54 protein-coding genes, 2 tRNA genes, 1 pseudogene and 1 riboswitch (2 of these 58 only partly in view) are annotated in these 54,950 nt (G+C 70.5%); of the genes and pseudogenes, 22 read left to right on the plus strand and 35 right to left on the minus strand.

Annotation, left to right across the window (positions count from 1 at the left end; genetic code table 11):
• On the minus strand, positions 1-135 hold the 5' end (the start) of the coding sequence (locus ACPXB1_RS06950; protein WP_355587702.1) for a septal ring lytic transglycosylase RlpA family protein. Its footprint begins 504 nt before the window's first position; only the first 135 of its 639 coding nucleotides appear in the window; the start codon lies at positions 133-135; its stop codon lies off the left edge, out of view.
• 188 nt (positions 136-323) lie between these two features.
• Between ACPXB1_RS06950 and ACPXB1_RS06955 the strand changes: the two genes are divergently transcribed.
• From ACPXB1_RS06955 to ACPXB1_RS06965, 3 genes are read left to right on the plus strand one after another with little or no spacing between them, the layout of a single operon-like run.
• Complete coding sequence (locus tag ACPXB1_RS06955; protein WP_425734967.1) at positions 324-875, plus strand: phosphoribosyltransferase family protein; 552 nt, start codon at positions 324-326, stop codon at positions 873-875.
• Positions 876-908: 33 nt separating this feature from the next.
• Complete coding sequence (locus ACPXB1_RS06960) at positions 909-1,982, plus strand: questin oxidase family protein (RefSeq protein WP_425734968.1); 1,074 nt, start codon at positions 909-911, stop codon at positions 1,980-1,982.
• 56 nt (positions 1,983-2,038) lie between these two features.
• Entirely contained in the window at positions 2,039-2,470 is a 432-nt protein-coding gene (locus ACPXB1_RS06965; protein ID WP_355587695.1) for an ASCH domain-containing protein, read from the plus strand.
• 7 nt (positions 2,471-2,477) lie between these two features.
• On the opposite strand, the gene ACPXB1_RS06970 is transcribed toward ACPXB1_RS06965, so the two are convergent.
• Genes ACPXB1_RS06970 through ACPXB1_RS06980 form a run of 3 tightly spaced genes read right to left on the minus strand, consistent with a single transcriptional unit; the run spans position 2,478 to position 4,699 of the window.
• Positions 2,478-3,356 (minus strand): LLM class flavin-dependent oxidoreductase, encoded by an 879-nt coding sequence (locus ACPXB1_RS06970; protein ID WP_355630349.1) that lies wholly within the window; start codon positions 3,354-3,356, stop codon positions 2,478-2,480.
• A 51-nt stretch (positions 3,357-3,407) separates the two neighbouring features.
• Positions 3,408-3,833 (minus strand): nucleoside deaminase, encoded by a 426-nt coding sequence (locus ACPXB1_RS06975; RefSeq protein WP_355587689.1) that lies wholly within the window; start codon positions 3,831-3,833, stop codon positions 3,408-3,410.
• The gene (locus ACPXB1_RS06980; protein ID WP_355587687.1) at positions 3,830-4,699 is read right to left on the minus strand and encodes an LLM class flavin-dependent oxidoreductase; all 870 of its coding nucleotides are present in this window, start codon (positions 4,697-4,699) and stop codon (positions 3,830-3,832) included. The genes ACPXB1_RS06975 and ACPXB1_RS06980 overlap by 4 nt, the downstream gene beginning before the upstream one ends.
• A gap of 181 nt (positions 4,700-4,880) precedes the next feature.
• Between ACPXB1_RS06980 and ACPXB1_RS06985 the strand changes: the two genes are divergently transcribed.
• Complete coding sequence (locus tag ACPXB1_RS06985; protein ID WP_355587684.1) at positions 4,881-5,285, plus strand: hypothetical protein; 405 nt, start codon at positions 4,881-4,883, stop codon at positions 5,283-5,285.
• Positions 5,286-5,396: 111 nt separating this feature from the next.
• Positions 5,397-6,098 carry a dihydrofolate reductase family protein gene (locus tag ACPXB1_RS06990; protein ID WP_355587682.1) on the plus strand — a complete coding sequence of 234 codons (702 nt, stop codon included), beginning with the start codon at positions 5,397-5,399 and terminating at the stop codon, positions 6,096-6,098.
• A gap of 18 nt (positions 6,099-6,116) precedes the next feature.
• Here the strand turns inward: ACPXB1_RS06990 and ACPXB1_RS06995 are convergent, their stop codons facing one another.
• Positions 6,117-6,482 (minus strand): VOC family protein, encoded by a 366-nt coding sequence (locus tag ACPXB1_RS06995; protein WP_355587680.1) that lies wholly within the window; start codon positions 6,480-6,482, stop codon positions 6,117-6,119.
• 62 nt (positions 6,483-6,544) lie between these two features.
• On the opposite strand from ACPXB1_RS06995, the gene ACPXB1_RS07000 reads away from it, so the two are divergent.
• Positions 6,545-7,504: a nucleotidyltransferase domain-containing protein gene (locus ACPXB1_RS07000; protein WP_355587677.1), complete on the plus strand. Its 960-nt coding sequence runs from the start codon at positions 6,545-6,547 to the stop codon at positions 7,502-7,504.
• An 11-nt stretch (positions 7,505-7,515) separates the two neighbouring features.
• Here ACPXB1_RS07000 and ACPXB1_RS07005 read toward each other — a convergent pair.
• The 6 genes and pseudogenes from ACPXB1_RS07005 to ACPXB1_RS07030 all read right to left on the minus strand — a co-directional run.
• Positions 7,516-7,797: pseudogene (locus tag ACPXB1_RS07005) on the minus strand (nuclear transport factor 2 family protein); the annotation flags it as partial.
• A gap of 34 nt (positions 7,798-7,831) precedes the next feature.
• On the minus strand, positions 7,832-8,911 hold the full coding sequence (locus tag ACPXB1_RS07010; RefSeq protein WP_355587675.1) for an LLM class flavin-dependent oxidoreductase: 1,080 nt from the start codon (positions 8,909-8,911) through the stop codon (positions 7,832-7,834).
• 236 nt (positions 8,912-9,147) lie between these two features.
• A complete protein-coding gene (locus ACPXB1_RS07015; protein ID WP_355587672.1) occupies positions 9,148-9,693 on the minus strand; it encodes a TetR/AcrR family transcriptional regulator in 546 nt (181 codons plus the stop codon).
• 274 nt (positions 9,694-9,967) lie between these two features.
• Positions 9,968-10,447, minus strand: coding sequence for a nuclear transport factor 2 family protein (locus ACPXB1_RS07020; RefSeq protein WP_355587670.1), 480 nt, complete (start codon positions 10,445-10,447; stop codon positions 9,968-9,970).
• Between the two features lie 651 nt (positions 10,448-11,098).
• Complete coding sequence (locus tag ACPXB1_RS07025) at positions 11,099-11,440, minus strand: VOC family protein (RefSeq protein WP_355587667.1); 342 nt, start codon at positions 11,438-11,440, stop codon at positions 11,099-11,101.
• Positions 11,441-11,595: 155 nt separating this feature from the next.
• Positions 11,596-11,669 (minus strand) — tRNA-Gly (locus ACPXB1_RS07030).
• A 202-nt stretch (positions 11,670-11,871) separates the two neighbouring features.
• On the opposite strand from ACPXB1_RS07030, the gene ACPXB1_RS07035 reads away from it, so the two are divergent.
• Positions 11,872-12,855, plus strand: coding sequence for a zinc metalloprotease (locus ACPXB1_RS07035; RefSeq protein WP_425734969.1), 984 nt, complete (start codon positions 11,872-11,874; stop codon positions 12,853-12,855).
• A gap of 67 nt (positions 12,856-12,922) precedes the next feature.
• Here the strand turns inward: ACPXB1_RS07035 and ACPXB1_RS07040 are convergent, their stop codons facing one another.
• Positions 12,923-13,480: a pyridoxamine 5'-phosphate oxidase family protein gene (locus tag ACPXB1_RS07040; protein WP_355587662.1), complete on the minus strand. Its 558-nt coding sequence runs from the start codon at positions 13,478-13,480 to the stop codon at positions 12,923-12,925.
• Positions 13,481-13,557: 77 nt separating this feature from the next.
• On the opposite strand from ACPXB1_RS07040, the gene dcd reads away from it, so the two are divergent.
• A complete protein-coding gene (dcd, locus tag ACPXB1_RS07045) occupies positions 13,558-14,136 on the plus strand; it encodes a dCTP deaminase (protein WP_053651830.1) in 579 nt (192 codons plus the stop codon).
• Positions 14,137-14,211: 75 nt separating this feature from the next.
• On the opposite strand, the gene ACPXB1_RS07050 is transcribed toward dcd, so the two are convergent.
• A complete protein-coding gene (locus ACPXB1_RS07050; protein ID WP_355628550.1) occupies positions 14,212-15,189 on the minus strand; it encodes an NlpC/P60 family protein in 978 nt (325 codons plus the stop codon).
• 76 nt (positions 15,190-15,265) lie between these two features.
• Positions 15,266-15,403: riboswitch (cyclic di-AMP (ydaO/yuaA leader) on the minus strand.
• A 234-nt stretch (positions 15,404-15,637) separates the two neighbouring features.
• Between ACPXB1_RS07050 and ACPXB1_RS07055 the strand changes: the two genes are divergently transcribed.
• Positions 15,638-17,611: an N-acetylmuramoyl-L-alanine amidase gene (locus ACPXB1_RS07055; RefSeq protein ID WP_425734971.1), complete on the plus strand. Its 1,974-nt coding sequence runs from the start codon at positions 15,638-15,640 to the stop codon at positions 17,609-17,611.
• A 65-nt stretch (positions 17,612-17,676) separates the two neighbouring features.
• Here the strand turns inward: ACPXB1_RS07055 and ACPXB1_RS07060 are convergent, their stop codons facing one another.
• The 3 genes from ACPXB1_RS07060 to ACPXB1_RS07070 all read right to left on the minus strand — a co-directional run bounded on the left by ACPXB1_RS07060 (position 17,677) and on the right by ACPXB1_RS07070 (position 21,162).
• Entirely contained in the window at positions 17,677-18,672 is a 996-nt protein-coding gene (locus tag ACPXB1_RS07060; RefSeq protein ID WP_355587654.1) for an NlpC/P60 family protein, read from the minus strand.
• A gap of 182 nt (positions 18,673-18,854) precedes the next feature.
• Positions 18,855-19,856: a hemolysin family protein gene (locus tag ACPXB1_RS07065; protein WP_425734972.1), complete on the minus strand. Its 1,002-nt coding sequence runs from the start codon at positions 19,854-19,856 to the stop codon at positions 18,855-18,857.
• The gene (locus ACPXB1_RS07070; protein WP_355588458.1) at positions 19,849-21,162 is read right to left on the minus strand and encodes a hemolysin family protein; all 1,314 of its coding nucleotides are present in this window, start codon (positions 21,160-21,162) and stop codon (positions 19,849-19,851) included. Before ACPXB1_RS07070 ends, ACPXB1_RS07065 begins: the two co-directional genes overlap by 8 nt.
• 81 nt (positions 21,163-21,243) lie before the next feature.
• Here ACPXB1_RS07070 and ACPXB1_RS07075 point away from each other — a divergent pair, with 81 nt between their 5' ends.
• The gene (locus ACPXB1_RS07075) at positions 21,244-21,912 is read left to right on the plus strand and encodes a GOLPH3/VPS74 family protein (protein ID WP_425734973.1); all 669 of its coding nucleotides are present in this window, start codon (positions 21,244-21,246) and stop codon (positions 21,910-21,912) included.
• A 65-nt stretch (positions 21,913-21,977) separates the two neighbouring features.
• On the opposite strand, the gene ACPXB1_RS07080 is transcribed toward ACPXB1_RS07075, so the two are convergent.
• Both ACPXB1_RS07080 and ACPXB1_RS07085 read right to left on the minus strand, forming a co-directional pair.
• The gene (locus ACPXB1_RS07080; protein ID WP_355587647.1) at positions 21,978-24,176 is read right to left on the minus strand and encodes a (Fe-S)-binding protein; all 2,199 of its coding nucleotides are present in this window, start codon (positions 24,174-24,176) and stop codon (positions 21,978-21,980) included.
• A gap of 291 nt (positions 24,177-24,467) precedes the next feature.
• Positions 24,468-24,731 (minus strand): cell division protein CrgA, encoded by a 264-nt coding sequence (locus ACPXB1_RS07085; protein ID WP_053651817.1) that lies wholly within the window; start codon positions 24,729-24,731, stop codon positions 24,468-24,470.
• A 221-nt stretch (positions 24,732-24,952) separates the two neighbouring features.
• On the opposite strand from ACPXB1_RS07085, the gene ACPXB1_RS07090 reads away from it, so the two are divergent.
• The 4 genes from ACPXB1_RS07090 (at position 24,953) to ACPXB1_RS07105 (ending at position 28,397) form a co-directional block, all read left to right on the plus strand.
• Positions 24,953-25,753, plus strand: coding sequence for a DUF881 domain-containing protein (locus tag ACPXB1_RS07090; RefSeq protein ID WP_355587645.1), 801 nt, complete (start codon positions 24,953-24,955; stop codon positions 25,751-25,753).
• A gap of 848 nt (positions 25,754-26,601) precedes the next feature.
• Complete coding sequence (locus tag ACPXB1_RS07095) at positions 26,602-27,462, plus strand: class E sortase (protein ID WP_425734974.1); 861 nt, start codon at positions 26,602-26,604, stop codon at positions 27,460-27,462.
• 3 nt (positions 27,463-27,465) lie between these two features.
• Positions 27,466-27,744: a hypothetical protein gene (locus ACPXB1_RS07100; protein ID WP_355587640.1), complete on the plus strand. Its 279-nt coding sequence runs from the start codon at positions 27,466-27,468 to the stop codon at positions 27,742-27,744.
• 2 nt (positions 27,745-27,746) lie between these two features.
• Positions 27,747-28,397 carry an aminodeoxychorismate/anthranilate synthase component II gene (locus ACPXB1_RS07105; RefSeq protein WP_355587637.1) on the plus strand — a complete coding sequence of 217 codons (651 nt, stop codon included), beginning with the start codon at positions 27,747-27,749 and terminating at the stop codon, positions 28,395-28,397.
• A 28-nt stretch (positions 28,398-28,425) separates the two neighbouring features.
• On the opposite strand, the gene ACPXB1_RS07110 is transcribed toward ACPXB1_RS07105, so the two are convergent.
• From ACPXB1_RS07110 to ACPXB1_RS07145, 8 genes are all read right to left on the minus strand, one after another.
• Entirely contained in the window at positions 28,426-29,058 is a 633-nt protein-coding gene (locus ACPXB1_RS07110; protein ID WP_355587635.1) for a SanA/YdcF family protein, read from the minus strand.
• Positions 29,059-29,139: 81 nt separating this feature from the next.
• Positions 29,140-30,960 (minus strand): Stk1 family PASTA domain-containing Ser/Thr kinase, encoded by a 1,821-nt coding sequence (gene pknB, locus ACPXB1_RS07115; RefSeq protein ID WP_355587633.1) that lies wholly within the window; start codon positions 30,958-30,960, stop codon positions 29,140-29,142.
• Positions 30,957-32,471 (minus strand): protein kinase domain-containing protein, encoded by a 1,515-nt coding sequence (locus tag ACPXB1_RS07120; protein ID WP_355587630.1) that lies wholly within the window; start codon positions 32,469-32,471, stop codon positions 30,957-30,959. The genes pknB and ACPXB1_RS07120 overlap by 4 nt, the downstream gene beginning before the upstream one ends.
• Before the next feature lies 1 nt (position 32,472).
• Entirely contained in the window at positions 32,473-33,978 is a 1,506-nt protein-coding gene (locus tag ACPXB1_RS07125; protein WP_355587628.1) for a peptidoglycan D,D-transpeptidase FtsI family protein, read from the minus strand.
• Entirely contained in the window at positions 33,975-35,465 is a 1,491-nt protein-coding gene (locus ACPXB1_RS07130) for an FtsW/RodA/SpoVE family cell cycle protein (RefSeq protein WP_355587625.1), read from the minus strand. Before ACPXB1_RS07130 ends, ACPXB1_RS07125 begins: the two co-directional genes overlap by 4 nt.
• Positions 35,466-35,495: 30 nt before the next feature.
• On the minus strand, positions 35,496-36,956 hold the full coding sequence (locus ACPXB1_RS07135) for a protein phosphatase 2C domain-containing protein (protein WP_355587622.1): 1,461 nt from the start codon (positions 36,954-36,956) through the stop codon (positions 35,496-35,498).
• Positions 36,953-37,441, minus strand: a complete 489-nt coding sequence (locus ACPXB1_RS07140; protein ID WP_355587620.1) for an FHA domain-containing protein FhaB/FipA — start codon at positions 37,439-37,441, stop codon at positions 36,953-36,955. Before ACPXB1_RS07140 ends, ACPXB1_RS07135 begins: the two co-directional genes overlap by 4 nt.
• Positions 37,442-37,447: 6 nt before the next feature.
• Positions 37,448-38,236 (minus strand): FhaA domain-containing protein, encoded by a 789-nt coding sequence (locus ACPXB1_RS07145; RefSeq protein ID WP_007454122.1) that lies wholly within the window; start codon positions 38,234-38,236, stop codon positions 37,448-37,450.
• A gap of 209 nt (positions 38,237-38,445) precedes the next feature.
• Between ACPXB1_RS07145 and ACPXB1_RS07150 the strand changes: the two genes are divergently transcribed.
• The 3 genes from ACPXB1_RS07150 (at position 38,446) to ACPXB1_RS07160 (ending at position 40,514) form a co-directional block, all read left to right on the plus strand.
• A tRNA-Leu gene (locus ACPXB1_RS07150) sits at positions 38,446-38,531 on the plus strand.
• Positions 38,532-38,595: 64 nt separating this feature from the next.
• Positions 38,596-39,711 (plus strand): NAD-dependent epimerase/dehydratase family protein, encoded by a 1,116-nt coding sequence (locus ACPXB1_RS07155; RefSeq protein WP_355587617.1) that lies wholly within the window; start codon positions 38,596-38,598, stop codon positions 39,709-39,711.
• Positions 39,708-40,514 carry a WecB/TagA/CpsF family glycosyltransferase gene (locus tag ACPXB1_RS07160; RefSeq protein ID WP_355587614.1) on the plus strand — a complete coding sequence of 269 codons (807 nt, stop codon included), beginning with the start codon at positions 39,708-39,710 and terminating at the stop codon, positions 40,512-40,514. The genes ACPXB1_RS07155 and ACPXB1_RS07160 overlap by 4 nt, the downstream gene beginning before the upstream one ends.
• A 72-nt stretch (positions 40,515-40,586) precedes the next feature.
• On the opposite strand, the gene ACPXB1_RS07165 is transcribed toward ACPXB1_RS07160, so the two are convergent.
• The gene (locus ACPXB1_RS07165) at positions 40,587-42,143 is read right to left on the minus strand and encodes a S8 family peptidase (protein WP_355628562.1); all 1,557 of its coding nucleotides are present in this window, start codon (positions 42,141-42,143) and stop codon (positions 40,587-40,589) included.
• 217 nt (positions 42,144-42,360) lie between these two features.
• Between ACPXB1_RS07165 and ACPXB1_RS07170 the strand changes: the two genes are divergently transcribed.
• On the plus strand, positions 42,361-42,960 hold the full coding sequence (locus ACPXB1_RS07170; RefSeq protein WP_355587610.1) for a hypothetical protein: 600 nt from the start codon (positions 42,361-42,363) through the stop codon (positions 42,958-42,960).
• Here the strand turns inward: ACPXB1_RS07170 and ACPXB1_RS07175 are convergent.
• The 3 genes from ACPXB1_RS07175 to ACPXB1_RS07185 all read right to left on the minus strand — a co-directional run bounded on the left by ACPXB1_RS07175 (position 42,928) and on the right by ACPXB1_RS07185 (position 44,612).
• Positions 42,928-43,329, minus strand: a complete 402-nt coding sequence (locus ACPXB1_RS07175) for a hypothetical protein (RefSeq protein WP_355587608.1) — start codon at positions 43,327-43,329, stop codon at positions 42,928-42,930. The genes ACPXB1_RS07170 and ACPXB1_RS07175 overlap by 33 nt on opposite strands.
• Positions 43,330-43,545: 216 nt before the next feature.
• Positions 43,546-43,767, minus strand: a complete 222-nt coding sequence (locus ACPXB1_RS07180; RefSeq protein ID WP_053651787.1) for a DUF397 domain-containing protein — start codon at positions 43,765-43,767, stop codon at positions 43,546-43,548.
• Positions 43,737-44,612, minus strand: a complete 876-nt coding sequence (locus tag ACPXB1_RS07185; protein ID WP_053651784.1) for a helix-turn-helix domain-containing protein — start codon at positions 44,610-44,612, stop codon at positions 43,737-43,739. The genes ACPXB1_RS07180 and ACPXB1_RS07185 overlap by 31 nt, the downstream gene beginning before the upstream one ends.
• A 611-nt stretch (positions 44,613-45,223) precedes the next feature.
• Between ACPXB1_RS07185 and ACPXB1_RS07190 the strand changes: the two genes are divergently transcribed.
• Positions 45,224-45,508, plus strand: coding sequence for a hypothetical protein (locus ACPXB1_RS07190; RefSeq protein WP_355587604.1), 285 nt, complete (start codon positions 45,224-45,226; stop codon positions 45,506-45,508).
• Between the two features lie 104 nt (positions 45,509-45,612).
• Entirely contained in the window at positions 45,613-46,035 is a 423-nt protein-coding gene (locus tag ACPXB1_RS07195; RefSeq protein ID WP_355628565.1) for a hypothetical protein, read from the plus strand.
• A gap of 7 nt (positions 46,036-46,042) precedes the next feature.
• Here ACPXB1_RS07195 and ACPXB1_RS07200 read toward each other — a convergent pair whose 3' ends face one another.
• Together ACPXB1_RS07200 and ACPXB1_RS07205 are read right to left on the minus strand one after the other, a co-directional pair.
• Positions 46,043-46,831 (minus strand): PASTA domain-containing protein, encoded by a 789-nt coding sequence (locus ACPXB1_RS07200; RefSeq protein ID WP_355587600.1) that lies wholly within the window; start codon positions 46,829-46,831, stop codon positions 46,043-46,045.
• A gap of 157 nt (positions 46,832-46,988) precedes the next feature.
• Positions 46,989-47,684, minus strand: coding sequence for a PASTA domain-containing protein (locus ACPXB1_RS07205; protein WP_355587597.1), 696 nt, complete (start codon positions 47,682-47,684; stop codon positions 46,989-46,991).
• Positions 47,685-47,805: 121 nt separating this feature from the next.
• Between ACPXB1_RS07205 and ACPXB1_RS07210 the strand changes: the two genes are divergently transcribed.
• Positions 47,806-49,278: a hypothetical protein gene (locus ACPXB1_RS07210; protein WP_355628567.1), complete on the plus strand. Its 1,473-nt coding sequence runs from the start codon at positions 47,806-47,808 to the stop codon at positions 49,276-49,278.
• Between the two features lie 62 nt (positions 49,279-49,340).
• Here the strand turns inward: ACPXB1_RS07210 and ACPXB1_RS07215 are convergent, their stop codons facing one another.
• Entirely contained in the window at positions 49,341-50,819 is a 1,479-nt protein-coding gene (locus ACPXB1_RS07215) for a glutamate--cysteine ligase (RefSeq protein WP_355587592.1), read from the minus strand.
• A 281-nt stretch (positions 50,820-51,100) separates the two neighbouring features.
• Entirely contained in the window at positions 51,101-51,682 is a 582-nt protein-coding gene (locus ACPXB1_RS07220) for a YceI family protein (RefSeq protein WP_355628570.1), read from the minus strand.
• Between the two features lie 101 nt (positions 51,683-51,783).
• Here ACPXB1_RS07220 and ACPXB1_RS07225 point away from each other — a divergent pair, with 101 nt between their 5' ends.
• Positions 51,784-52,305, plus strand: a complete 522-nt coding sequence (locus tag ACPXB1_RS07225; RefSeq protein WP_355587588.1) for a MarR family winged helix-turn-helix transcriptional regulator — start codon at positions 51,784-51,786, stop codon at positions 52,303-52,305.
• Between the two features lie 243 nt (positions 52,306-52,548).
• Here ACPXB1_RS07225 and ACPXB1_RS07230 read toward each other — a convergent pair whose 3' ends face one another.
• Positions 52,549-54,950, minus strand: partial view of an ATP-binding protein gene (locus ACPXB1_RS07230; protein ID WP_355587585.1) — the 3' portion only. It continues 265 nt past the right edge of the window; the window shows 2,402 of its 2,667 coding nt (coding positions 266-2,667); its start codon lies beyond the right edge, outside the window — the gene reads right to left on this strand; its stop codon occupies positions 52,549-52,551.

Below are 54,950 nucleotides of genomic sequence, written 5' to 3' on the forward strand. Positions count from 1 at the left end.
CGACCCTGTGGAGCCGGAGGTCAGCTGGACGGCACCGAAGGTGCCTCCGACGGCGACAGCGACGCCGACCGCCGCGGTGGCCACGATGCCCGCGGGAGAGGAGAACATGCGGGTACGGGAGTGCCTACCAGCCACGGCCCGGTCCTTTCGTCGACTGAACAAACCGGGTCGGACCGTAACGAGAGAAGCACTTCCGAAGTCAACGTGATCATAGTGTTATGCCCGCATTTGCGCTGGTACGTGTAGCCGATCATCCGAGCCCGCATGGGTCGACCAGCCCGGGTGCCGACCCGCCGAACGCGCACGTACCGCAGGATGGACCGATGCCCGGTGAGCTGAGCGAACGCCTCGTCGACAGGTTCCGGTGGATCGACCCGGGGCCGGCCACCAGCCACCTCGTCAGCGACATCTCCGGTTGGTGGCGTGACCCGGCGGTGCTTGCCGAACTCGGTCCTGCCCTGGTCGCGCCGTACCGGGTCGCCCGGCCGACAGTGGTGCTCGCCCCTGCGGTCACCGGGCTGCTTCTCGGCCCGCTGGCCGCCACCGCCCTCGGGGTCGGCTTCGTTCCCGCACACAAGGCCGACGACGGGCGCCTACCGGCCGGGCCGCTCACCTGGGCGAAGAGCCCGCCGGACTACCGGGGCCGGCAGGTCGACCTGGCCGTGCGGGACCGCCACCTCGGCCCGGACGACCGTGTCCTCGTCGTGGACGACTGGGTACGCACCGGCGCGCAACTCCACGCCCTCTACGACATCTGCGCCGCGCGCGGTGCCGAGGTGCTGGGCACGGCCGTGGTCGTCGTCGACTGCCCGCCCGAGGTCGCGGCCGAGCTACGGATCACCGGCCTGCTGGCCGGCACCGACCTACCGGCTTGACCTCAACCGCACTTCATCTTCGACGATCGACCGATGGGCGACGGGATCCTCGACGAAGCGTACGAACGGCTGCACCGCACCGGCCCCGAATACGAGGGCTGGCTCTCCAACCACGGACCGATGGCCGTCGAGGCGCTGGCCCGGCACGGGTACCCGCAACACGTACACCGCTGGCTCGACGACTACATCACCCGCCTCGACGAGCTGCCCCGAGGGCTGCGTCCCATCGACGACTGGCGGGCGGCGCTCGGCGACCCGAAACGAGCCGGTGACTGGCTGGCGTACTTCGACAGGCAACTGCGCGAACACCCGTGGCGGGACGTCCTCGGCACCTGGTGGCCCCGGCTGCTGCCCGGCATCGCCGCCGGCGCCACCCACGGCGTGATCCGCGTCGGGCATGCCGTCCGCGCCCTCGACACGAACGACGCGAACCCCCGGCGGCTCACCGAACTCGGCCAGGCCCTCGGCTACTGGGCGGCCCGCTGGCAGCCAGTCCCCGGCACCGACCGCCTGCTCGACCGGGCCACGCCGGACCGGGCCGGCACCGTCGACGCGCGAGGACCGGACACCGCCGACCTCGACGTGGCCGCTGCGCTGGCCGGGCTGCCTCGGATCGACGACCAGACCGGGGGCATCCGGGAACGGCTCGGGCAGCTTCCGGGCGTACCCCGCTGGGAGGCGGCAGTCGCGGCTCTGCGACCCGCACGGACCCCGGCCGAGGCGGAGCGGGGCCTCACCACGCTTGTGCACCGCGCCGGCTTGGACTACCTGCGCTTCGGGCACGCCGCGCCGGTCATGCTTGTGCACGCGGTCACGGCACCGACCGCGGTACTGCGTACCCTGCCCGCCCTCGACCGGGCGCTCTGGGCGCCGAGCCTCGCCGCCGCCTGGGCCGCGACGGCGGCAGTGACCTCGGTGTACGCGCCGACCGACGGGATCACGCCGCCGACCTTGACCGCCGCAACCCCGGCGGAGGTCTTCGCCCGCGCGGCCCGCAACGGCGACGCCCACGTGGTCAAGCTGGCCGATGCGGTGCTGGACGCGTACGCGGCCACCGGCGACGAACGGCTGCTCGCCGCCGCGGGCTACGCGGGGCAGATGATCTGACCGTGGCCCGGCGAATTGCGACGACGACGGCACGCCGCTCGCCTAGCCTCGGCAGGATGTGGCCTCGGATCGGTGAACTGCGCGCCCTCCCCCTCGGCACCCCCGGCGAACTGCGGGCGACCCTGAACACCCTCGTGCTGGAAGGCGTGAAGACCGCCACGGCCGGACGGCTCGCCGAGTACGCCGAAGAGGGCGAGGAGTTGGAGCACGTCGGCGAACGGCTGGCGCTTGTCGACGACAACGACGCGCTGGTCGGCGTCGTGGAGGTCACCGGCGTCGAGGTGGTCCGCTTCGCCGACGTACCGTGGGATTTCGCCAGGGCCGAAGGCGAGGGTGACCGCTCGATCGAGGAGTGGCGGGCCGGGCACGCGACCTACTGGGCGCGGCTCGGCACCCCCGTCGACGACGACACCCCGATCGTCTGCCTGCGCCTGCGACTGGTCTCCGGCGGCGAGGGCGGCGTGGCCAGCGGCGATCTCGGCACCTGACGGTGGCTCAGCCCTGCATCTGAGGCAGCAGCCGGGTCGCCACGTCCGCCAGGACGGCCTCGTCGCCGGCGTACCAGCTGCTCTCGCGCGGCCAGTGCGTCACCACGTCGGTGAAGCCCAGCTCGGCGGCCCGGCCGACCTGGTCGGCGAAGAACTGCGCGCTGCTCAGGGAGAACACGGGGGCCGCGTCCAGCGAGAGATAGCGGTCCAGGGTCGCCGGATCGCGGCCGGCTTCCTCCAGCGTCCGGTCCATCCGGGCGGACAGCGCCGACACGGTGTCCCACCAGCCCTCCACGTCGTCGGCGTCGGTGCCGATGGTCACCCAACCCTGACCGAACCGGGCCACCAGCCGCATCGACCGCGGACCGTTCGCGGCCAGCACAAACGGCACCCGGGGCTGCTGCACACAGCCGGGGTTGCTACGGGCGTCCACCGCCGCGAACCAGTCCCCGCGCCAGGTGGTGCCGTCCTGGCGCAGGATCAGGTCCAGCAGTTCGGCGAACTCGGCGAACCGGTCGACCCGCTGGCGCGGCGTCAGCGTCTCGCCACCCAGCACCGCCGAGTCGAAACCGATGCCGCCCGCGCCCAGGCCGACCAGCAGGCGGCCGCCCGAGATGTCGTCCGCCGTGGTGATCTGCCGTGCGAACGCGGCCGGGTGCCGGAAGTTCGGCGACGCGACGAGCGTGCCGAGCCGGATCCGGGAGGTCACCGTGGCGGCAGCCGTCAGCGTGGCCATCGAGTCGAACCACGGGCCGTCCTTCAGATCACGCCAACCCAGGTGGTCGTACGTCCAGGCGTGGTCGAAGCCCCACTCGTCGGCCTGCCGCCAGCGGCGCTGCGCTTCGGACCAACGCTGGTCGGGCAGGATCACGATGCCAATTCGCATAATCGCCAGCCTAGTTCGCCTCCCGGTGCCGCGGCGATCGGCGGACGCCCGTCAGTAGTGATCCTCGATCGGCCGGCGGGCCTCGGCGAACAGGGCCGGGCCGTCGTACCGGACCGGAGCCGGAGCCGGTGTGGGCGGCTTGACGCTCTCGAACTGCTCGGCGGACAGCGCGAAGACGACCCGACCCAGGCCGGACCGGTCGATGGCGGTGGCGCACATCGGGCACGGCTGGCAACTGGTGTACATGGTGGTGCCGGCGGCGACCTCCACATCGAGTTCCCGAGCCGCCCAGCGGGCCAGCTTCAACTCCGGGTGGGCGGTGATGTCGGCCTCGGACACCACAGTGTTGTGGTCCTCGACCAGGACGTCACCGTCCGGGCCGACAAGCAGCGAACCGAACGGTCGCTCGCCGGCCGCGCCGGCCCGGTCGGCGATCTCGATCGCTCGCCGGAGGAACTTCTCGTCGTCGGGGGTCATCGGTCCTCCACGGGTCGTTGCTCGGTGATGGTGTGACGCAGAGCTGCGACGGCGGCCAGTGCCTGCCAGGCCCGTTCCGGCTCGCGGATCTCGGTGACGTCGCCGTTGAACGGGTCGAGCACCACCGTTTCCGCGCCGAGCAGGCGAAGCCGGTCGAGGTCGGCGGCGATCTGCCCGATGGTGCCGACACCGGCGAGCCGGGCCGGGTCGGTGACCGGTTCGTCGGTCATCCGCAGCGCGATCCGCGGGATCAGCGCCGGCACCGGCCGGCCCAATTCGTCCGCGCTCGCTTTCAGCCGGTCGACCGCTTCGGTCAACCAGTCCATCGTGAACCGCAACGGGTGCCAGCCGCCTCCGAGGCGTACGGCACGGCGGATGCCGGCGTCGCTATTGCCGCCGACCCAGATCGGGACGGGCGGGGTGTCGTAGTCGGCGGTGTTCCGCCACGCCTCCCGCATGGTGTGCAGGTATTCGTCGGTGAGCGCGCCACGCTGCCGGAACGGCACCCCCAGCGCCTCGAACTCCTGCCGCGCCCAGCCGACACCGACCCCGAGGACCAACCGGCCGCCGCTGAGCCGGTTGAGATTCGCCGCCATCCGCGCGGTGAGCAGCGGATGCCGGTAGGGAACGATGAGTACGGTGGTGCCGAGTTTCACCCGGCGGGTCACCCCGGCCAGAAAGGACAGCGTGGTGAACGGCTCGTAGAACGGGGCCGGATACTGCTCCGCCACGTCCGGGGTGATCACGATGTGGTCCGAGACCAGGAGCATGTCGAATCCGAGGCCCTCGACGGTCTGGCCCCACCGGCGCAGCACTTCCGGCTCGGTGCCCTGGGCGAAGTTCGGCACGTTGACGCCAATTTCCACCGCGCAACGCTATCGGGCAAAGCCCCGATCGTGAATGGGCTGTTGCCGGTGACAGATGGCTTTCGCTGGCGGCGTTCGGCAGCGCCACCACGAACGTGGTGTACAGCGCCACCCCGCCGTACCGAGGACCGCGACCGTAAGGCCGGTTTCCAGCGCGCCTTGGGGCCGTACCCTCCGAGCCATGTCCGACGATTTTTCGGCCACCCGCGCGCCCTTGGGACGGCGGGCGCGCACGGGCGTCGCGGCGGTGATCGTGCTGGCGGCGATCGTGCCGTACCTTCTCGTCCGCGAGCTTGTCGAGACCCTGTTCGGCGCGGGCGCGATGGCCGATCTCGCCCCTCTTGTGGTGCCTGTGGTGTTGACTGCCTGGCTCGCGCCGTACGCCTCCTACCGGCGACGCGACGCCCTGCTCTGGCTGGTCGGCGTAGGTGGATTGGTCTTCGTCGTGATCGCGTGGCGGGTGGCGTACGCCCCGTACCGCGATTGGCGGCCCCGCCCGGAGGAGGTGCCCCGGATGCACTGGCTGAACGATCCCGAGCACGCCGGCCTGTGGTACGCGACGAAGGCCGACCGCACCTCGGCATAGGCTCCTGTGGTCCACGTCACACCGGCGCACTGTCGGGTGCTGCTCGTCGACTCCGACCCTTCGCCGAGCAGGCGCCCGCAACGGGTGCCCCGATGAAGGGATCGACGCGAGATGACAAAGGTGACCGCACAGCTGTCGGTGTCCCTGGACGGGTTCTACGCCGGCCCCCGCTTCGACGGCGACGGCGACTGGATGGAGTCGGCCGAGAGCGCCGCCTTCTTCCGCGTCACCCGGTGGGCGACAGAGGCGTCGGCGTGGCGCGAACGACAGGGCTTCGCCGGCGGCGAGCAGGACGTCAACTCCGAGGTGATCGCCGAGTCGTTCGGGGCCGCCGGGGCGTACGTGATGGGCCGGCGGTTGGCCGACGGAGGCGAGATCCCCTGGGGCGACGAGCCCCCGTTCCGCGCGCCGGTCTTCGTCGTCACCCACCGCCCGCGCCAGACCCTGCTGCGCGCGGGCGGCACAAGCTTCACCTACGTCACCGATGGCGTGGCCAGCGCCGTCGAGCAGGCACGCGCCGCAGCCGGCGGCAAGGACGTGGCCGTGGCCGGCGGCGGCAGCCTCGTACGGCAGGTGCTCAAGGCCGGCCTGCTCGACGAGTTGGAGCTGCACGTCGTACCCGTCGTGGTCGGCACCGGCCTGCGGCTGTTCGACGCGGACCTCGACCTCGCCGACAAGGAGGCGATCGAACTGACGCCGACCCGCGTCATCCCCACGCCGCAGGTCACCCACATCCGGTACGCGGTGCGCGGCCGGGCCCCGCTCGTGCTCGACGATCGAGGACGCGGCGGCGGGCCGACCGTGACGCGGTGACCCGTCGGCGGTCGGCGTCTAGAGGCGGGACAGCACGAGCATGCGATTGCCGTCGGGGTCCGTGACCCGCGCTGACCGCTCACCCCACGGCTGGTCGACCGGCGCCTCGGTGACTGTCGCACCGCCGGTACGCAGTGCCTCCACGGCCGAGTCGCAGTCGTCGGCGTACACGCACAACTCCCAACGGCGCGAAAGCGCGGGATCACCTGCGTGCGGGTCGGCGGCCAGGCCCAGCTCGCTGCTGCCCAACCGGAGGGCAACGAACTCCGGCTCGCCGTTCTCGGGAAACCGGTAGGTCAACTCGAAGCCGACCACATCCCGGTAGAACGCGATCAGTCGTGGCAGGTCTGTCGTCGTCACGATGGGGAACGCCTCGGTGAACACGCGACCACCTCCTGACCGGACACTAACCGTACGAGCGGGGTTACGTTGCTACCGTCGATGTCATGATCGACGGTCTGACGCGTACGTATCTCGAAGCGGCCGACAAGGCGCTGCCCGGCTATGTGCGAGGTCTTTACGTCGTCGGGTCCGCCGCGCTCGGCGCCTGGCAACCCGGTGTCAGCGACGTCGACACCGTGATCATGACGTCGCGTCCGGCAACGGGCGACGACCTTGCCCAGCTCGTGAAGGTCCATGCCGAGATGCCGAGATCACCCCATCTCGACGGGGTCTACCTGGAGCCCGCGCTGGTGAAGTCCTGGCCGAGCGACAGGCAGGTCCTGCCGTTCGTGGTCAACGGTGAGCTGCGAACCGACGAGCCCTGCGGCGAGCTGAGTCCAGTGCTGTGGCTGACCTTGCAGCGGTACGGCATCCCGGTTCGCGGCCCAGCCGTGACAGAGCTCGGGGTCCGGGTCGACCAGGAGCAGTTGCACCGCTACAACCTCGACAACCTGCGCGATTACTGGCAGGCGATGGTCTCGACGTTTCCCTCGGAACCAGCCGACGGGGGAACCGAGGCAGCTGTGGACGCCGAGATGGTGGTCTGGCTCGTGCTCGGGCCCGCGCGACTGCACTACACGCTTGCCCGTGGTGACATCATCTCGAAGGCCGCCGCCGGCGACTACCTGGCGCACCTGTTCCCCGAGTACGCCGATCTCGCCCACCGGGCGGTCGGCTGGCGTTCGGGCGAGGCGGAGCAGTTCACGACCACAGACCTTGTAGCCGCAGGTAAGAGCGTCAACGCGGTAGCCGAAGATGCCTGGCGTCGCTTTGCGGGCAAGAACGTACTAGCGCGTCACGCGGACTCGCTTGTGGACTGCGCATCGGTCGCGCCATTGTCGGCAGTCGGCACGCCGCCTTCGTCTCCGGTGAGAACCGCGGCGTTGCCCGAGTCCCACAGGAGTTCGACGATGAGCGCCGTGATCCGCCATCCGTGGGCACCGCGGCGCAGGTGGGTGGTGTAGGTCCCGCCGTTCGACCACAAAGGCCCGGCGGTGGCACCACGTCGTACGAGGTGTGCCTGGACGTTCGCGGTCGCGGTCGCCTCGTCACCGTCGACGGACACCAGCACCCCGGTGATGACGTGCTGGGTCGCGTCGAGATGCGCGAGGTCCCGTTCCCAACGGTCGGCCTGGTCCTGCCCTCGGAGGACCTCGGCTTCGCCACCCCAGACCGCCGTGTAGTCGACACGGATCATGTCCGCGAAGACCTCGTCGGCCAGGCCCTTCCAGTTGCGTCGGTCGACGTACCAGGCCATTCGCACAAGCGTGTCCTGCACGGCCGAGCGGTCGTCAATGTGTGTATGCAAGGCGGTTCCCTTCGGGAAGGCGAGGCTCTGACAGGCCCAGGGCGTGGGCCAGCCTGCGGTAGGAGTCGTACATCTCTGCGCGGTCGTAGGTGCTGGTGGTGACGAGTACCTCGTCGGCGCCACTCGCTGTCACGATCGTCGCCAGTTGTTCGGCCACGTCGTCCTCCGTGCCGTGGATGTGGCCGCGCAGAGCGTCCTCGTAGTGCGTCAGTTCCTTGGCCGTCATCGACCGCGCTTCGGTCTCGTCGGCCGGGGCCAGGGGCGGGAAGACGCCGTGTGTACGGGAGAAAGCCATCGATCCGGCCTCCGGTATCAGCAGGCGTCGTGCCGCGTCGGTGGTGGCGGCGACGGCCACGGTGCCGGAGACGACGACGTAGGGGTGTTCGGACCATCGGGAGGGGCGGAAGCCGTTCCGGTAGGTGTCGATGGCCCCGAGCATCCGGTCCTGATCGCGCAGGTCGCCGATCACGAGGGGCAGCCCCTGATCCGCGGCGATCGCGGCACCAGCACCCATGGCCAGGATGAAGGGTGCGGGGCGCAGGCCCTCGGCGGGATGGGCGTGGACCTGCGGGTGGGCGGTCTGCTCGCCGGTGAACCAGCCCAGCAGTTCCCGCAGCTGTTCCGCGAAGTCGTCGGCGTCGTGCTTGTCGCGGCCGAGTGCCTTGCGGACGCCCTCGGTGAAGCCGACCGATCGGCCGAGCCCCATGTCGATGCGGCCGGGGAAGAGGGATTCGAGGACGCCGAACTGTTCGGCGACGACGAGGGGTTGATGGTTGGGGAGCATGACGCCGCCGGTTCCGACCCGGATCCCTGACGTCGCGGAGCCGATCGCTGCCGCGAGCACGGTGGGGGCGGAGCCAGCGACGCCGGGCACCCCGTGGTGCTCGGAGACCCAGAACCGGTGGTAGCCCAGTGCCTCGGCCTGCTGGGCGAAGCGGACGGTGGCCCGCAGCGCCTCGGCCGGGTCTTCGCCGGTACGGGTGCGGGAGCGGTCCAGGACCGAGAACCGGGTCCTGGCCAGTACGTCGGCCGGTGTGCGGGGCGTCGAACGTGTCGAGGTCACCCTTCATCCTCCTGCCGCTGGACGGGATCGCGAAGCGTCAGCTGTCGGGATCACAGGGCTGCGGGTGGTCCCGTCGGCGGGCGGGGTTGGCTGGCTTCGCCGAGGGGTCGGCGCCCGGAGACGAGGTCCAAGCTTCCTGTGAAGCTATGCGGTGGACCGCTTAATGTTCCGGCCGCAAAGGCGGTCAGGTAGAGGGCACCAACGGCGGGGATGCCCGTTGGCGATGGGAGTTGTCCTCAGCCGCGCAGCGTGCGGGCCCACGGTGCGTCGAGGGTGAGCGCGTGGATCGCGACCAGGACGTTGGACAGCAGTCCGTCGGCGAAGTAGCGGCGCACCTGCTCGTCGGAGCCGCCGGAGACGGCGCGAACGTACTCGACCTGCTTGGCGTAACAGGCGCGGATTGCCTCGCCGATGACCGGCTCACCCGCGCAGCCCTGCGCGTGCAGGAGGATCATCAGCACGTCGCGGTCGGCGATGACCCCGTCGTACGAGGCCGTGAGCGCCCCCAGCACCACCTCGGGGTCGGTGCTCTGCACCGATGCGGCAGCGGCAGCGGCGGCTTCGAGCAGGCGGGCCGAGCAGTAGTCGACCAGGACCGCGAACAGCGTCTGCTTGTCCTTGAACAGCCGGTACAGGTATCCCTGGGAGATGCCGGCGGCCTTGGCCACGTCCATCGTCGAGGTCCCGTAGTAGCCGCGCTCGGCGAAAGTCTTGATCGCCGTACGCATGACCGTCGCCCGGCGCTCCTCGGCAGTGGAGCGCTGCCGTGTCCTCGTCTCCATGCGAGTAACCCACCACTTTCATAGGCAGGGCGTCAAATCGCCAGGGCTGCGTCGGTCATTGCTGAGGGCGGGAGAGCACTTCGTCGCCGAGAGCTTCCAATCGGGTTCCCGAAGCCCGACGTACCGGCTGATCTTGCCGGTCCTCGTGTCCACGACCAGGATGCGGCTCCGATTGTAAGCGCGTGCGGTGGAGCGGCGACCCGGGTGCCGGCCACCCCCGGCGCGGACGGGTCGCGCTGACGGCCCGTCCGCTGCCGGGGAGTGGCGCGGGGTGTCACTCGTTACTGAAGGCGGAGACCATGTCCGACGAGCTGCCACCGAGCGATTCGATGGCGATGAGCGGGTTCCAGAAATCGACGTACCGGCTGATCTTGCCGTCCCTCGTCTCCACGATCGAGATGTAGGTCTGGTTGTAGGGGCGGCCGGTGGCCAGTGCGGTGCCCCGGCTCTTGAACTCGGCGATGACCAGCGACGGGTCGGTGGTCTCGTGGAAGTGCAGGTCGGTGAACTCGACCTTGAAGTGCTCCGGGAAGTTCTTCATGTACTCGTTAAGGTTCGCCTTGCCTGCGGTGCGGTTGGGGTAGCCCTCGGGGGCGTACGGGAACTCCAGTACACCGTCCTCGGTGAACAGGGCCACCCACTCCGGGATCCGCCCGGAGGAGAGGTACTCCATGTGGTTCTTGAACGCCTGCTGCGCGGCGGCCCGCACGGCGTCGACGTCGGTGTTCTGCGGGGTGGATACGGCGTTACTCATGAACGTCCTTCTCTGTCTGGGTGCCCGTCGGTGACGGGTCGGTTGGTCGGCAGTCGATCACTTGGAAGTGGTTGACCGCATCTTTCACTGAGCGAGGAGGTTCCGCGAACCTCGACCTAGGGGTCAACCTGCTCGGCCTACCCCGCAGGATCGTGCAATCCGGGGCAGAAAGGTCGCGGGCGGAGCCCTTCGCCTCCTCGCATCTTCAACCCGGCGGGCTGATGTAAGTAATCAACCACTTTCATCTGAGGTTGTCAACTGGCACGTCTGTGTGTGGAGTCACGGCGATCCTCGGGCCACCGAAGCCGCGGGCTGCCCGCCGGCCGTCTCGGCGGTGATGCCGCCCGTCGGTCACCCGATCCCTCAGGCCCTGGTCCTCACCGCCGGCATACATCGGCCCGGACGCGCACGACCGTGGGTCTACCGACGGTTGCGGCCGGAGGTGATGTCCCGTCAAGCCGCCGCAACCTACGGAGGTACTGCCCTGCGTAGGACCGTTGTGCATCGCCCTGCGCCTCCGGGGCCGCGAACGCTTCGTGGTACGCGGTCTCCGGCGAGTCGTGGTCGTGCTCGATCAACCGGCCGAGCGCTTGGGCGTCGTGAACCAGCGGCAACCTCTTCGCCACCTCTTCGAGGTCGCCGGAGGATGCGTCAGAGCGGTGCACCGCCGAAGCTCAGCTCGTTGCCGTCCGGGTCGTAGAAGTCCGCTTTGCGTACGCCGTTGGGGTACGTCTCGCGCTTTGTCGGCTCGACCCCGCGGTCCGCGGCCGCGGCGACGAACGCGTCGAGGTCGTCCACGAAGATGGTGAGCAGCGTGTGGCCTGCATGCGCTGGTCGGTGCTCGATGAAGATCGACCGATGTTCGGCCAACTCCCACACGGCTTCCGTGTCACTGGCCACGTAGGACGGCGGAACGCCGAGAAGCTTCTCGTACCAAGCCAGGGCGGCGGGATAATCGTCCACCGAGATGCCTGCGTAGAGGTCGAGTGGCATCGACACATGGTACGTGCCACGGAGCAAGGACAAGGCAGTCACTTCGGCAGATTCGCAAGTCCTGAGGCGCACTGATGTGCCCACGCCGGTTTCGGCTCTCCCGGCAACGCGAAAGCCCTGGTCGGGACTCAGATCCTGACCAGGGCTTCGTACGTTGGAGCGGGTGACGGGAATCGAACCCGCACTGTCAGCTTGGGAAGCTGATGTTCTGCCATTGAACTACACCCGCAGGCGGCACCACTGTACCCGAGTCGCCGAGCCGGTGCACCCAGGCACCCCGAGCCGCCGACGGCCGGGCACGGCCGTCAAGAAGTTTCCAGACGGCAACATATGGTCGTTCTCAAATGCATCGATGGGTTGTAACGTCTGCCCCACGTTCTCAGCCTTGGCGTGACACACCCCCTGCCGCGCCGCCAGAAAGAGGTGGGCTCATGGGACTCCGTCCCAACCTGCTGACCCGGCGTGCCGCCGGTGTCGCATCGACAACCCTCGCGCTGCTGCTCAGCACCGCTGCGGTGGGTGTCGTTCCGGCCGCTTCGGCTTTCTCGGCAGCGCCCGACGGCGCCTGCGTGGAGCCGGCCGACAGCCACGCCAACGCCCGGATGAAGCCCGGCGGCGCGGCCAAGCACGACCCTAACGAGTTGACCATCAACCAGGTCCGCGAGCGGGAAGCCGACATGGCGGCGGCGCTGCGGGAGCGCGCCAACTATCGGACGGGTGCTGGCGCGACGGCGCTGGCCACTGTCACCATCCCGGTGGTGGTGCACGTGATCCAGGAGAACACCACACGCGCGGGCGGCAACATCCCGGACTCGATGATCACCTCGCAGATCAACGTCCTCAACCAGGCGTACGCCGGTGCGACCGGCGGCGCGGTCACCGCGTTCGCCTTCCGGCTCGACAGGATCAACCGGGTGACGAACCCGTCGTGGTATCCGATCGTGCAGGGCTCGTCGGCGGAGCGGTCGATGAAGTCCTCGCTGCGGACCGGCGGCAAGAACACTCTCAACGTCTACCTCGGCGAGTTGAGCAACAACCTGCTGGGCTGGGCGACCTTCCCGCAGCGCAACCTGAGCAGCATGGACGGCGTGGTCGTGCTGAACGAGTCGCTGCCGGGCGGCACCTCGACCAACTACAACCAGGGCGACACCGGCACCCACGAGGTGGGGCACTGGCTGAACCTGTACCACACCTTCCAGGGCGGCTGCGGTGGCTCGGGTGACAGCGTCAGCGACACCCCGGCCGAGGCGTCGCCGGCCTACCAGTGCCCGACCGGGCGGAACACCTGCTCGGCGGCCGGCCTGGACCCGATCACCAACTTCATGGACTACACCTACGACTCGTGCATGTACCAGTTCACCCCTGGGCAGGCCAGCCGCATGCTGACCGCCTGGAACGCGTACCGCGCGGCGTAGCTCTCCCGCGTACACCTGGTGCCGGCTCCGTCACGACGGAGCCGGCACCAGCGTTTTAGGGCCGTGGTCAGGCGGCGGCCGTCGTGCACTTGACGTCGCGGCTGAGCCGGGTCGGGCGAGCCTGGGGTACGCCGAGCGGCGCGGCCGCCGGGGCTCGCGGGTCGAGCCAGACCCGAACGGCCGGACGGCTCGGCGGGAGACCGGGAATGCCGGTGATCTGGTGCTCGCGGCGGGTCAGCATCGCCACGTCGATGGTGAACTCGAAGAGCCGCCAGTCGACCTGCGGCTCGGCTCGGGCGGTCTGCGCCAGCCGGGCCACCTGGGCCGGGTCGGTCACCGGCGAGGCGTGCCCCGCCACGTACGCCTCGTCGTCGCTCTCCTCCGGCGGGAACGAGTGCAGGGCGTAACGGCCGTCGCGTTCGAGGTCGCGGCGCTTCGGCGAGTCGATGATGAAGCAGAACAGGCCCTCGTCGGTGATGACCGGGGACACCGGATGGACGCGGGGACCGCCGTCGGCGCGGACAGTGGCCAGATAGCCGAAGCCCGGCCCGTACTGCTGCAGGAGAACGCGGATCCCGTCGGCGAGGCGGGGCTCGTCGGCGGCAAAATCGGACCAGGAAGCCATGCGGGCATTCTATCGAACAAATGTACGAGGGGCGACCTCGACACGCTGGTCACCGGCTGCCTCGCTATGGTGGTCCGATGCTGCTCTCCGACCGGGACCTGGTCACCGAGATCAAGGCCGGCACGCTGGGCCTGGAGCCATTCGAGCCCACTCTGGTTCAACCGTCCAGCATCGACGTGAGACTCGACAGGCTGTTCCGGGTCTTCAACAACCATCTCTACACACACATCGATCCGGCCATGCAGCAGGACGACCTGACCTCGGTGGTCGAGGTGCCCGACGGCGAACCGTTCGTGCTGCACCCGGGCGAGTTCGTGCTCGCCTCGACGCTTGAGGTGATCTCCCTCGGCGAGCAGCTCGCCGGCCGCCTGGAGGGCAAGTCCAGCCTGGGCCGTCTCGGCCTGCTCACCCACTCCACCGCCGGCTTCATCGATCCGGGCTTCTCCGGTCACGTGACGCTGGAGTTGTCGAACGTGGCGAACCTGCCGATCACCCTCTGGCCGGGCATGAAGATCGGGCAGCTCTGCATCTTCCGGCTCTCCTCGCCGGCCGAGCACCCGTACGGCTCGGTGGTCTACGGCTCGCGCTACCAGGGCCAGCGGGGGCCGACGCCGAGCCGCTCCTGGCAGAACTGGCGGGCCTGGCCGACCCGTTGAGCCGCTCGACAGCTCGGTGTTAACAAGGGGCCCCTCCTCTACCTGAGGCGTTAGGAAGGGGCCCCTCCTTACATCTCAGCCGGGGCGGCCGTAGCTGTGGATCGGGCCGTCGTCGACCTTCTTCATCTTGACGGGTTGACCGGCCTGGGAGGCGTGCACCACCCAGCCGTCGCCGACGTACATGCCCACGTGGTGGATGTCGCTGTAGTAGAAGACCAGGTCACCGGGGCGCAGGTCGGCGCGGCTGACGTCCTTTGTCACCCGGCTCTGCTGCGCGGCGTTGTGCGGCAGTGACACGCCGGCCTTGGCCCACGCGGCAAGCATCAGCCCGGAGCAGTCGTACGAGTTCGGGCCCTCGGCGCCCCACACGTAGGGCTTGCCGATCTGGGCGCAGGCGAACTTGACAGCCGTACCCGCCCCGCCGCCGGGGTAGCTGGCCGGGCAGGGCGCCGGACGCAGCGGACCGCCGCCGCCATTGCCGTACACCTTGAGGCGCAGCTTCTGGAGCTTGTCGATCTCGGCGTTGATCTGCTTCTTCTTCGCCGCGAGCTGAGCCTCGGTCAGGGTCAGTTCGGCGACCAGCTCGTCCAGCGGCGCCTTCTGCCGGGCCAACTCGTCGCGCAGGTCGGCCACCTGCTTGACGTCCTGCTGCTGGTTGTGGGCGAACCGGTCGAGCATTTCCAGCTGGCCGACCATCTCGCTGGGCGAGCGGCTGCCGAGCATCGCGTTGACAGTGGAGACGTTCTCACCCATGTACGCGCGGACGGCCAGGGCGCTGACCTTGTCCATGGCCGCGTCGACCTGGCGCTGCAACGGGGCCATCCGGGCGGCCAGCGCGTTCGCCTGCTTGCGCTTTGCGGCCAGCTCGGTGCGGGTGGCGTTGTGCCGTTCGATGATCGGTTCGAGCTTGTTCCAGTCGGCGTCGATCTGGCGTTCGATCTCGGCGACGGACGGGTCCGCGTGCGCCGCAGTGGCGCTGCTGGTCAGGACGACGGCGACGCCGACAAGGGCGGCAAGAGCTGTGGTGAAGCGGGGCCAGCGTTGACGCGGCACGATCGGCAGGGGGTCGGCTGAGGCCGACCGCTCGGACGACGGCCGCGGGGCATGGAGTGCCACCGGGGTTCCGTACTCCTTCTTCCTGACCGCCTACCGGGTTAGCTGACGGGTTCGGGCGGGAAGTCGGCGCCCTACCGCAGGATCTGCGGATTCACCCCGGGGGAACCTGGGTCCCCGGCTCGTTCTTCAAGCGACTCGGCGGTGCCGGTCCGTTACCGCCCGGGATGGGCAGACCTGCTACCGGGCCGACGATTGACCAGAGTAGAGATGACCGTTACCGATCCGCAACCCGTGCGCCAGTGACACTCCGTGGCGATTCTGCGGGGTCACGGACCGCGTGCGAAGGTTTTTTTCCACAGGAGTCCATACATGGAAAGGTATTGACGCAGGCTCCCGGCCGGCGGGAGGGTGACCTCACAGTCACCCACGCAATCTAGGGGGTTCGATGCACCGTCCAACCCTGCCGTCCCGCCGACGCGCACTGCTGGTCACCGCCGTGGTCGCCGCGACCGCGGTGCCACTGCCCTCCGGTCCGGTCGCCGCCGCACCCACCGCCGACCGCCAGCAGCGGTACGCCGCCGCAGCGAGCGAGTACGGCGTACCGGCCGACGTGCTGCTCGGCGTCTCCTATCTGGAGTCCCGCTGGGACAGCAACGCCGGCACACCCAGCACCAGCGGCGGCTACGGCCCGATGCACCTGACCGACGCCCGACACGTGACAGCCCTGCCCCGCGGCGGCCACCACGACACCGGCGCCGAGGACCCGCGCGGCGACGACTCGCGTACCGCGCTGGCACCTCGCGCAACCGCTGACCCCGCGCCGTCCAGCGCCGCCCTGCAAACCGTTGACGCCGCCGCCGCGCTGACCGGCGAGGCACCGGAGTCGCTGCGTACCGACCCGAACGCGAACATCAGGGGCGGGGCGGCGCTGCTGGCGTCGTACCAGCGGGAGCTTGGCGCGCCGGTCGGAGCCGGCACCGACCCGGCGGCCTGGTACGGCGCGGTGGCCCGCTACGCCGGCGCGGACAGCGCCGACGCCGCGGCGGCCTTCGCCGACGAGGTCTTCACCACCATCGGCGCCGGCGAGTCCCGGGTGACCGACGACGGCCAGCGGGTCACCCTGCCGGCCCGCACGGTACGGCCGGAGCGCACCTGGCTGGACCGGCTGGGCCTGCGCAAGCTCGCCCGCCCGGACGGGCTGGAGTGCCCCCGCACCATCTCCTGTGAGTGGATCCCGGCGCCCTACCAGGCGTTCGGGGACGGGGACTACGGCAACCACGACCTCTCCGACCGGCCGAAGCGGCAGAAGATCGAGTACATCGTCATCCACGACACCGAGGGGAGTTGGGCGACCACTCTGAAGCTCGTCCAGGACCCGACCTACGTGAGCTGGCACTACACGCTGCGCTCGGTGGACGGGCACATCGCCCAGCACGTCAAGACCAAGGACGTCGCCTGGCACGCCGGCAACTGGTACGTCAACGCCAAGGCGATCGGGCTCGAACACGAGGGCTTCGCCGCGCAGGGCACCTGGTACACCGAGGCGATGTACCGGACGTCGGCGAAGCTCGTGCGGCACCTCGCGCTGCGACTGGGCATCCCGCTGGACCGTCAGCACATCATCGGCCACGACAACGTGCCCGGCACCACAGCGGCGACAGTGCGCGGGATGCACTGGGACCCGGGGCCGTACTGGGACTGGAATCACTACTTCGACCTGCTGCACGCGCCACGCCTGGACACCGGCACCCCGGCCACCGGCCTGGTCCGGATCGACCCGGACTACGCCACCAACCGGCCGGAGTTCATCGGCTGCGTCACTCCTGGCGTTCCGTGCCCGTCGCGCGGCTCGTCGTCGGTGGTGCTGCGCTCCGCGCCGTCGGCCGACGCGCCGCTGGTAAACGACATCGCGCTGCGCCCCGACGGCACCCCGAACACGATGGAGGTGTCCGACCACGGCGCCCGGGCCTCCGCCGGCCAGACGTACGCGCTGGCCGGACGGCAGGGCGACTGGACGGCCATCTGGTACCTCGGGCAACGGGCCTGGTTCCACAACCCGGCCTCCGCACCCACCGCCACCTGGACCGTGGGGATGGTGGTCACCCCCAAGCCCGGCCGCGCCACCATTCCGGTGTACGGGCGGGCGTACCCGGAGCAGGCCGCCTACCCCGCCGGCGTGCCCTACCAGGCGATCTCGCCGTTGCAGTACACCCTCGCGGCCGGCCAGCGGTACTCCGTCGGCGCGGTGCTGCCCGGCGAGTACTACCGGGCCAGCACCTTCGACGGCTCGTCACCCGGCGACTGGACGGTGATCCGCGGCGACAACAGGTACGTGCAGATCCAGTTCGGCCACCGCATCATGTACGTCAACCTGGCCGACGTGCAGGTGCTGCCGTCCCCGGTGGGCGCACCCCGCTGACGCACTGACGAAACCGCGACGGCCCCCGGTCGGTGACCGGGGGCCGTCGTCGTGCGTGCTGTGGATCAGGGTCTGCGGAAACCGGCGACAGGCATGTGGTTGATGCTTGCCACCTGCACCGGTTTACCGGCGCGTGGGGCGTGCACCATCTGGTCGTTGCCCAGATAGAGGCCGACATGGTGCAGGTCGCTGAAGAAGAACACCAGGTCACCGGGGCGGGCGTCGGCACGCGAGATGGCCTTGCCCTCGTTCCACTGGTTGCCCGTGTGGTGGGTGAGGCTGATCCCGGCCGCCTTGTACGCGTACTGGGTCAGACCCGAGCAGTCGAACGAGTTCGGGCCGGTGGCACCCCAGACGTACGGCTTGCCGAGCTTTCCGCAGGCCGTCTTGATCGCGATACGGGCCTTCTCGCTGACCACACCGTTGATGGTCGGGCAGCCCGCCGTCTTGACAGTGGTCTTCGGCAGGGACGCCTCGAGCTTCTTGATCTCGGCGTCGATCTGCTTCTTCTTGGCCGCCAGGTCGTTCTGCTGCTTGGTCTGGGTGGCGATCAGCGCGTCGAGCTTCTCTTTCTCGCCGTCGTACTTGGCCCGGACGGCCAGCACGCCCTCGACCTCCTTGCGCTCCCGCGCGGCGAGCCGGTCGAGGATGGTGAGCTGCTCGGTGAGGGTGTCCGGCTTGGCGCTGACCAGCAGCGCGCCGATCTCCTGCGACGGGCCCGACATGTAGTAGCGGGAGGCGAGGTCACCGACCCGATTGAGCGCCAACTCACTCTGCAGGGCCAGAGGCTCGATCTTCTTCTGGAGGTCGGCCGACTTCTTGCGGTTGACCTTCAGATCCGCCCGCACCTTGTTGTACTGCTCGATGGTGGGCTCCAACTGCTCCCACTTCTTGTCGATCTGCGCCTCGATCTCGTCGACAGTGGGCTCGGCCTGCGCCGGGGCGGCGAGCATGCCGGCACCGACAGCCGCCGCGGCGACCAACACGAGCAGACGACGGGCGACCCTGCGTAGACCGCCCGGTCGAACGGGCGACCCCGGGGCGTGACGATGAGGGGGCATGGTTGCCACCGGCGTCGACTCCTTTGCAACCGACCGCCGGGCGCCTCGCGTGAGGGAAGGGCCGAGGCAGACGACCCACAGCGGTCGGTGCCCAACATTAGGGAAGCGCCGCACCGGAATCAAGGCGGGCCGCGTCACCATCACTGTCGCGCAACCGCTTGCACACCAAGGGTATTGCTCCATTAGCCAACGATTGCGGTCAATACGTCGTCGAGCGTGACCACGCCGAGCGGGCGCAGGCCGTCACTGACCAGCACCATGTGCCGCCGTTCGCGGCGCATGGCCAGCAGCAGATCAGCAAGCGTACGCTCCGGCGGCACCACCGCCAGCGGCCGGTACACCTCCGCCGGCACCGCCGCCCGGCGCCCCTGCCCGGCGTACCCGAGGACGTCCTTGACGTGCACGAAGCCCAGCACACGGCGGGTGGAACGCTGCACCACGGGAAACCGGGATCGGCCGGTCCGGGTCGCCAGCACCTCCAGCGAAGCGGGCGACACGTCATCGGCCACCGTCACCACAGTCGACCACGGCTGCAACGCGTCCGCCGCGGTCCGTGAGTGCAGGGCCAGGGCACCGGTGATCCGGGCGTGCTCCTCGGCGTCGAGCAGTCCCTCGGTACGCGCCTGCGACACCAACCCGGCCAACTCCTCGGCGGTGAACACCGTCTTCACGGCCTCGCTCGCCTCGATCCGCCAGAGCGCCAACACCTGGCGGGCCGCCCACTTCATCGCCAGCAGCAGCGGCTTGGTGGCCACACAGAACGCCAGCATCGCCGGGCCGAGCCACAGCGCGGACACCTCCGGGCCCGCCAGCGTGATGTTCTTCGGCACCATCTCGCCGACCACCGTGTGCAGGAAGACCACAAGGCCCAGAGCCAGCACGAACGCCACCGGGTGCACCGCCCGTTCGGGCATCCCGACGGCGTGGAACGGCGACTCCAGCAGGTGCGCCAACGCCGGCTCCGCTATCGCGCCGAGACCCAGTGAGCAGACAGTGATGCCGAGCTGCGCGCCAGCGATCATCAGCGGGATCTGGTTCATCGCGGACAACGCCCAACGAGCCCGCTTCGACCCGGCGGCCAACGGCTCGATCACCGTCCGCCGGGACGCGATGAGCGCGAACTCGCTGCCCACGAAGAACCCGTTGCCCACCAACAGCAGCACCGTCACCAGCAGCTCAGCCATCGTTCTCCGGCTCCGCCGGGCGCAACACCCGGACCTGCTCGATCCGGTGTCGCTCCACCTCCACCACCGTGAACTCCCAGCCGCCCTCCTCGATCGCCTCGCCGGCCAGCGGGATGTGCCCGAGCCGGGCCAGCAGGAACCCGGCCAACGTCTCGTACGGGCCCTCAGGCAGCCGGAAGCCGGTCTGTTCGGCCAGTTCGTCGGAGCGCAGCACCCCGTCGACGAGCACCGTGCGCTCCCCACCCGGCACGGTCAGCCGTACCGGACCGGGATCGTCCACACTGGCCGGATCGAACTCGTCGGCGATCTCGCCGACCAACTCCTCGACCAGGTCCTCGATCGTCACCACACCGTCAGTGCCGCCGTACTCGTCGACAACGATGGCCAGGTCGGCCCCTGCGGCCTTCAAGGCGGCAAGCACGCCGTCCAGATCCAGGCTCTCCGGCACGAACACCGGCTCCCGGGCCACCGACCCGACAGCGGTCGACGACCGGGCCGACAGCGGTACACCCAGCGCGTCCGGCACACCGGCGACGCCGATGACGAGGTCGAGCGTCTCCTCGTACACCGGGAAGCGGGTCCGTCCGGTCCGCCGTGACTCCTCCAACAGCTCGGCGACGGTGACGGTGGCGCGCAGCGCGACAACGTCGACCCGTGGGGTCATCGCCTCGGCGGCCCGCTTGTCGCCGAAGCGGATCGTCCGGCGCAGCAGCATCGCCGTGTCCGGCGGCAGCGCGCCCGCCCGGGCCGAGATGGCGGCCAGCAGACCCAGCTCCTCAGGAGATCGGGCACTCGCCAACTCCTCCTGCGGCTCCACTCCGAGCGCCCGGACCAGCCGGTTCGCCGAGCCGTTCAGGCCGCGGATCAGCCACCCGAAGGCCCGGGAGAACGCGTGCATCGGCCCGGCGGTGGCCAGCGCCGCCGGCATCGGACGGGCCAGCGCCGCGTTCTTGGGCACCAGTTCCCCGAACAGCATGGAGATGAGCGTGGCCAGGGCCAACGCGAGGAACGGGGTGAACCTTTCGGTGCTGTCACCGGCGACGGGACGCAGCAACGGAGTGAAGATCCGGGCCAGGGCCGGCTCGGCCAGGTAGCCGGTCAGCAGCGCGGTGATGGTGATTCCGAGCTGCGCGCCGGACAGCTGGAACGACAGCTCGCGCAGCGCGACGCGTACCGTCCGGGCTGCCTCGTCACCAGCAGCGGCCCGCCGGTCGATCTCGGCCCGATCGACGGTGACCAGGGCGAACTCGGCCGCCACGAAGAACGCGTTGCCGACGGTCAGCAGCACGAAACCGATAAGCGGCAGCAGCGCTAGAACAAGAAGTCCGTCGATGCGCGTGATTGTGGCACGGGAGTGCCGGCGGCGGGTCCCCGCTAGCGTGGCGGCATGGACAGTGTGCTGCTCACCGACGAACTGGTCCTGCTCGCGTACGACGATGACGGCGCCAACCGGCTCGGACGCCCACACCTCGACTACGGCCTCGCCGGCGCGGTGTTGCTGGAACTGGCGCTCGCCAGCCGGGTCGAGGTGACGGACAAGCACCTCGTGGTGACCGATCCCGCCGCGACCGGGGTGCCCCTACTGGACGACGCCCTGGCCGTGCTGGCCGCCGCCGGGCGGCCCCGCAAGCCCAAGAACTGGATCGGCAAGCTGGCCAAGGGCCTGCCGGAGCGGGTGCTCGACGGGCTGGTGGACACCGGGGTGCTGCGCCGGGAGTCCGACAAGGTGCTGCTGGTCTTCCCGCGTACCCGCTATCCCTCGCCGACCGGCGCCCAGCCGGCGGTGGAGACGGAAGCCCGGGAGCGGATGGCGGCGGCGCTAACCGGCAACGGCCCGGTCGACGCCCGGACGGCGGCGCTGCTCACCGTGACCCGGGCGGTCGGCCTGGACCGCAAGCTCTTCCGCGAGCTGCCGAAGGATCGGGTGAAGGCCCGGATGGACGAGATCGCTGCGGGCGACTGGGCCTCGGCCGCCGCCAAGAAGGCCATCGACGAGATGCAGGCCGCGCTGATGGTCGCGACCACCGCGGCCATCGTCACCACAACTGTCAGCTGAACGAGCGGCGGCGGCACCGCAGGGTGCCGCCGCCGTCGTGGTCCAGCTTCCGCCGGGGGTACGCCTCAGCCTGCGGTCGGCACGGCCTCCGGCTCACCGGCCGGGGTCTCCGGCTTGACCGAGCGCAGCAGGACGGTCGCCACGTCGATCACCTCGACCTGCTCGCCGGCGCCCTTGCCGTTGACGCCGTCGCTGAGCATCGTCGAGCAGAAGGGACAACCGACGGCGACCGTCTTCGCCCCGGTGGCCATGGCCTCCTCGACCCGGTCCACGTTGATCCGCTTGCCGATCTTCTCCTCCATCCACATCCGGGCGCCACCGGCGCCGCAGCAGAAGGAGCGCTCGCTGTTGCGCGGCATCTCGGCGATCTCGCCTTCGATGGCGTCACCGAGGACCTCGCGGGGAGCCGCGAAGATGCGGTTGTGCCGACCCAGGTAGCAGGGGTCGTGGTACGTGACGCCGCCGTCGACCGGCTGCACCGGGGTGAGCTTGCCGGTGGACACCAGGTGGGCCAGCAGCTGGGTGTGGTGGACGACCTCGAACTCGCCGCCGAGCTGGCCGTACTCGTTGCCCAGGGTGTTGAAGCAGTGCGGGCAGGTCGCGACGATCTTGCGCTTGGCCTTTTCGCGGCCCTCGAACGCCTCGTTCAGCGTCTCCACGTTCTGCTGGGCGAGCATCTGGAAGACGAACTCGTTGCCGATCCGTCGCGCCGGGTCGCCGGAGCAGGTTTCGCCTTCGCCGAGGATCGCGAACTTCACGCCCGCCTCGTTGAGCAGGGTCGCCACCGCCCGGGTGGTCTTCTTGGCCCGGTCCTCGAAGGCACCGGCGCAGCCGACCCAGAACAGGTACTCGAAGTCGTCGACCTCACCCACCCGGGGCACCTCGAAGTCGAGGCCCTTGGTCCAGTCCTCGCGGGTGTTCTGCGGGGCGCCCCACGGGTTGCCCTTGTTCTCCAGGTTGCGCAGCATCACGCCGGCCTCGGACGGGAAGCTCGACTCGATAAGCACCTGGTAGCGACGCATGTCGACGATGTGGTCCACGTGCTCGATGTCCACCGGGCACTGCTCGACGCAGGCGCCGCAGGTGGTGCACGACCAGAGGACGTCCGGGTCGATGACCCCGCCCTCCTCGGCGGTGCCGATCAACGGCTTGTCGCCCTCGGCGAGCGACAGCACGTCCAGGTGGGCGAGCTGAGCCTGGGTGGCCTTCTCCTCGCCGGTGAGGTCCTTGCCGCCGCCAGCCAGCAGGTAGGGCGCCTTGGCGTACGCGTGGTCACGCAGGCTCAGCACGAGCAGCTTGGGCGACAGCGGCTTGCCGGTGTTCCAGGCCGGGCACTGCGACTGGCAGCGACCACACTCGGTGCAGGTGCTGAAGTCCAGTAGGCCCTTCCAGCTGAACTGCTCGACCTGGGCGACGCCGAACTGGTCCTTCTCCGGGTCGGCCTCCTCGAAGTCGAGCGGCTTGCCCTGGCTCGTCATCGGGCGCAGCGCGCCGAGGCCGGAACCGGCAGGCTTGGCCGGCTCACGCTTGAAGAAGATGTTGGGGAACGCCAGGAAGCGGTGCCAGGCGACACCCATCGTGACGTTCAGCGAGATGACGATCAGCCAGGTCATCGAGATCATGATCTTGATGGCGGCGGCGACGCTGACGCCGTCCTGCCAGTCGGGCAGGATCGCGCCGACCGCGTGACTGACCGGGGTGGCCCAGAACGGGAACTCGAAGTGGTCCGTGGCGACCTTGAAGCCCCGGATCACGAATCCGAAGACCAGGACCAGCAGCACGACCCACTCGACGAAGTAGCCCTGCCACATCGTGGAGCCGGTGAACCGGGACCGGCCGCCCGGCCGGTTGGGGCGGTTGCGCAGCCGGATCGCCATCAGCACCACGATGCCGACCAGGCCCAGCACGCCGATGATCTCGGTGACCAGGCCGAAGATCGTCCAGTGCCCGATGATCGGCAGGCCGCCGTCGGTGGTGGCGACCTCGAAGTACGCCTCCAGCACGAGCAGCGACAGCACGATGAAGCCGACCATCACGAACCAGTGGGCCGCGCCCACCACACCCCACTTGAACATCCGGGTGTGGCCGGCGGTCTCCACAAGCATGGTCTTGGTGCGGGCACCCTTGTCGGCGAACCGCTCCGGAGCGGGTTGCCCCAACCGGATGACGGCCGTCATCTTCATGACCGCACGCACCGCCAGCCACACCGCCACGGCGGTGATGCCGGCCGCGAGGATCGTGGTGACGATCTGGACGCTGCCCATCGAGTTGGCCTCCCCGGTGTGCTTGCGGTCGAGCAGTTCAGCGACCGGGGGCCGGTGTCAGGACGAAGCCGGCGTCGCGCCGCTGCCGTACCTGCGACCGGACCGGTCGATGACCTCGCTCCGCTCGGTCATGCAGTGCAGCCTACGCGCAAGGTTACCCAGCAGTAACGTGAGTCATCTCGCAGTAGGCCACGCCGCCTGCGGACACCATAGGGTGCCCCACCACCGCCTGCCGGACAGGGGCGCGTCGGGGTGACCTGATCGTCTGCGAAAACGCAGCGACGAACCGGCTCAGCGCCAGCGGGAGAGCAGCGCCAACGAGGCGACCATCGCGCCGAAGCCGACGGCGAGGTTCCAGTACTGCCAGGAGGCGACCGGGTACTGCTGCTCGGAGAGGTAGTAGACCACCAGCCAGCCGATGCCCGCGACGATCAGAGCGACAGCCGTGATCGGCAGCCACACCGGGCTAGGCTTGCGCGTCGACGCCGCAGTCGTCGGACGGACGTCCGTCGGCGGCGTGTACACCTTCTTCTTACGGACCTGAGACTTGGGCACGACGCTCTCCAGAGGGGTGACGACCTCGTCCGGCCTGACAACCGGGCGCGGAGGCGACGGTTCATGGCCAATAATGTTCGACAGCTAGCGTAGTCCGGATCGGCCGCTTGGACCACGAATGGGGTCAGGCCGATGCTCGGAGTGACCGAAAAATACGGGACTGTTCGCATCACCGGCCCAGCCGGCGCGGACCGATCCCCGACACGCGGAAGGAAGGCTCGGTGGAGTACACATCCGGCGCGGCCTCCTGGCAGAAGGTCCTCCGACGGGCCGTCGTCGGGCTGCTGCCCCGGCGGCAACGGCAACGTCGGTCAGGCTGGTCGATCGGCGTACCGCTGATCGCTGCCGCGGCGGGGCTGCTCTTCACGACCACCGCGACCACTGCCGGCGGCACCGCGCTGCGGGAGGACCGGCGGCCCCAGCTCAACCAACTCAAAGAGGAACGCCAGCAGCAGGTCGCCGCCAGCGAGCGCCGCGCTGCCGCGCTGCGTGACGAAGTCGAGCGACGCACCAACACCCTGGCCGAGTCGGACGGCCCGATCCAGGCTCAACAGGCCCGCGCCCAGCTGAACCTTCAGGCGGCCGGGTTCACCAAGCTCACCGGCACCGGCGTGACAGTCGAACTGAACGACGCTCCGCAGAACAACGAGACCCGCGCCGGGGCCAGCAACGACGACCTGGTCGTCCACCAGGGTGACGTGCAGGCGGTGGTCAACGCGCTCTGGGCCGGCGGAGCGGAAGCCATGTCAATCATGAATGTCCGCGTGCTCGCGACCAGCGCGGTACGCTGCGTCGGTAACACCCTGCTGCTACACGGGCGGGTGTACTCCCCACCGTTCAAGATCGTAGCAATCGGCGATCCCGCTGCCCTCCAGCAGGCCCTCGCCAGCTCTGAGGGAGTCCGGTTGTTCAAGGACGCTGTCGACGACTACCAGCTCGGCTACAAGGAGTCCGTCTCCACCGTGGAAGTCCCGGCCTTCGAGGACTCCACCGCCCTGCGCGCAGCGACGGTGCCCCGGTGAGCGGCCCGGACGAGCGGCGCGACGGGCGACACCGCGACCAGGCCGACGAACCGACCGACTTCCTGCCCAGGGTCAACCGACCCGCGACTCCCGGTCGACCTGAGGCGACTCCCGACCGACCCGCGACTTCCGGCCTCGCTGAGCCCACTCCCCGCCGCCCTGACCCGACTGCCGATCGACCTGGGCCGACTCCGGCCCGGCCGACTCCGGCCGGCAACTGGCCCGAGCCGGTGCTGCCCATCCGCCCTGGCACGACCCGCCCACCGGCAGCTCCCCGACCCCCGAACGCCGGCCCGGCACGCCCTGCGGACCGCCCCGCCGTAGCCGCACCGCCGCCCTGGCCCGGCGCCGCAGCGGCCAGCACAAGCCCGCACAGCGGGTCCACCAGCCCCGGTCCGCACGTCGCGTCCGCCGGCCCCGGCCCGCACGGCGGGGCCACCACGCCCGGCGGACACGGCGGGGCCACCACGCCCGGCCCCTACGGAGGTTCCGGCCGTCCCGCTGCCGGTGCTGACCGGCCGAGCGCATCCGCCGACCCGGGGCCGGTCCGGCCGACAGGTCCCATCCGCCCGCCTGCACCCGGCGTCGCGCCGACCAGCCCGCCGGCCGCCAGCGGCCCGTCCGGCGTACCGGCCGGTCCGGCTCTCTCCGGCGGCGGTCCGAGCCGGGCCGTGGGCGACGAGCCGACCGCGTACCTTCCGAAGGTCGGCCCCCGGCCCCCCCGCCCGACCGGGTCTCCTGGCGCACCTGCGGCCGCGGCCGGTCGCGGCCCGGACCCGGCCGCCGACCCGGGTGCCACCGCGCTCATCCCCGCCGTGCCCGCCAGGCCCACGCCCCGGCCTCCGGCCATGGACTCCACGGCACTGATGGGTGCCGTGCCCCGCACCCCGACCACCGACGATCCGGCCGGTACGGACGACAGCTCCGCCGAACCGCCCCGCCCCCGGCGCGGCGAAAAGGTGGTCCAACTCCGGCCGCACCAGACCGGCGAGGGCTACAAGAGCGTCTACTCGGAACTCACGCGTCCGTCGCTCGGCTCCCGGATCCGCACCGGCATCCGGGTCACCGGCGAGGTGCTGATCACCTTCGGCCTCGTGGTGCTGCTCTTCGCCGGCTACGAGATCTGGGGCAAGTCGGCAATCGTCGACGCCCACCAGAACGACCTCAGCAACGAGCTCGCCCAGGTGTGGGCCCCGACCGACGACCCGACTGTCGCTCCGTCCGCCGGCCCGAGCGTCAAGCCGTCCCCTCCGGTCCGCGGCAAGCCGCTCGCCGGCCTCTACATCCCCAAGCTCGACAAGAGCTGGGTGGTGGTCGAGGGTGTCACCCAGGCCGACATCAGGTACGCCCCGGGCCACTACCCGGCCAGCGCGCTGCCCGGCCAGGTCGGCAACTTCTCCGTCGCCGGCCACCGCAACCGTGCCACGTTCTGGCGGCTTGACGAGCTGAACGAGGGCGACGCGATAGTGGTCGAGGGCAAGACCGAGTGGTACGTCTATCTGGTTTCGCAGTCCCGGATCGTCAAGCCGACGCAGGTCGAGGTGGTGGCCCCGGTGCCCGGCCAGCCGGACAAGAAGCCGACCAAGCGGATGCTCACGCTCACCACCTGCAACCCGAAGTTCGACAACTACCAGCGCCTGATCGTCCACGCCGAACTGGACCGCACCCAACCCAAGTCGGCGGGCCGTCCCGCCGAGCTGGGGGGCTGACCGATGTACGCGTTCATCTGGCGCAAGCTCCCATTCGGCCTGGTCGGCAAGCTGACCGGCTCGGTGCTGCTCGTGGCCGCCACCGTGGCCCTGCTCTGGTTCGTGGCCTTCCCCTGGGCCGAGCCGCTGCTGCCCTTCGACGACGTGCAGGTCGAGTCCGGCGTGCCTGCGGAGACGGGCGGCGGGGACGCGGTCACCGGGGAGACCCCGGCCGGCGACGAGCACGACCTGCCGTACGACACCGAGCAGAACAATCCCGCGCCGTCCTCCCCGAGCAGGTGATCATGCGCGTCCTGGTGATCGACAACTACGACTCGTTCGTCTTCAACCTCGTGCAGTACCTGGGCCAGCTCGGCGTGGACTGCGAGGTCCGCCGCAACGACGAGATCGACGTGGCCGAGGTGGGCCGGGTGGGTGCGGCGGGCATCCTGCTCTCACCCGGGCCGGGCAGCCCCGACCGCGCCGGCATCTGCCTGGACGTCATCCGCGAATACGCGGGCGAGCTGCCGATCTTCGGCGTCTGCCTCGGTCACCAGGCCATCGGCGAGGCGTTCGGTGCGACGGTGACCCGGGCCCCCGAGCTGCTGCACGGCAAGACCTCCGACGTACGGCACAAGTCGGTGGGCGTGCTCGCCGGCCTGCCCGACCCGTTCACCGCCACCCGCTACCACTCGCTGGCCGTGCTGCCCGAGACGCTGCCCGACGAGCTTGAGGTCACCGGCTGGACCGGCTCCGGCGTGGTGATGGCGATGCGGCACCGCACGCTGCCGATCGAGGGCGTGCAGTTCCACCCGGAGTCGGTGCTCACCGAGGGCGGCCACCTGATGCTCGCCAACTGGCTGGCCGGCTGCGGTCACCCGGAGGCGCTGGAACGGGCACCCGCGCTGGCCGCCGATGTCGACGCCCGCCGCCTGGCGGCGTTCGCCACCACCTGAACCGGCCGAGGTCACCTCGCGGGGCAGGTCAGGGCAGTAGCGCGTTCTGGACCGCCGGGTCCGCTGGCGAGCTGACCGCTGGCGCCCGGCCCCGGACCGCGTCCCACGCCGCCTTGCCACTGGCGAAATAGTCCCGGACCGACTTCTCAGCGAGCAGGGCTGCGCCACAGCCGTCGCAGCGAGCGGTTACGCCGTCGACGTCGAGGCCGATCTGCCGGCACAGCGTCACCGCTCGGGACAGGTGGTAGGACTGGGTGACGACAAGTGCCCGCTCGACGCCGTACACGTCGCGCGCTCGCAGGCAACTGTCGTACGTGTCGAGGCCGAACGGGTCGGCCACCACCCGCCGCGGATCGACGCCGAGCCCGGCGAGGTACGACGTCATCACCGCAGGCTCGTCACCCGAGGTGCCACCGCCGTCGCCCGACACGAGCACTACCTTGGCCCGCCCACTGGTCACCAGCGCCGCCGCGGTCTCCAGACGGCCGGCGAGCCGGTCGCCCGGACGTTGCCGGTCGGCCGCCACGGCGGTGCCCAGGACGATCACCACGTCGGCGGCCGGCGCGTCGGCCTCCGAGTGCAGGTGGCCGCGTGCGGCGAGCGTCGTCCACAGCCACGGAAGGCTGGCGAGCAGCAGCACGACGACACCCAGGATGGCCACGCGTCTGAGGCGTCGAGGCCGGCGGCCCGCCGGTCCGGCGGGGGTCGCTTCCGAGTCGGTCATGCCGATGCCCAGGTGTGCCTAGTCCTGGGGAAGTCGGGTCGGCGGGGGCATGAACGGCAGGCCGCCGCCGCCTCCGCTGCCAGGTGTGGTCGGCGTACCGGTCGGTGTGCCCGTCGGTGTGCCCGTCGGCGTCGGGTCGGTCTCCGGCTCCGGCTGACTTACCTTGATGGTCACCCTCGTGCCGGTCGGCTTCTTGTCCTTGGCGTTCGGGTTCTGGTCGGTGACCTTGCCTGCCTCGGCCGCTGGCACCTCCGGACCGTCCTGGGAAACCACGGTGAAGCCCGCGTTGCGGAGAACGCGGGTGGCTTCCTCCTGGCTCAACCCGACCACGTCCGGCACCTCACGGACCTTGCCGTTGGACACCGTCAGCGTCACCTGCGTGCCTTCGGGAACGCGCTGGCCCTCCGGCGGGTTGACGCTGAGGACCTCGTTCTGAGGTGCTTCGTTGTCCACCGTCTTGATCTCGTACTTGAGGTTCGCCTCGGTGAGGCGGGCGATCGCGCTCTCCCGCTTGCTGCCCTTGAGCCCCGCCGGAACCGCCACCTCCGGCTTACCACCGCAGACCTGGATCGTCACCGACGCGTTCTGCTTCAGCCGACCGCCGGGCGCTGGGTCCTGCCGGACCACGTTGTCCTGCGTGCAGTCGCTGGCGAACACCGGATCGCCCACCACCGGCTGGAAGCCGGCATTGCGGATCTCGGTGATCGCGGCGGTCTGACTCTTGCCGGTGAGGGTCGGCACCGCCTTCAGTGCCTCGTCCTGCTGCTGGCTCCAGAGCAGGGCCGCCACCAGGGCGATCACGGCCAGCACGCCCACCGCGCTGAACAGGGCGATCAGCCAGGAGGACGCCTTGCGCTGACGCGGGTCGCCGACCCGGGCCGGGATCTGCCGGGTCTGCGCCCCGCCGGCGGCAGCCGGGTAACCGCCCCCACCGCCGGCCGGTGCCATCGCCACCGTCTCGGCCTCACGCAGCACCGGAGTGGCGAGCACCGGTCGTCCGGCGGCGGCGCGGAGCAGGTCGGCCCGCATCTCGCCGGCACTCTGGTAACGGTTGAGCGGGTTCTTGGACAGCGCCTTGAGCACGATCGCGTCGACAGCCGGGTTGACGTCCGGATTGATGTCGCTCGGCGTCGGCGGCGTCTCGCGTACGTGCTGGTAGGCGACGCTCACCGGGCTGTCACCGACGAACGGCGGGTGCCCGCAGACCAGTTCGAAGAGCACGCAGCCGGCCGCGTACACGTCGGAGCGGGCGTCGACGGCCTCACCGCGCGCCTGCTCCGGGGAGAGGTACTGCGCCGTGCCGATGACAGCGCTTGTCTGCGTCATCGTGGTAGCACCGCTGGCAAGAGCCCGCGCGATGCCGAAGTCCATCACCTTGACCTGGCCGGTCTGCGTGAGCATGACGTTGCCCGGCTTGATGTCCCGGTGGATGATGCCGTGCCGGTGGCTGAACTCCAGCGCCGCGCACATGTCGGCGCAGATCTCCAGCGCCCGGCGGGGCTGAAGTCGTCCTTCGGCGCCGAGCACCTCCTTCAGCGTCCGGCCGTTGACGAACTCCATGACGATGAACGGCAACGTCTCACCGGTCGGCGCGGTCTCCTCGCCGGTGTCGTAGACGGCCACGATCGCCGGGTGGTTGAGCGAGGCGGCGTTCTGCGCCTCCCGACGGAACCGCATCTGGAACGTCGCGTCCCGGGCGAGGTCGGTCCGGAGCATCTTGATCGCGACGTCCCGACCGAGCCGGAGGTCGCGACCGCGGTGCACCTCGGCCATGCCGCCATAGCCGAGCAGCTCGCCGACCTGGTACCTGCCACCGAGCAGGCGGGCCTGCGCTGTCATCGCGTCTGTCGTCCTTCGCTCGTCGTCGTCCCGCCGTCGTCCGGCTGGATTCGTACCTCACGACGGTACGACGTCCGGGTCGCATCGTCGCGTCCGTCGAGCCCCAGCGCGCCGACCGTCACGGTCTGTGGAGCCAGCGCGCCGGCGGCACCGTCCTGCGACTGCTTCCGCAGGCTGTAGGAAATCACGCCGGAACAGATGAGGACCAGTACGGCCAGCAGGATGGCGAGGAACACCATTCCGGGCCGAGACCGGTTGGAGTCCGGCCCGGAGGGCACCGGACCGGCCTGGTGGACGTACGCCGGGGGGTGTTCCTGGCGGACCTGTGGCGGTGGCACCGCTGCGGCGCCACGGGGATAGCCGGCCGGGGCGGCCGGCGGTCGGGCGTAGGGAACGGCCGGCGCGACGGTGGTGGGGCGCAGTGGCTGGGCCGGCTGGACGGAGGTGGGGCGAAGCTGCTGGGCCGGCGGAACGGACATGGGGCGCGGCTGCTGGGCAGGCGGTACCGACATGGGGCGCGGCTGCTGAGCCGGCGGAGCCGAATTCGGCCGCTGCCCGGCGGGCGCCGGGCGGTGCGGGGCACCTGGCGGGCGCATCTGGTGCGCCTGCGGCACCTGGGCGCGGCCGGGTGCGGCAGGTGAGGCCGGCGCTGCGGAGACCGGCCCGGGGTTGCCACCGGCCCGGGCCTGCTGGGACAGCGCGGCCTTCAGCTGGCGGGCGACACCCGCGAGCGCTGCGGCGCTGGGCCACCGGGCAGCCGGGTCCTTCGCCAACGCGCGTTCCACCACGGCCCGGACCTGCGGCGGGATGTCGGCGGGCAGCGGCCGGGGCGTCTCCCGGACGTGCCGCATGGCGATGTCGAGCGGGTTGTCGCCCTCGAACGGCCGCCTTCCGGCGAGGCACTGGTAGGCGACGACGCCGAGCGCGTACACGTCGGAGGCGGGGGTGGCCACGCCGCCGGTGGCCTGCTCCGGCGAGATGTACGAGGCGGTGCCGAGCACCGAGCCGGCGGCGGTGAGCTGGCCGACCAGGTCGGAACGGGCGATGCCGAAGTCGGTGAGCACAAGTGTGCCGTTCGGCCGGACCAGCAGGTTGCCCGGCTTGACGTCGCGGTGCACGATTCCCTTCTCGTGCGCGGCGTGCAACGCGTCGGCGGCCTGCGCGACGAGGGCCATCGTCCGGGCCGGGGTGAGCCGACCGACCCGGCTCAGCGTGGACGACAGGGCGTCGCCCTCGACGTACTCCATGACCAGGAAGGCGATCTGCTGGTCGTTGCCGAAGTCGTAGACGTCCACCACGCCGGGGTGATTGATGGTGGCCATCGTGCGGGCCTCGCCGCGGAACCGCTCGGCGAAGTCCGGGTCGTCGAGCAGCGCGGGGAGCAGGCTCTTCACGGCGACCGTACGGCCGAGCACCTGGTCGGTGCCGCGCCACACGTCGCCCATGCCGCCGCTGGCGATCCGCTCGTCGAGACGGTAGCGGTTGCCGAGCTGGACGCCGGGGCTGAGCATGTCAGCGACCCCCGGGGTCGGCGATGGCGGCTCGCATTATCTGGCCGCCGATGCGTGCGGCCTCGGCGCTGCCGCCGCTGCCGGCCTGCTCCAGCACCACACACACCGCGGAGACCGGGTTGCCGTCCTTGTCCAGGGCGAAGCCGATGAACCAACCGTGGTCGGGGCGGTCCGGGGCGGACTGGGCGGTGCCGGTCTTGCCACCGACGGTGTAGCCGTTGATGGCTGCCTTCCGGCCGGTGCCGTTCTGCACCACGCTGACCATCATCTCGCGCAGGTCGGTCGCTACCTGGCCGCTTACCGGCTGGCGCAGCTCCCGGGGCTTGGCGGTGTAGTAGCTGGTGGTCCGGTCCGGAGCGAGCAACTGCCGGACCAGGTACGGCCGCATCTGGCTGCCGTTGTTGGCGACCGCGCTGGCGATCAGGGCGCCTTCCAGCGGGGTCATCCGGACGTTGTTCTGCCCGATCGAGGACTGGGCGAGCGCGGCCGGGTCGGTGCTGCCGTCGGGGTTCTGCATGTCCCCGGTCCGGCTGGCCGCCGTGGGCAGGCCGCCCTCGCCGAGGTGACCCACTGTGAGGTCTTCCTGCTCGAACCCGAACTGCCGCGCCTTCTCCTTCACGGTGTCGGCGCCGAGGCGCACCCCGAGCTGGGCGAAGCCGGTGTTGCAGGATTCGGTGACCGCGTCCATCAGGGTGACCTGCGACTCGGGGCAGATCGACGGAGCGGCGTTGCGGATCTGGCTGCCGGAGGTGGGCGGCGTGTAGCTCGACCCGGCCGGGATCTGGGTGGTCTTGGTGACGCCGTTCTCCAGGGCTGCGGCGGCGATCACGATCTTGAAGGTGGAGCCCGGCGGCAGTGTCTCGCCGAGCGCGCGGTTCTTCAGCGGACCCTCCGGGTCCTGCTCCAGCTTGTTGAACGCCGCGGTCGCCTCATTGGTGTTGTGGCTGACCAGCGGGTTCGGGTCGAAGCTTGGCATGGAGACCAACGCCTGTACGGCCCCGGTACGCGGGTCGATGGCGATCGCCGCGCCCTTCTTCGCCCCCACCTGGTTGTTGCGCAGCTGGTCGTACGCCACGTCCTGCGCCCGCTTGGAGAGCGTGAGCAGGACGTTGCCACCACCGGTCTCGTCACCGGTGAACAGGTCCTTGAACCGGTCACCGATCAACTGGTCGCTGGTGCCGGCCAGGAAGTCGTTCTCCACCTGCTCGATGCCCTTGTCGGCCAGGTTGACAGGCTTGTAGCCGAGCACGTGGGCGTACTTGGCGCCGCCCGGGTAGGAGCGCTGGAACTTCAGCTTGCCGGTGGTCTCCTTGCTGGTGGCCAACGCGGTGCCGCCGGCCTCGATGTTGCCGCGCTTGCGCTTGTAGTCGGCAACCTGGACCCGACCGTTGTAGTCGCTGGTGCGGTATTCGTCGGCCTTGTAGGCCTGGATCCAGTTGAGGTTCGCGAAGAGCAGGCCGAACAGGACAATGACGACGACGCCGACGCGGCGCAGGGGTGCGTTCACGGCTTGATCACCTCCGTGGGAGCACCGTGCAACTGCTCGGGCGGGCCACCCGTCGGTCGGGGCGCCTTGCCACCGCCACCGGTCACCGGACGGCGTGCGCCGTCGGAGACCCGCAGCAGCACCGCGATGAGCAGCCAGTTGGCCATCAGCGACGAGCCACCGGCGGACAGGAACGGGGTGGTCTGACCGGTGAGCGGGATGAGCTTGCTGATGCCGCCGACGATCACGAAGACCTGGAGGCCCAGGGTGAACGCGAGACCGCCGGCGAGCAGCTTGCCGAACGAGTCACGCACCGCGAGCGCGGCGCGCAGGCCACGCTCCACGATCAGCAGGTAGACCACGAGCAGCGCGGAGAGGCCGAAGAGGCCGATCTCCTCACCGATGCCGGCGAAGATGAAGTCGTTCTGCACCTCGGGCAGGATGTCCGGCTGGCCGCCGCCCGGCCCGGCGCCGAACAGCCCGCCCGTACCGAGGGCGAGCAGGCCCTGGACGAGCTGGTAGCCCTTGCCGTGCGGATCGGCGAACGGGTCCAGCCAGATCTCGGCGCGTACGTAGAAGTTGGCGAACGGCCCACCGACCGTCGAGCCGAGCACGTAGGCGAGGTAGGCGCCGCCGAAGAAGAGGATCAGACCGATCAGCAGCCAACTGACCCGTTCGGTGGCGATGTAGAGCGTCACCACGAACATGCCGAAGTAGAGCAGCGAGGTGCCGAGGTCCTTTTCGAAGACCAGCACCAGGACACTGATCAGCCAGACCACCACCACCGGGCCGAGGTCGCGCCCACGCGGGAAGTCGATGCCGAGAAAACGCCGGCTGGCCAGCGACAACACCTCGCGCTTGCGCACCAGGTAGTAGGCGAAGAAGACGAGCAGCGCCAGCTTGGCGAACTCGCCCGGCTGGATGGAGAAACCACCGACCCGGATCCACAGCTTGGCGCCGTTGATCTCGGAGATGCTGCTGGGCAGCACCGCCGGGAGCATCACGAGCACGATGCCGGCAAGCCCAAGCGTGTACGCGTACCGGGAGATCGAACGGTGGTCCCGCATGATGGCCAGCAGGGCGGCGGCGAGGATCACCGAGGCCAGCGTCCAGGCCAACTGCCGGCCGCCGATACCGGCGAAGGTGGCCAGGCCCTCCCGGTCGGCCGGTGCGGCCTCGCCCAGGTCGATCCGGCGCAGAAAGCCCACCCCGAGGCCGTTGAGCAGGGCCACCGCCGGCAGCAGTGCCGGGTCGGCGTACGGGGCGAGGAACCGGATCACCAAGTGCAGGCCGAGGAAGACCGCGCCGACCGCCGCGGCGGGCATCCAGAAGTCCGGGGTGACCGTGTCCAGCAGGTTCGCCTCGACGGTCGCCATGTACGCGGCCACGATCACCATTGCCAGCAGCAGCAGTGAGAGTTCGGCGTTGCGGCGCGACCGGGCCAGGCGTACGCCGGAATCCCCGCCCGTGGTGGCGGGCGAGGGTGCCGGTGTGGCCGCTACGGTCACGGGTGGGGTCCTTGGGATCTCAGCCGACGCTCACTCAGGAGACCGGCAGCCGGCCGGGTCGAGCCCCGGCGCTGTCGAGTCGGAGGGCGTGGCGTCGGATGGGGAGGTCAGATCGGTGGCCGCGATGGTCGGGCTTGCGCTGACGACCCCGTTGGGGGTCGCCGGCGCCCCGGCGCTGGGGCTGCCGTTCGGCTCCGGGGTGGTCCCGGGAAGGGCAGTTGTCGGCGAGGGCGACGTCGTGCCGCCCACCGCCGTCGGGTCGGGCGGGCAGATCGGCTTCAGGTTCGGGTTGGTCGGGGTGTCGCTCGTCAGCTCGGCGAGCTGACGCTCGGCGTCCGGCTCGCTCTTGGCCCGGATGCCCACCTTGACGGTGTCCTGAGCGGCGACGGTGAGGTCGTCCAACCGGGTGCCGCTTGTGCGGTGCACGGTGGAGAGGTCCATCCCGGCGATCTGCCCCTGGATGCCCCGGAAGACAGCGACCTGCCCTTCCTCGGTGGCACCCACGTAGTACTGGCGTTGGGTGTACGTCCAGCCGGCGAAGAGACCGCCGCCGATGATCACCAGGATGGCGAGCGCCATGGCGGTGGCCCGAACCGGCCGGTGCCTACGCTGCTCCGGCTCGTCGTCCGAGGACGCCGGCTCCTCCGGCACAGCTGGGCGCGGCGCGGAGAGCGCCGAGGCCCGGGCGGCAGGGGTCGAGTTGTCGGCGGAGGTGGCCATGCCCCGGTCCCGGGCGGCAGCGCCGCCGACGATCGGGGTCGCCTCGACGATGTCGTGGTCGGTGGCGTCGGCGATGATCACCGTGATGTTGTCGGGGCCGCCGCCGCGCAGGGCGAGCTGAACCAGACGCTCGACGCACTGCTGCGGGTCGGTGTACTCCCGCAGGGACTCACCGATCGTCTCGGCGCTGACCACACCCGACAGGCCATCGCTGCAGATCAGGTAACGGTCACCGGGCAGCACCTGACGCACCGAATATTCGGGGTCGATGTCCCGGCCGTCCAAGGCGCGGGTCAGCAGCGACCGCTGCGGGTGGCTGCTCGCCTCCTCGGCGCTGATCCGGCCCTCGTCGACGAGCATCTGGACGTACGTGTCGTCCTTGGTGATCTGGGAGAACTCACCGTTGCGCAGCAGATAGGCCCGCGAGTCGCCGATGTGGACCATCCCCAGCTTGCTGCCGGAGAAGAGGGTCGCCGTCAGCGTGGTGCCCATCCCCTCCAACTGCGGGTTGGCGTCCACCGTGTCGCGGAGCTGTTGGTTGGCGGTGCCCACGGCCGAACGCAACGCATCGACGAGGGCGTCCCCTGGGACGTCCTCGTCGAGCGGCGCCATGGCACCGATGACGATGTTGCTGGCGACGTCACCGGCGGCCATACCGCCCATGCCGTCGGCAACGGCGAGTAGCCGCGGCCCGGCGTAGACGGAGTCTTGATTGCCGTCACGGATCAGACCGCGGTCGCTGTGGGCCGCATAGCGCAGGGTCAGAGTCATGGCCGTAATTCGAGGGAAGTGCGGCCGATCCGGATCGGCACGCCGAGGGGGACGGGGGTTGGTCCGGTGACCTTAGCGCGATCGAGGTATGTCCCGTTAGTCGAGCCAAGGTCCTCGACGAACCACTGCCCCTCGCGCGGCACGAGCCGGGCATGCCGCGCGGAGGCGTAGTCGTCGGTGATGACCAGCGTGGAATCCTCGGCCCGACCGATCGTGATCTGCGCTTCGCCGAGGGTGATCCGGGTGCCGGCCAGTTGACCTGCGGTCACCACCAGTTGATGGGCCGCCCGACCCCGCTTCACCTTTGCTGGTTTGGCCGCCTGCTGCCCCGTCGAGGCACCGACCGCTCGTGGTGCCGCCACCAGGCGACCGGACCGGGCTCCCGCGAAGAGGTCCCGACGGATCACACCGACCACCGTGAATACGAAGATCCACAGGAGGATCAGGAAACCGAACCGGGCGACGGTGATGACCAGTGCCGGCAAGGCGGCTCAGCCGTCCACGCGGAAGGTCAGCGTCGTGGTGCCGAGCTGGACCATGTCACCGGGGTTCAGTGCGACGGCGGAGACCCGCTGCCCGTTGACCATGGTGCCGTTCGTGGAACCCAGGTCGGTAAGCACGACCTGGCCGCCGTCGAAATCCAGCCGGGCGTGTCGCCGGGAGATGCCGACGTCGGGCAGGCGCAGGTTCGCCTGGTCACCGCGACCGATCACCGTCGACCCCATCTGGAGGGGGTACGTACGGCCGTCGCCGGAGACCAGCCGCACGTTGCGGCCACCACCGTGCCCGGGCGGCGGACCGTAGCCCCCGCCCTGGTCGTACGCGGGATAGGCGGGCGGGCCGGCGTCGTAGCCGGGCGCCGACACCGGGGCGACCTCGCCGCCGGTGTAGACCTCGGCGGTGACCCGGAACATTCCCGTGTCCAGCCCCTCGCCCCGCTCGATCTCGACGATCACGTCGCCGTAGACCGTCCAGGCCTGCTCGCCGATGAACTCCGCCTGCGACTGGGCCAGTTCCTGGGCCAGCGCGGCGGCATACGGTGCGAGCCGACTGTGGTCGAACGGCGAGAGATCGATCACGTAGCGGTTGGGCACCAGCGTCCGCCCACCGGCCAGGATCGCCTTGTGCGCCTCAGCCTCCCGCTGCATGGCATTGAGGATCTCCACGGGGTGGACCACCCCTTTGAAGACCTTGGCGAAGGCCCCTTCGACCAGGCCTTCCAGACGCTTCTCGAAGCGTTGCAGCACGCTCACCGGCTCCTCCTCGGGTCCCGAGGACATGATGGTATCCGGCCGGCGCGCGCGCAGCTCACACGCCGCTCGGCCCGCCTGTTACCGGCCTGTTCGGAAGGGCCGGGAATGCCGTGCTACTCTTTCGTCCGCCACGAACGGTAACCGGTCGTGGCGAGCACCCGGAACAGCCTAGTATCTCCGGGGTCCTGTTGGAGACAGCAGGCTCAGGGCGGCTAGAGTGGTCCGGGTTGTGCCACGGGGATGTGGCGGAATGGCAGACGCGCACGGTTCAGGTCCGTGTGCCCGAAAGGGCGTGGGGGTTCAACTCCCCCCATCCCCACCAGAGACGAGGGCTCCGCGGAATGCGGGGCCCTTCCGTCGTATCGGGGCGTGCCGGACATCACGCTATGCTCCGATGGATTCTGCCTCCGATGGACCAGGAGTGGCGTGTGACTGTCGCGTTGGTGACCGGCTCGGGTGGTCTGATCGGCTCCGAGGCGGTCCGGCACTTCGCCGGTCTCGGCCTGGACGTCGTCGGCATCGACAACGACATGCGCCGGTACTTCTTCGGCGAGGACGGCTCCACCTCGTGGAGCCTGGAGCGGCTGAGCCGGGACCTGGGTGACTCGTACACCCACTTCGCCGTGGACATCCGGGACCGCGACGGCCTCGAGCAGGTCTTCAAGAAGTACGGCCCGGACATCGCCGTGGTGATCCACAGCGCGGCGCAGCCGAGTCACGACTGGGCGGCCAAGGAGCCGTACACGGACTTCGACGTGAACGCCGGCGGCACGCTCAACATGCTGGAGAACACCCGGCGGCATGCGATCGACGCGCCGTTCATCCACTGCTCGACGAACAAGGTCTACGGCGACCGGCCCAACAGCCTTCCGCTTGTCGAGCTGGACACCCGGTACGAGTTGCCCGAGGACCACCGCTGGTACGAGGGCATCACCGAGGACATGTCGATCGACCACTCGTTGCACTCGGTCTTCGGCGCCTCGAAGGTCGCCGCGGACGTGATGGTTCAGGAGTACGGCCGCTACTTCGACATGAAGACCGCCTGTTTCCGGGGCGGCACGCTCACCGGCCCGGCGCACTCGGCAGCCGAACTGCACGGGTTCCTGGCGTACCTGATGCGCTGCGTCATGGAGGGCCGGACGTACAACCTGTTCGGCTACAAGGGCAAGATGGTCCGCGACGCGATCCACTCGCACGACGTGTTGACAGCGTTCGAGGCGTTCTTCCGGGCGCCCCGCTCGGCCGAGGTCTACAACCTGGGCGGCGGCCGGCACTCCAACACGTCCCACATCGAGGCGTTCCGCATCGCCGAGGAGATCACCGGCCGCGAGGCGCGGATCAACTACGTCGAGCAGGCCCGCACCGGCGACCACCAGTGGTACGTCAGCAGCATGGGACGCTTCGAGGAGCACTACCCGGACTGGAAGATCACGTACGACGTGCCGATGATCCTGCGGGAGATCTACGAGGCCAACGTGGACAAGTGGGTGCCGCAGTCATGACCGCACAGACCAAGCGCAACGTGCTCGGCGTCCTGGTCGACGCCACCGACTACACCTCGGCCACCGACGCGGTGGTGACCGCGGCGCACGAGCGGCGCCCGTTCGCGCTCACCGCGCTGGCCGTGCACGGCGTGATGACCGGCGTGCTGGACCCGCCGCACAACGCGCGGCTCAACTCCTTCGACATGGTCACCCCGGATGGGCAGCCGGTGCGCTGGGCGCTCAACCTGCTGCACAACGCCGGGCTCACCGACCGGGTCTACGGGCCGACGCTCACCCTGCACGTGCTCTCCCGCTTCGCCGACGAGGGACTGCCGGTCTACCTGTACGGCTCGACCGAGGAGACGCTTGCCAAGCTGATCCCCGCGTTGGAGCGGATGTTCCCGGCGCTGAAGATCGCCGGCGTGGAGCCGTCGAAGTTCCGTGCCGTCCAGCCGGGCGAGGACGCCGAGATCGCCGACCGCATCCGGTCCAGCGGTGCCCGGCTCGTCCTGGTCGGGCTCGGCTGCCCGCGCCAGGAGGTCTTCGCGTACGCCATGCGTCCGCTGCTCGACATGCCGCTGATGGCGGTCGGCGCGGCCTTCGACTACCACGCAGGGCTGCTGCGCCAGCCTCCGCCGTGGATGCAGCGTGCCGGCCTGGAGTGGTTCTGGCGGCTCGGTCTGGAGCCGAAGCGCCTCTGGAAGCGTTACGTGATCCTCAACCCCGCCTACCTGGCCCGGCTCGCCGGGCAGAAGACCGGCCTGTGGAAGGCCCGCCCGCCGGCCCCGGCCACCGAGCGACCGGCGACCTTCGCGGTCTGACGGCTTCCCGATTTCGCGTACGGCGCGAGGCCCCACCCGAGCGGGTGGGGCCTCGTGTCGTGCGGGGACCGGTCAGACGGTCAGGGTCCAGCTGTTGATGTAGCCGGTGTCGGCCGAGTACACGTCACGAACCTGGAGCCGCCACGTGCCGTCGGCGGCCTCGCTGGACAGGTTGACCGTGTACGTGGCGATCACGTTGTCGGCGCTGTCCGAGCCCGAGTTCTTCAACCGGTACGAGCTACCGTCCGGGGCGAGCAGGTCGATGACCAGGTCACCGCGGTACGTGTGCACGATGTTCACCGCCACAGTGGAGGCCGACGAGGCGCTACGGCCGCACCCGGAGATGGTGATCGTGCTGGTGACGGCCGACCCGGCGTCCGGGATCGTCACGTCGGTGGCGTTGGTGCCGGTGCAGCCGGTGGGCGGGGGCGGAGTGGTGCCGCCGCTGCCGACGTAGAGCAGCAGGTTCGGCGAGCCGCTGCCGGGACTGGTGACCACGTTGGGGGTGGCGTTGGCGACCAGTTGGTCCCGGACCTGCTGCGGCGTCCAGCTCGGGTTGGCGCTGGCCACCAGGGCAGCCGCGCCCACGACGTGCGGCGTGGCCATCGAGGTGCCGCTGATCGTGTTCGTCGCGGTGTTGCTTGTGTGCCAGGCCGACGTGATCGACGACCCGGGCGCGAAGATGTCCAGGCAGGTGCCGATGTTGGAGAACGACGAACGCGCGTCGGTGTTCGTCGTCGAGCCCACGGTGATGGCCTCGGCGGTGCGGGCCGGCGAGGTGTTGCAGGCGTTCGCGCCGCTGTCGTTGCCTGCCGCGAGGCCGTACGTCACACCCGACGCGATCGAGTTGCGAACCGCGGTGTCCAGGGAGCTGTTAGCGCCACCGCCGAGGCTCATGTTCGCCACGGCCGGCTTGATCGCGTTCTGGGTGACCCAGTCGACGCCGGCGATCACACCGGCGTTGGTGCCACTGCCGGAGCAGTTCAGCACCCGTACGCCGACGAGTTGAACGCCCTTCGCGACGCCGTACGCGGAACCGCCGACGGTGCCGGCGACGTGCGTGCCGTGCCCGTTGCAGTCGTCGGCCGCTCCGCCGTCGACAGCGTCGAAGCCGGAGGTGGCCCGGCCGCCGAAGTCGCTGTGGGCGAAGCGGATGCCGGTGTCGATGATGTAGGCGTGCACGTTGCTCGCCGTGTTCGGGTAGGTGTAGGAGCTGTCCAGCGGCCGGTTGCGCTGATCGATCCGGTCGAGACCCCAGGAGGGCGGGTTGGCCTGCGTTCCGGAGATCGACACGGTGTGGTTCTGCTCGACGTACGCCACATCCGGGTCGGCGGCGATCCGGGCCGCCGCCTTCGCGCTGACGGTGACCTCGAAGCCACGCAGCGCCGTACCGTAGGTGCGGGCGATCGACCCTCCGTGCCTGCCGGTCAGCCGCTTCGCGGCGTCGCCGACCCGGCTGCGGGTGACGGCGCTGTCCTTGAGGACGACGATGTAGCTGTCCTGCACGGCGGTGGCTCCGCCGGCCTCCCGGACCACGCCGACGGGCTCGGCGGCCAGGGCGGGGGTACCGACGGCCAGCACTGTCGCCGTCGCCACCCCGACCAGTACGGACCTGCGTGGAAGACCCATTTCCCTACCTCCCTCCGACCGGCGGCGAAACGCGGCCGCCGATCAACTCGATCGACACTTGCCGATCTAGCCGAGGGTAGATCGGCACGGTCGGCCAAAGAAACATGTCGAAACGTCCATCACCTTGATGGGATGACCCCCTACGGGGCGGGCTTCCGGGGCGAACCGGGGACCGGCCCGGATTCGCCGAGCGTCGAATCGGGAAAGACTCTCCGACATGGAAAGTCAGCTCGCCATCCTGTTGCCGGTAGCCGCCGTCTGGCTGGCCGCCGGGGTCCTGGCCGACCGACTGCCCCGGCTGCGCGACGCGAGCGCTCTGCGACGGCGTACCGGATTGTTGCTGGCACTGGCACTGACCGGCGTGACGCTCGTCGCGGCGGTGGCCGTCGGCGGGCTGTTCAGCGCCGGCACCGCGCCTGTCGACCGGGCCGCCGCCGCCCTCGCCCTCGCCACCGGGCCGGCGCTCGTGGTGGCAATCTGCTCCCTGCGGCGGATCCGCCGCCTCCGGGCCGGGGCCGGGGCGTTCGATACGGCACCCGGCACGCCCGCCCCGCACGGGCTGCGCGCCGCCGCAGCGCACCCGCTCGTCGGGTTGCCGTTGCAGGTGACCGCCCTTGCGACAATGCCCGCGGTGATCGCGGCGGCCGGCGCGGACCTCGGCGCGGAGCCCGGCGTCGCCGGGCCGGCGATCACCGTCGGCGCACTCGCGGTGGCCGCCATCGGCGTCCGGCACGCGCTCCGGCACAACCGGCTCGCCGAGCGGACCCAGCAGACCGCGCCACGCTCAGCGCGGGCGACCGGACCCCTGCACGTATAGCAACTCCAGGATCGCCCGGGTCGCCTCGAACCAGCGGTCCAGCCAACCCGGCGGCGGCACGCTGCCCTTCGGGGGCAACTCCATAAGCAGGCCACGCAGCAGCGGGTGGTCGGCCAGCGACGCGGTGGGCTCCACCGGCCAGCCGGTCGGCGGGAACGACGGCTCGACAAGCGGGTTCGGGTCCAGCGAGGGCAGCGAGAGCGGCGCATCGCCCGCCTCGGAGTCCGTCGACTCCCGGCCGCTCAACTCCTGCTCGGTCGAGACCACCTCGGTCAGTACGGTGTCCCGACGTGCCCCGCGGTACTTGCCACCGAACCGCTCCGGCTTGCCCGGACCGTTGGTGAGGTTGTCTGAACCGATCGTCGTCATCCGTCTCGCCTACCTCGTTCGGGTGCGGTCGGTGCGGCGGGTCGTGATCCAGCCGCCGTACCGACCGGTTCAACGAGGCGGACCCGCTGTGGCGACGGGAATCCCGGCGGAACCTCGCCCGCACCTGTCGATCCGGCGGCCGGACAGCCCGCAACCGGGGACGCGGAAGGTCCCCGCCCGGCCGGGGCCGGACGGGGACCTCAGCTGACCTCCGGGTCAGGACGCGCTCAACACACCACCCCTGGCGCCGGCGACGAAGGCGTGCCAGTCACCGGGAGCGAAGACCAGAGCCGGACCGGCCTTGTCCTTCGAGTCCCGAACTCCGACAGCCCCGGTCACGTACGCCACCTCCACGCAGTTGTCACAGTTCGGCCCGCTCTTCGAGCTCTTGAACCACGTTGCCTGCGTCAGGTCCACGGGGAACCCCTTGGTCGCCATCTCGGCTCCTCTGCCAGTTTTGCGATGTGTGCGACGGACTCCTCCGGACGAATGGCCGCAGCACGGATGTGATCGAAGATGAAGCTGTACTTCTGCAGTTCGTCGCTCTTCTCGAGGAAGAGCCCACCCGTGGCGTTCTCCGCGTACACCACATCCGGATCACCGGGCTCGGGGAAGCTGAGGATCGTGAAGGTCCCGTCCATGCCTGCGTGCGCTCCCACCTCGAAGGGCAGGATCTGTAGCGTCACGTTCGGCAACTCGGCCACTTCGACCAACCGCCTGAGCTGGCCACGCATCACCTCGTCCCCGCCCACCGGCCTGCTTACCACCGCCTCATCGAGCACCACCCACAGATCGACCGGATCGTCCTGGGTCAATAACGACTGGCGGCCGAGACGGACACGCACCCGCTGGTGCACCTGGTCGGCGGTGAAGTCCGGGCGGGCGGCGCGGATCATGGCACCGGCGTACTCCTCGGTCTCCAGCAGACCGGGGACCACCTGCTGCTCGTACGCCCGGATCGAACTCGCGGCGGCCTCCAGCCCGACGTACGCCCCGACGAGCACCGTGCTGTACGGGTGCCACCACCCCTTCTGGCGTGCCTCCCGGGCGATCTGCACGAGTTCGTCGCTCTCGGCGCCCACCACGCCGTAGATCCGCAGCATGTCCCGCACGTCGCGCGGCGTGGCAGTGGTGTGCCCGGTCTCGATCCGGGAGACCTTGGACGCCGAGCACTCCAACTGCTCGGCAACGACCTCGATGGTGATGCCTGCCGACTCCCGCTGCCGGCGCAACTCCGCACCGAGCCTCCGCCGCCTGATGGTCGGGCTGCGCCGCTCACTCATCGCGCGACCTCTGCGTCCGAGGCTTCCGCTGGTTGCTCGACCCCACTCGGGCTACCTCCGGTCGACGCGCCACTGGCTGCCGCCCGCCGGAGGCGCGACCGTCGACCGGCGGGCGTTCGCGGCGAGGGGTGTGGTGCCCGGCATCGGACGGCCGCGACGGCGAAACCGGCCCCTAGTGTGACGCCAGCACGCGTACGCCTTCAAGCAGCGATTTGCGTGTCGGACTCACGTATTGGCAAAAGTCGACGTGCAACTTGCATGAAGCACGTCACTGATGCACTCTGTCCGTATGGCACGGATCACTCAGCGTTCCGATCCGCTCTCCGGGTGTGGTGACCCGGGGCGTTGCTCGGGGCACGGGCCCGGCCAGCGACACACAGATCTGCCCCGGGGGTAAAGACCCCACCGCTGCAAGCCAGCCGGCTGTGGCGGTGGGCGCGGTTCCCGGAGGCGGTCAGGTGATGGTCGGGTGGCGGCACGCCACCAGCGGGTACGGCCCGACCACCGCCACCTCGCTCCACCGGCCCACGAGGCGCGACCCCGTCACCGGGCCATGACGTCCCCGAAAGTCACCGCCGGCGCCTCGCCGGCCGACCCTCCCAGGAGCCCATGTGCTTCCCCGCTCCGGTGACGTACTGCATGTGACTCGCGCAGCGAGTGTCCAGTTCCTCAGGCCCATCATGTTCCGGGTGATCAGGGTGCTGGAGTGGCCGACCTACGACGGCTGGCTCTGGCTCGACGGCTACGAACTCAACACCGCTGGCGACGCTGTCAACCGACGGTCGATCTTCGTCCAGCGGGAAGGGCTGCACCAGGTGCAGGCCGCACCGCAGCCCCGCCCGCACACCGTACGGGCCCGGCGGTCGGTCGCCCGTACCCCGGTTGCAGTTGGCTGACCAGCCCGATCCGCCGCCGGTGGGCGTGCCGTCGCCATAGAATTGGTACGCCCACCCCGGCACCGTTCCACCGCACGTCCAGGACCCTGAGCCTGGGATGGTTCATGGTCAATCAGCCCGCCATGCGGCGGCACCACCGCTCCCGTATCACCATTGCTCTCGGACTTCTCGCCCTGCTCGGGGCCGTGACCATCCTCGTGGTCCTGGCCCGCGACCCGGCGCTGTCGTCCACACGTCTGGTCACTCCGGTGCCGGCTCCCGAGATCACCGTGGTGGACTCCGACCCGGCTGACGACGCCGGCTGGATCGGCGCCGAGCCACCGGAGGGACAGCCCGAAACGACCGGCCCGGCCGCCGGCGTCGGTGCCGGCGGTCAGTCCGACAGCCAGCAGGAAACCACCGACGCGGCTCCGGCCCGGCACAACGCGACGGACGTCCGCCGCTCACTGTTCTGGTCCGGCCTCTTCGGCCTCACCATCTCGCTGGCCGGGCTCGGTCTGGTCGGCACCCGCCGCCGGATGTGGTGAGCGCCGGTCACGGCGTGCTCGTCGGGCTCGGGCTGGCTGAGCCGGTGCCCGTCGACGGCCGGCCCTGCGAGATCACCAGCAGCACCTCCTCGTCGGTCGACACGGACGTGCCCGCCTCCGGCTCGGTGTTCACCACAGTCCCCGGCGGCAACTCCGACGCCCGGTACACCACCCGGTAGGCCAGGCCGAGCCGGTCCAGCAGCCCTTCGGCAGTGGCCTGGGTCAGGCCGGTCAGCGGCGGCACCGGCACCTGCTCCGGCGGGGCGCTCGTCGGTGGGCTGCTCGGCGTCGCGCTTGTGGGCGCCGCCGAGGTGGGCGCGGCGCTGGTCGGCGCTGCCGAGGTGGCACTTGCCGACGGCAGCGACGGAGTCGGCCCGGGATTGTCGGGGTCGTCGTCCCGCGCGTCGAGCAGGACCCACACCGCCGCGCCGAGCAGGCCGGCGAGAAGCAGGGCGAGCACACCCCAGAGGATCGGCAGCCACCAGCGCCGGCCGCCCTGCTCTTCGACGTACCAGTCTCCGGTGGGTTCTGCCGGTCGGGGCGCATGCACCTCGGCGCGCCCGGACCACGGCGGCGTCGCCGACCGCTCGACAGGCATCCGCGCCGTCCGGTCGTCCGGCGGCCCCGCCCTGTCGATCGGCATCGTCTCGTCCGGCGACCCGGAACGCCCGGCGGCCGAGGTCCTGTCGATCGGCATGGTCTGGTCCGGCGACGCGTCGGGCTCCGGGGGCGGTAGGGCGTGCGTCCGGTCGTCGTCGGGCTCCCCGGTGGGCGGCTCCTGGCGGTCGTCGCTCATCGCACGTCCTTTCCCGAACCGGGCGGGCGGCACGGCCCTCGACCGCCAACCTAACCGCCCAGGTCGACCTGGGCCGGGATCAGCGACGCGAACCGCGTGCCGCAGGACGGTCGGCCGCACTCGCCCGACCGAGCGGTACGCCGGTGGACCGGCCGGGTCAGGGGGTGGGTTTCGTCGTCGGCTGGTCCGGCGCTGCAGCCCCGCACCAGATGCTCACCTCGTCGTTCCAGCGGGCCGGGCCGTCCTCGGCCGGGTCCTGCCGGCTGACCTCTCCGCTGCGCCCACTGCGGTAGCGCGGGTAGAGGCCCGCGTCGACCAGGTCGTCGGCCGCCTCGGCACACTCGTCGCCGACCACGTCGGGCACCTCGGCTGCCGGTGCCGGCCCGGTCACCTGAAGTTGCACGGTTGTGCCCCGGGTCACCTGGGTGCCCACTGCCGGCGAGGTGCTCTCGACGGTGCGGCCGCTGCCGGTGCCGAAGACGAGTCTCCAGCCCAGCCGCTGCTTGCGCAGCGTCTCGCGCGCCTGCTCGAAGTCGGTGCCGATCACCGGTGGCACGGTCAGTCCCGTCCCCTTGGTGGTGGCGGACGTCCGGGGTGCGGCGGGAGTGGTCCGGCCGGTGGCCGGTCGCGACGCGGTGGCCCGGTCCGTCGGCGTGGCGGTCGGGCTCGCCGCCGCCTGACGATCAGCCTGGGACGCGTCGCCCTCGCCGGCCAGCAGCCAACCGCCTGTCGCACCGACAGCCACGAGGAGTACGGCGACAAGCCCGCCGCCGAGCAGCACGCTGGCCCGGCCACCACCGCCGCCGCCCCGGCTTCCGGTGGAATCCTGCCGACCCGTGTCCGCGTCCGTCATACCGCCCACCGCCTCATCACCGGCGACCGTACCGTCTGCCGCCCAACCGTTGTGCCGACAGTACAAACCGGCGGGTCGCTGCGACTCGCCGCGTCGACGACGGGACGTTACGCTGCCCGGCATGGCCAGACGGGGCTGGGGAGTATCGATAGTGACCGCGGTCGGGGTCGCTGCCGGCGCGGGCGCGGCGCAGTTGGGCTTCGGCTACGGACTGGGCGTCATCACCTGGACACCCACCGACGCCGGAGCCAACGACACGGCGTGGGCGGACGGTCTCGCCTGGGCAAGTTGGCTCGCCGCCAGCTCGACGGTGCTCGGTGCGGTCTGCGCGCAGCGGCTGCACCACCGCTCCGAGCCCGCGCCGGCGACAAGCGTCGAGCCGACCCCCACTGCCGAGCCTGACCGTGCGGAGTCGACGGCGGTCGAGGTGGGCCGGACGACACCGGTCGAGGGCACCGACAAGGCCCAGGACCCACCGAGCACGAGGGCAGGCCGGTCGAAGCGGGAGTCCGCCCCGCGGCCCGGCGAACGGGACGGCCTGCTCCGCAGCCTGGCCTTGGCGCTGGCCGCCGGGCTGGGTGGGCTGGTCACCGTTCTACTGGTCGCCGTGCCGGCCCGGGTCGCGGTTGGCGCCGACACCAGCGTGCCGCAGCGGGTGGCCGCCCTGCACGCGACGCTGGGCATCCTGATCGGCGTCCTCGTCGCCCTGTGGGCGCTGCGCTCGCGTACCGCAGCCCTGAACGTCACCGCCACGGCCGCCTGGCTCTGGCTGCTCGCGGTGGTCTCGGTGGTCGACGGGGTACGCGTCGGACGCGGGCTGACCGGCGCCCAACTCGGCACCTGGCAGCTGGATCCGGACCACGCGCGGTACTGGATCGGAGGGCAGCTCTACTGGCCCGGCGCGCTGCTGGCGCTCGTTCCCGCGCTGTTGATCGGTGCGCTCGCCGCCCGCCGTGCCGCACGTGAAGGTGGGCATCGGGTCGGCGCGGCGGCCTCCGGCGCGGCCGGCCCGCTGCTCGTGGCGCTCGCCTACCTGACCACGGTGCCGCGCTGGGCGACGCTGGGCCCGGCGCAGTTCTCCACGCAGCTCATCGCCCCCTACGCGGTGATCGCCGGCATCGGCGGTTCGGTGCTGGTCGCCGTCCTCGCCGAGCGCGCCGACCGGCGTCGGGCCGCCAGCCGGGAGACGACCGCAGCGGAACCGGTGGACCCGGCAGCCGATGCCGGCCCGCCCCCGGCCAGCGGCACGGCTGCGGGTGCCGACGCTCGATCGACGTCGACCGTCGGGACGCTTCCGGTCGAGCCGTCGGGTGGGGTCCCCGCCGCGCACGACACCACCGCCTCCACCTCGCCGACGAGTCGGGCGACGCGATCCCGGAGTCGGGACAGCGCAGTGCCCCGGCCACGCGACGCCGAGGCATCCCCGACCAGGGGCAGCGCGGTTCCTCCGCGCCGCGAGGACGTACCCAAGGTGCCGGCGCCGCGCACGGACCCGGACCTTTCCGATCCGGCCGACGCCACCGGCGGCGAGCCGGCCGAGAGCCCCGCCCCGAGTGGCCGGCGTCGCCGGCCGACCCGCCCCGGCACCGACTGACCCGGCCAGCGGTGGGCGGCCTTCTCCTGGTGCGCGTGCACGACGACCGGACGGGGGTCGGGTCAGTCGACAGGCCAGGTGTGGACCGGCTCGTTGCTGCGCTGGAGTTCGGCGTAGCGCTGGACCATGTGGTGCAGCGCCGCTGTCCGGTCCATCCCCCGGCGTCGCTCCGCCGCCCAGACCGCCTCGGTCTGCCACACGGCACCGTTGCGGCCGGTCCGGCAGCGCTGCTCGATGATGCCGAGCAGCCGGTCCCGCAGCGCCGGGTCGACACCGAACCCGTCCAGGCCGGTGGCCGCGGTGGGCAGCAACTGGTCCAGCACCAGCTTGGTGACAGGTACGTCGCCGAGGCGGGGCCAGTGCAGCACCGCGTCCAGGCCGCGCCGGGCCGCCGCGTGGAAGTTCTCCTCGGCGGAGCTGAACGTGAGCTGACTCCAGATCGGCCGGTCCGACTCGGCCAGGCCGCGGGCCAGCCCGAAGTAGAAGGCCGCGTTGGCCAACATGTCGACAATCGTCGGGCCGGCCGGCAGCACCCGGTTCTCCACCCGCAGGTGTGGGCGGCCGTTCATGATGTCGTAGATCGGGCGGTTCCACCGGTAGACAGTGCCGTTGTGCAGCCGCAGCTCACCCAGCTCGGGCACCCCACCTGCGTGCAGCACCTCCACCGGGTCCTCGTCCTCACAGATCGGCAGCAGTGGCGGGAAGTAGCGGACGTTCTCCTCGAAGAGGTCGAAGATCGAGGTGATCCACCGCTCGCCGAACCACACCCGGGGACGTACGCCCTGTGCCTTCAGCTCGTCCGGACGGGTGTCGGTTGCCTGTTTGAACAGGGCGATCCGGGTTTCGGCCCAAAGCTGGCGGCCGTACAGGAACGGCGAGTTGGCGCCGACTGCCACCTGCACCCCGGCGATGGCCTGGGACGCGTTCCAGTAGTCGGCGAAGCTGTCCGGCGCGACCTGGAGGTGGAACTGGAGACTGGTGCAGGCCGCCTCGGGGGCGATCGAGTCGGTGTGCGTCTGCAACTGCTCGACGCCACGGATGTCGAGCTCGATGGCCTCACCCCGGGCACCGACGATCTGGTCGTTGAGCACCCGGTAGCGCTCGTTTGTGGACAGGTTGTCCTCCACCAGGTGGCCCTCGGTGAGAGTGGGCAGGATGCCGACCAGGACGATCTTCGCGTCGGACTTGGCGGCCCTTTCGTCGGCTCGGGAGAGGCTGCTGCGCAGGTCGTGTTCGTAGTCGGCGAAGCCGTTGCCCTCGATCAGCCGGGGTTCGGCGTTGAGTTCCAGGTTGAACTGCCCCAGCTCGGTCTGGAAGAGCGGATCGGCGATGTCGGCGAGGATCTCCTCGTTACGCATCGCCGGCTCGGCCGCCGAGTCGACCAGGTTGAGCTCGATCTCCAGGCCGGTCATCGGCCGGTCGGCGTCGAACCCGAAGTCGTCGAGCATCAGGGCGAAGACGTCCAGACATCGCCGGACCTTCTGCCGGTAGCGGACGCGGTCCTCCCGGGTGAAGGCGCCCTGCGAGACGTCCCTGCCCATTGTGTCCTCCCGACGCCGGCGCGGTCGGGATCCTGCCGTCCCGGAAAGCGCATTGTGAACCACCACGTTAGGAGCGCTCGCCTGGCCAGGGCCAGGGGCCTACGGCGGTGATCCGACGCCGACCGGAGCGAGCACGCTCGTGGAGCCCTCTGTACCCCGCCGACGACCTGTTCCACCTGCTGACGATGCGAACAGTTCGTGACAATTCACACGAACCTGAGACGACGCCGGGCCCACGCCGACGTACGGCGTGGGCCCGGCGTACCGGTGATCGGAGGGGATCAGGCCTGGCGGATGGCCTCGCCCTCGATCTCGATCTTGATCTTCCTGCCGACCAGCACGCCGCCGGTCTCCAGGGCGACGTTCCAGGTCAGGCCGAACTCCTCGCGGTCGATCTCGGTGCTCGCGGAGAAGCCGAAGATGTCCTGCCCGAACGGGCTGCGGCCGACGCCCTCGAACTCCACCTCAAGCTCGACCGGACGCGTGACGTCCTTGATGGTCAACTCACCGTTGAGGACGAACTCGTTGCCACGGCGGGACTTGACGCCGGTGCTGCGGAACTCCAGGGTCGGGTACTTCTCGACCTCCAGGAACTCGGGGCTGCGCAGGTGCGCGTCCCGGTCGGCCTGGGTGGTGTCGATGCTGGCACCCTGGATGGTAGCGACGACCGAGGACTGCAACGGGTCCTCGGCGACGGTGATGGTGGCGGTTGCCTCGTTGAACTCACCGCGGACCTTGCTCACCATCATGTGCCGGACGACGAAGCCGACCCGCTTGTGCGCCGCGTCCAGCACGTAGGTGCCGGGCGCCGGGATGGTAAGGCCGTCCCAGTCGCGGGTAACCGCATCGGTGCTGCTGGTCATGCTGGAGCCTCCAGGAAGAATTCGTTCAGTAGCCTAATGGCTGCTTGAGCAACTATATCTCTAACAATATTCCCCCTGTCAAGAACTGGTAGGATGAGCGAGTGACAAACGTGTTCGACGATCCTCGGATCACCGCCGTCGGCCTGCTCTACGAGGCGCATGCTGGGCTGTCGGCCCGGTTCTCCGCCCAACTGGAAGAGCACGGCCTGTCCGCTGTCGAGTTCGAGGTGATCACCCGACTGGCCCGCTCGCCGGGCAACCAACTACGGATGACCGACCTGGCCGCCCAGACCTCCCTGTCCACGAGCGGGGTGACCCGGGTGGTGGACCGGATGGAACGCGACGGGTTGCTCACCCGCCGTGCCTGCCCCAACGACCGCCGCAGCTCGTACGCGGTGGTCACCGCGGCCGGCATGCAGCGGCTCGACGAGACGATGCCCGGGCACCTGCTGATCATCGAGCAGTGGTTCACGGGTCAACTCGACCCCGACGCCCTGGCGGCACTGCTCGACGGCCTGCGCCGGGTACGGGACGCCGTACATCCCGGTGCCACCGCCGGCAGTGACGACGTCACGCCGGGGCACGAGCTTGTCGACATCGAGGAGCCCGACGCAACAGCCTGACCCGCCAGCCACTCCCGCCCAGTGAACCGCGCGGGAGTGGCGCCGACACCACCGGCAGAAAGACCGGCAGAACTGGCTTTACCACCGGACAAACCTCGTGAAGAGCATCTTTACGCCCAGGTGACGGTGGCAGGCTGACAGACACCGGGGATTCACCGGGGGGTGACGGCGCGGGCGGACAGCGAGGGGTAGCACCAAGGGGGCTTTTCGCCCGCGCCACTCCCGCCCGACGCGTCCCGCCGGTTATTGACCCGACGGCCCACTCCGGCCGGCCGTCAGCGCGTAGAGCAAGCCCGACTCCTGCGGCAACAACCGGATGCCGCTCTCCGCACAGACCCGGTCGAGACGATCGAGAACGGCCGGGTCCGCCGTACTCGCGGCAAGTCCCACCAGCGCCTCCACGACGTCCCGCCGATCGTGACCGGCCTCGACTGCGGCGGCGAACCACTCGGCCGCCAACTCCCGGTCACCCCGATGCAGGGCCAGATTGCCCTCGATCAACGCGCAGATGCCCGCCTCCGGCCCACCCCACGACAGCACTGCGTCCTCCGAACGTGGTCGCGGCGGCCCGGCCCGCTGCCCCCACCGTCGACCAGGTGCGGCAAGCATCGCCTCGGAGACCCCGGTACGCAGCTCGGCGAGCACCTCGGCCGCCTCAACGGCACGCCCGTCCTGAGCGAGCGCCAGCCCGACAGTCCCCAGCACACGACGACGCTGGCCCGGGTCACCCAACTCGAACAGCGCCGCCACCGCCCGCCGACCCTGGTCCACGGCATCCGCGTACCGACCCTCGAGGCGGGCGACCTCGGCCCGGTTGGCCCAGGCCAGCACCCGCAACCGTGGCTCACCGCCCTCGGCCGCGAGCCGGACCACAGCGGCCAGCCGACGGTGCGCCGCAGCCAGATCACCGATGCGGATCTCATGCCAGGCAAGGCTGTTCTGCGCCACCGCCATGTCCCGGGTACGCCCGTTGCGCGCGGCCAGCCGGAGCAGCGATTCCGCCTGCTCGCGGGCCTCGTCGTGCGCGCCGACGCTGGTCAGCAGCGCGCCCAGCACACTGCGTGCCTCCAGCTCGCCGGTCACGTCGCCCGCCTGCCGGAACAGGTCCAGAGCGGTCCGCGCCGTGGGCAACTCGTCGGCCTCCGCGCCATGCTCGGCAGCCAGCCGCGCCACCCCGAGACTCGCCCAACCGCGCAGGATCGGGTCCGCGTCGACAGTCCGCGGGTCGGCCAGCAGACGCCGCAGCCACTGCCGGCCGGCCACGTCTCGCCCCCGGAACCGCCACCAGCGGGTCAGGCAGGCCGCCAGTCGCAGCGCGGTCAGCGGATCGTCGGTGGCCGCGTGCGTCAGCGCCGAGCTGATGTCGCTTGCCGCCTCGTCCAGCCGGTGCACCGCGTCGAGCAGCCGGGGGCCGGCCAGGTCCCCGGCGGTGCGTGCCACCAGGCGGGCGATCACCTCCGCGTGCCGGCGCCGGAGGCAGGCCAACTCGCCAGCGCCGACCGCCTGCTCGACAGCGAACTCACGGACGGCGTCGAGCAGGCGAAACCGGAACGGGCCGATGCCCCGTACGCTCAACAGGCCGAGCTCGGCGAGCCGGTCCAGCAAAGGAACCGGGTCGATCGCCACAGTTCCTTCCTTGTCGGCCGCGTCGGCAAGCATCTCCTCGGCCAGCTCCACCGACCACCGGTTGCCGAACATGGCGAGCCGCCGCAACGCGTCCCGCTCATCGGGCGCGAGCAGCCGGTAACTGCTCGCCACGGCATCCCGCAGGGTGACCGCCACAGGCGTGCGGGTGGCATCGGTGCCGTACGCGCGGTTGGTGGTCGACTCGGGGGCGTCCCAAGCTGGGTGGGCAGCCGGATCGGCGGGGGTGGTCAGGTCGAGCACCCGGTCGCCGTACCGGTCGAGAAGCTCGGTGAGGTCGAGCAGCCGGCCCCGGGCGGCCATCAGCTCGATGGCAAGCGGCAGTCCACCCAGTCGGCGAACCAGCGCGGCCAACGCCGGCAACTCCTCGGGTGTGGGCGGCTCCCGGCGGACCTGGGCGAGCCGGGCGATGAACAACGCGACAGCAGGCCAGGAACCGAGCGTGGCCGGGCCGGAGTGTTGGGCGTCAGGCGGTGGCACCTCGAGCGGGGCCACCGGCCAGACCCGTTCGCCGGGCAGACCGACAGGGTGTCTCCCGGTGACGAGCACCCGCAGCGACGGCACCACTGTGGTCAGCCGGTGCAGCGTCTCGGCGACCGGGCCGGGGGCTCGCTCCACCGCGTCCATCACAAGCAGTGCCGGCCGGCCGGACAATCGGGCGGCAAGCTCCGGCAGTCGGGCCTCGCCCAGCACTGTCATCGTGCCGGCGAGCACGTCCGGCCCGTCCGAACCCTCCCCGACCAGCACACCGGCGACGCCGGCCGGGTACGCGCGGGCTGCCGCGTGGGCCACGGCCAGGGCGAGCGCGGTCTTGCCGACGCCCGCGAGCCCGACCAGGCTCACCAGTCGGGGGCCGCGCTCGGCGATGAGCATCTCGGCCACTTCACTGACGTCGCGGTCGCGGCCGATCAGGGCGACCGGAGGCGGGAGGGCTGCCGGTGCGGCGGACCGGACGGGTTCTCCTGTCGCTTCCGTGTCGCCGTCCGGCTGCGGAGGTTCAC

Origin of the sequence: Micromonospora sp. DT68 (assembly GCF_049847245.1) — a bacterium.
Classification (GTDB): Bacteria; Actinomycetota; Actinomycetes; order Mycobacteriales; family Micromonosporaceae; genus Micromonospora; species Micromonospora profundi.

Coding starts and splice junctions, on each gene's coding strand:
- ACPXB1_RS06955 (WP_425734967.1), top strand. CDS start 324: ATGCCCGGTGAGCTGAGCGAACGCCTCGTCGACAGGTTCCGGTGGATC.
- ACPXB1_RS06960 (WP_425734968.1), top strand. CDS start 909: ATGGGCGACGGGATCCTCGACGAAGCGTACGAACGGCTGCACCGCACC.
- ACPXB1_RS06965 (WP_355587695.1), top strand. CDS start 2,039: ATGTGGCCTCGGATCGGTGAACTGCGCGCCCTCCCCCTCGGCACCCCC.
- ACPXB1_RS06970 (WP_355630349.1), bottom strand. CDS start 3,356: ATGCGAATTGGCATCGTGATCCTGCCCGACCAGCGTTGGTCCGAAGCG.
- ACPXB1_RS06975 (WP_355587689.1), bottom strand. CDS start 3,833: ATGACCCCCGACGACGAGAAGTTCCTCCGGCGAGCGATCGAGATCGCC.
- ACPXB1_RS06985 (WP_355587684.1), top strand. CDS start 4,881: ATGTCCGACGATTTTTCGGCCACCCGCGCGCCCTTGGGACGGCGGGCG.
- ACPXB1_RS06990 (WP_355587682.1), top strand. CDS start 5,397: ATGACAAAGGTGACCGCACAGCTGTCGGTGTCCCTGGACGGGTTCTAC.
- ACPXB1_RS07000 (WP_355587677.1), top strand. CDS start 6,545: ATGATCGACGGTCTGACGCGTACGTATCTCGAAGCGGCCGACAAGGCG.
- ACPXB1_RS07015 (WP_355587672.1), bottom strand. CDS start 9,693: ATGGAGACGAGGACACGGCAGCGCTCCACTGCCGAGGAGCGCCGGGCG.
- ACPXB1_RS07020 (WP_355587670.1), bottom strand. CDS start 10,447: ATGAGTAACGCCGTATCCACCCCGCAGAACACCGACGTCGACGCCGTG.
- ACPXB1_RS07025 (WP_355587667.1), bottom strand. CDS start 11,440: ATGCCACTCGACCTCTACGCAGGCATCTCGGTGGACGATTATCCCGCC.
- ACPXB1_RS07035 (WP_425734969.1), top strand. CDS start 11,872: ATGGGACTCCGTCCCAACCTGCTGACCCGGCGTGCCGCCGGTGTCGCA.
- ACPXB1_RS07040 (WP_355587662.1), bottom strand. CDS start 13,480: ATGGCTTCCTGGTCCGATTTTGCCGCCGACGAGCCCCGCCTCGCCGAC.
- dcd (WP_053651830.1), top strand. CDS start 13,558: ATGCTGCTCTCCGACCGGGACCTGGTCACCGAGATCAAGGCCGGCACG.
- ACPXB1_RS07055 (WP_425734971.1), top strand. CDS start 15,638: ATGCACCGTCCAACCCTGCCGTCCCGCCGACGCGCACTGCTGGTCACC.
- ACPXB1_RS07060 (WP_355587654.1), bottom strand. CDS start 18,672: ATGCCCCCTCATCGTCACGCCCCGGGGTCGCCCGTTCGACCGGGCGGT.
- ACPXB1_RS07065 (WP_425734972.1), bottom strand. CDS start 19,856: ATGGCTGAGCTGCTGGTGACGGTGCTGCTGTTGGTGGGCAACGGGTTC.
- ACPXB1_RS07075 (WP_425734973.1), top strand. CDS start 21,244: ATGGACAGTGTGCTGCTCACCGACGAACTGGTCCTGCTCGCGTACGAC.
- ACPXB1_RS07080 (WP_355587647.1), bottom strand. CDS start 24,176: ATGGGCAGCGTCCAGATCGTCACCACGATCCTCGCGGCCGGCATCACC.
- ACPXB1_RS07095 (WP_425734974.1), top strand. CDS start 26,602: ATGGACTCCACGGCACTGATGGGTGCCGTGCCCCGCACCCCGACCACC.
- ACPXB1_RS07100 (WP_355587640.1), top strand. CDS start 27,466: ATGTACGCGTTCATCTGGCGCAAGCTCCCATTCGGCCTGGTCGGCAAG.
- ACPXB1_RS07105 (WP_355587637.1), top strand. CDS start 27,747: ATGCGCGTCCTGGTGATCGACAACTACGACTCGTTCGTCTTCAACCTC.
- pknB (WP_355587633.1), bottom strand. CDS start 30,960: ATGACAGCGCAGGCCCGCCTGCTCGGTGGCAGGTACCAGGTCGGCGAG.
- ACPXB1_RS07120 (WP_355587630.1), bottom strand. CDS start 32,471: ATGCTCAGCCCCGGCGTCCAGCTCGGCAACCGCTACCGTCTCGACGAG.
- ACPXB1_RS07135 (WP_355587622.1), bottom strand. CDS start 36,956: ATGACTCTGACCCTGCGCTATGCGGCCCACAGCGACCGCGGTCTGATC.
- ACPXB1_RS07145 (WP_007454122.1), bottom strand. CDS start 38,236: ATGTCCTCGGGACCCGAGGAGGAGCCGGTGAGCGTGCTGCAACGCTTC.
- ACPXB1_RS07155 (WP_355587617.1), top strand. CDS start 38,596: ATGCTCCGATGGATTCTGCCTCCGATGGACCAGGAGTGGCGTGTGACT.
- ACPXB1_RS07160 (WP_355587614.1), top strand. CDS start 39,708: ATGACCGCACAGACCAAGCGCAACGTGCTCGGCGTCCTGGTCGACGCC.
- ACPXB1_RS07165 (WP_355628562.1), bottom strand. CDS start 42,143: ATGGGTCTTCCACGCAGGTCCGTACTGGTCGGGGTGGCGACGGCGACA.
- ACPXB1_RS07170 (WP_355587610.1), top strand. CDS start 42,361: ATGGAAAGTCAGCTCGCCATCCTGTTGCCGGTAGCCGCCGTCTGGCTG.
- ACPXB1_RS07175 (WP_355587608.1), bottom strand. CDS start 43,329: ATGACGACGATCGGTTCAGACAACCTCACCAACGGTCCGGGCAAGCCG.
- ACPXB1_RS07180 (WP_053651787.1), bottom strand. CDS start 43,767: ATGGCGACCAAGGGGTTCCCCGTGGACCTGACGCAGGCAACGTGGTTC.
- ACPXB1_RS07185 (WP_053651784.1), bottom strand. CDS start 44,612: ATGAGTGAGCGGCGCAGCCCGACCATCAGGCGGCGGAGGCTCGGTGCG.
- ACPXB1_RS07195 (WP_355628565.1), top strand. CDS start 45,613: ATGGTCAATCAGCCCGCCATGCGGCGGCACCACCGCTCCCGTATCACC.
- ACPXB1_RS07200 (WP_355587600.1), bottom strand. CDS start 46,831: ATGAGCGACGACCGCCAGGAGCCGCCCACCGGGGAGCCCGACGACGAC.
- ACPXB1_RS07205 (WP_355587597.1), bottom strand. CDS start 47,684: ATGACGGACGCGGACACGGGTCGGCAGGATTCCACCGGAAGCCGGGGC.
- ACPXB1_RS07210 (WP_355628567.1), top strand. CDS start 47,806: ATGGCCAGACGGGGCTGGGGAGTATCGATAGTGACCGCGGTCGGGGTC.
- ACPXB1_RS07215 (WP_355587592.1), bottom strand. CDS start 50,819: ATGGGCAGGGACGTCTCGCAGGGCGCCTTCACCCGGGAGGACCGCGTC.
- ACPXB1_RS07220 (WP_355628570.1), bottom strand. CDS start 51,682: ATGACCAGCAGCACCGATGCGGTTACCCGCGACTGGGACGGCCTTACC.